We start from the raw sequence: 56,119 nt of genomic DNA on the forward strand, positions 1-56,119 counted from the left end.
AGCACGGGCAGGGTGGACGGGCCGGGCAGCACCCGCATCCCGGCGACGTGTGCGATCCGCCGCGGATCGAGGACGCCGTGGGTCACGGCATAGGTCTCGAACATGCGGTGGTCGGGGTCGGTGTACTCGACGGTGATGCCGGTCGGGAATGCGGTGATCGTGCAGCCGGTGCAGTGGAAGCGATCGGCGCCGGTGCGCGGATCGACGATGAACCGGCCCGCGTCGCTGGTGGTGATCTGCAGCAGCCCATCCTCGAGCACCTCGGCACTCGCGGCGTGGGCGAAGGTGCGCGACCACAGTTCGTGGCCGTCCGGGGTGGCCATCGACACCCGGTAACCGGAGGCGGAGATGCGGACGAAATCCGATCCGGCGCCGAGTACCGATGCGGTGTCATCGAGGGCGGTCGGGCCGGACGGGGTGCCGTCGTCGTCGACGAGGTAAAAGCCCTGTGCGAGATCGCTACTGGCATTGACCGCGCAGCCGACCACGCCATCGTCGGTCATCCCGCAACTCCCGGTGCCCGCGCGCAGCGGGCGCTTCCACAGCAGATGTCCGTCGCCGCGATCGACCATCACGTAGGCGCGGCCGATTCCCGATGGGTAGCTCAGCAGCCAGCGGTCGGTGCCGGTGGCGACCACCTCGATCTGATCGCTGGAGGTGTAGTCGGGCAGGGTCTGACTCGACACCGTCCACGCCGGGGCGGGCTGGTCGGGGTAGGACCGCAACTGGCCGTAGGCGTAGCCGGTCGCCGGGCGATCGGGTGTGCCGATGGCCAGCACCGCACCCACGCACACCACCATCACCGCGGCGAGGACGACGACGACGGTGCCGATACCGAACGGAAGTCGACGTCCTCGCTTGCTCCCCACACGCATGGCGACAGTCAATCACCCATGGCCTGCGTGGGGGAGGCTGACATGCAGATCAGGCGGTCACGGCCGCCAGCCCGGTGCGCAGCACCTCGATGAGCGGGGTGGAGGGCCGGCCGGTGAGTGTCGCCAGGTCGGTCGAGTCGGAGTCGAGCGCGCCCCGGGCGACCCCGGCATCCGAGTCGGCGAGGATCGCAGCCATCGGTGCCGGGATACCGGCGTCGGTGAGCGCCGCCGCATAGTCGGCCTCGGGGATATCGGTGTAGCGCACCGGCTTTCCGCTGACCTCGGCGAGCGCCTCGGCGATCTGTGCGTAGGTGGGGTGCTCGTTGCCGGCGAGTTCGTAGACCTCGCCACCCGCGGCCTCGACGAGTGCGGCTGCCGCGGCAGCGGCGTAATCGCGACGCGACGCCGCCGCGATGGTCCCGTTGCCTGCGCTGCCGTACAGGACGCCGGTTTCGATGGCCTGCGGTGCCGCGGCCAGGTAGTTCTCCCAGTACCAGCCGTTGCGCAGCAGCACCGTGGGGATGCCGGACTCGGCGAGTGCGCGCTCGGTGGCGACGTGTTCGGTTGCCAGGGTCAGTGGGGAGGTGTCGGCACGCAGGATGCTGGTGTAGGCGATGAGGGAGACGCCGGCTTCCGCGGCGACCTCGATCACGTTGCGGTGCTGCGAGACTCGCTGCCCGACCTCGGAGCCGGAGACCAGCAGTACGCGGTCGACGCCGGTCAGGGCGACGCGTAACGCGGTCGGGTCGCCGTAGTCGGCGACCCGCACGTCGACACCTGCGGACCTCAGGGTGTCGGCCTTCTCCGGATTGCGGACGACGGCGACCACGTCGCCTGCCGCGACGCCCCGGTCGAGCAACGCCTCGACGGCGGCACTACCGAGTCCTCCGGTTGCTCCGGTAACGGCATAGGTGGTCATGGTTCCTCCTGGTGGTCAACTGGTCAGCGGGGTGCTTCCAGATCATGATGCACTTACTATTAGTGCAGTGCAACAACTGAACGCATGCATATGTGTGATGATTAGCACCGTCGCCACGATGCGCCTAGAATGGCGCCATGACCCCCGCCTCCCCCGGCTCCGCAGCCTCCGACCCGGACGCCGTCGATCCGACCCTGGAGGCCGATGTCTTCGCCCGCGATTGCAGTTCGCGTGACGTGTTGCAGAACGTGACCAGTCGGTGGGGTGTTCTCGCGCTCGCCGCGCTGGCCGAGGGGGACCTGCGGTTCAGTGCGTTACGACGCCGCGTCGACGGGGTCAGCGAGCGGATGCTCTCGCAGACGCTGCACAACCTCGAACGCGATGGCTTCGTCACACGTACTGTGCTGCAATCGATCCCGCCGAAGGTCGAGTACTCGCTGACCGACCTGGGTGCCGACGCCGCGACCCAATTGCGCGCCCTGATCCACCTCGTCCAGGGCAATCTCGAGGCGGTCGAGCGGGCACGCGAGGCCTACGACGCGACCCGTCAGAACAACTGACCGAGGTAGAACCGCGCGCCCTGGTCGTCGGTGCATCGTGCGACCGCGCCGTAGGCCTGCCGGTTGGGCTCCTCGAGTACGGTTCCGCCGGCGGCACGGACGCGTTCGACGGCTTCGTCGACATCGGCCACATTCCACATCGGTTCGGCCACTGATCGATCCGCGCCTCCGGCGATCCCGATCTGCGGATGCACCCCGTCGACCTCCCAGCCGTCGTCGATACGTCCGGGTGTGAACCGCCAATTCATCACGGCGCCATAGAAATCGCGGTACCGGGCCGAGTCCGGGGTGGCGATGGTGAGATACGACATCGCGCCGAGGGTGCGAGGGTGCTGTTCCCCGCGGGTCTCGCCGGGGTCGGGTACGTGGACCGAGAAGGCGACGCCCTGGTCGTCCACGGCGTCCATCACGAGATATCCGTCGCGCGCGACGGTGCTGATCGCGCCGACGCGACCACCGGCGGCGAGGATGGCCGCGCGGGCCCGATCGAAATCCTCCACGGCGTACACGCAGTAGAGGGTCCTGGCCGTTCCGTAGCCGTCACCGTCGAAGATCCCGAGCCGGTGGCCGATGTTGGTGACCTGCCGGGTTTCCGGATCGTACTCCCAGCCGAGAACCGCGCCGTAGAAGCGGGCGGCCCGCTCACGGTCGGGTGTCTGCAGCGACAGGTAGACGATGTCGCCGACCCGGACGGGTTCGACGTCCGCCGCAATCCGCGCCGGGCCGGTCAGCATCCACCGGTGTCCGAACGGATCGATGATGGTCGCCGAGCGGGTGCCGTGGGCATCGTAGGGTTCGCGGGTCACCGCGGCGCCGCCGCGCTGAGCGCGGATCAGTGCCTCGTCGGTGTCGGCGACGGGCAGCATGAGGCTCACCGAGACGTGCCCGGGTTGCGGAGCGCGCAGACCCAGGTCGGCGAACTCGTCGGCGAGGTAGAGCACGCCGTCGCCGATCTCGAGTTCGGCGTGCCCGATGCGGTTGTCGTCCATGACGATCGGCTCGCCGCGCAGGCGCGCGCCGAGGTTCTCGCGGTACCAGTCAATGGCCTCCTGTGCACCGCGGACCGTGAGATACGGCAGGGCGCCGGGGCGCTCGACGGGAGACGCGGCGGGTGCCGAGATGGCCGCTTCGCTCTCGGTAATGGCGTTGTTGGACATGAGAATTCCCTTCGGAAGGGTGACGCCGCGTTCGAGTCGGTCACGGAGACGGGCGGCGAAGGCGGGATCGGGTGCAACCGGCGCGGCCCACCCGGGGGTGTCCGAGGCGCGCAACACGGCGAACGGGTCGCCGATGGACGGGTGTGGGGCCGAATCGAATTCGGCGTCGTCGTGGTTCATGCGCGTCCTCCTTTCCGGGTGGATCGGGCCGGTTGGCCGGGGTAGGCCGCGCGGAAGGCGCGCTTGGCCCGGGTCAACAGCGCCTCGGTCGCACCGACGGTGCGGCCCATGATCTCGGCGCATTCGGCGACCGGGAGGTCGTCGACGTAGCGCAGCGTGAGCACCGATCGGTGGATCGGCGTGAGCTGCGCCAGCGTGTGGTGGGCGATCATCCGGTCCAGATGGACCTCGGCGAGATCCTCGCCCGGCGGATCGGGCACGTCCGGCACGGGCTCGGGCGTCCGTTGCGCCCGTCGCCAGTGGTCGGCGAGCTTGTGCCGGGCGACCCCGATCAGCCAGGGCACCGTCGGGATCAGGTCGGCGTCGCGACGAACCGAATCCATCGCGGCGAGAAAGGTCTCCGATGTGACGTCCTCGGCGACCCGTCGGTCCGAGCACCGTCGCACGACGAACCCGTACACCGCGGGTAGGGCCGTGTCGTAGACCTCGAGGAGGGCCGCGGGGCCGGTGTGTTCGCCACTCACACCCTCATCGTCGTCGCCCGGGGCGCAAACCCGACGCCGGTTGGGCAGAAAAAATGTGTCGCCGGCCGTGCCCGTACGGCACGACCGGCGACACTCGCGCCCGCCGATCAGGCCGGCGGGAAGAGCCCCAGACGAATCACCCTGCCGCCCAACTGGAATGCCGTGACGTAGGTCGGCCCGCCACCCGCGCAGCAGAACGGGTCGTCGGCGCGCAGCCAGCGATACTTCACGGTGACGTGGTCACGCGTCCAGCCGGCGATGGAGGTGTACGAGTACGGCTTGGGATCAACGGTGCCGAGGAACCGCCCATTGTGGAAGAGCAGGACCCGCGACTGGTAGGTGGCATCGCCGATCCCGTTGCCGGTGACCAGCATCCAGTCCAGGTTGCAGCCCCGGGTAAGCGGATTGGTACTCGCGCTGCGGGGCGCCCAGCTCCCGCCGTTGACGTCGCGGCCGATCTTGGTGAGTGAGTCGCGGGCGAGGGCCGAGTTGAGGTCGAAACACAACCCGTGGCCGCTGCCGGGCGGGGCGGCCGCGGCATCACCGGCCCCGAGGGCGGTGGCCGAGAGGGAGCCGGCGAGCACGCCGGCCACCGCGAGGCACAGGACGAGCAGTCGCCGGAGCCCGGTCGGTGGTCGGGTGGACGGAGAGCGTCGAGCAGAGGTCATGATGTGGCCTTCCTGGTGGTGGTGTCAGGTCCCGACCTCGGGAGCGATGTCCCGTAGGGACCTGTTCGCGCGTTTCGCCGGTCTCGTTAGCCAGGCGTAGCTGTTGTCATTCGGGTGCGATACCTGCTCCGGCGGTGACGGGCCGCACGTGGCGATGGCGCGTAGCGTGCTCGCCGTGCTCCACGTCCTTCCGTTGGCGGCGCCCGACGGCTTCGCGCCGCACTCGACGTACGAGACCGTGTGGACCTACCAGGGGTCGGAGACCGTGCTGACCAACGCACTGTTCTTCGGCGGATACGCCTCGATGATTGCCGTCATGATCGCTGCGACTGTGATCAACCGACGTATCACCAAGCGCCACGGGGTCAAATCCGAGCGTGTCACATGATCGCTGCGACTGTGATCAACCGACGTATCACCAAGCGCCACGGGGTCAAATCCGAGCGTGTCACATGATCGCTGCGACTGTGATCAACCGACGTATCACCAAGCGCCACGGGGTCAAATCCGAGCGTGTCACCCGGATCGCCCGGTGGCTTGTCGTCGTCCTGTTCGTGGTGACCACGGTCCCACGGTCGCGTCGCTCCTGACGCATGGGACGGGGCATCAGGATCAGAAGGTGGAAGCCGCCATCCTCGAACAGCGGTGGGGCCTGCAGATCGTGGATGTGACCCAGTTGCCGGGCCGTCATCTCGCGCAAAACGTTCCGTTGTCCGTCCGATTCGGCGACAACACCGTCCAGTGTTGGCTTGCGACGTACGGGAAGCACACCGGTGACAAGCAGTGGTACACGAATCTGGTGGACAGGCGCGGAGCCGGCCGGCCATTGATCAAGTTCCAGATGTGGTGCCCGTCCGCCGGCGACATCACGGCTTTGCCGTTCGGGGCGTAGCCCGATCCCCGGCGTCGTTCGCTCTCGGCGTAGCGCGGCGGCGCGCATCGCGGAACATGCTGATGTGCAGGGCGGTTGTACCGCGCAGACCCCCGTCGACGTGTGCATGACGTTGACTTCTGGTGGGCGTTAACTGCAGGTGCACACCGCACGACCTCTAGAGTGGAAGCAAGCTGGTCGTCGTGTACCCCGACACCATCGCAGTTGTCGCCTCGCATCGGTCGCCGCCCGCGGTTTCCGATCACCGGGACAACCACGACGGCCGGGGCGAAAGCGAAATGAGGGAGAACAATGTTCGAACGGTTCACCGACCGCGCTCGGCGGGTTGTCGTGCTCGCCCAAGAAGAGGCGCGGATGCTCAACCACAACTACATCGGCACCGAGCACATCCTGCTCGGCCTGATCCACGAGGGCGAAGGCGTCGCCGCCAAGGCCCTCGAATCGCTCGGCATCTCCCTGGAAGGTGTCCGCAGTCAGGTCGAGGAGATCATCGGTCAGGGCCAGCAGGCGCCGTCGGGGCACATCCCGTTCACCCCGCGCGCCAAGAAGGTCCTCGAGCTCTCGCTGCGTGAGGCGCTGCAGCTCGGCCACAACTACATCGGCACCGAGCACATCCTGCTCGGCCTCATCCGCGAGGGTGAGGGCGTCGCCGCACAGGTGCTCGTCAAGCTGGGCGCCGACCTCAACCGGGTGCGTCAGCAGGTCATCCAGCTGCTGTCGGGTTACCAGGGCAAGGAGCCGCAGGAGGCCGGCACGGGTGGTCGGTCCAGCGAGTCCGGCACCCCGTCGACGTCGCTGGTCCTCGACCAGTTCGGCAGAAACCTGACCGCCGCGGCCGCCGAGGGCAAACTCGACCCCGTCATCGGCCGCGAGAAAGAAATCGAGCGGGTCATGCAGGTGCTGTCCCGCCGCACCAAGAACAACCCGGTGCTGATCGGCGAGCCCGGCGTCGGCAAGACCGCCGTCGTCGAGGGCCTCGCGCAGGCGATCGTCAACGGCAAGGTGCCCGAGACGCTCAAGGACAAGCAGCTCTACACCCTCGACCTCGGGTCGCTGGTGGCGGGCAGCCGCTACCGCGGTGACTTCGAGGAACGCCTCAAGAAGGTGCTCAAGGAGATCAACACCCGCGGCGACATCATCCTGTTCATCGACGAGCTGCACACGCTCGTCGGTGCCGGTGCCGCCGAGGGCGCGATCGACGCGGCCAGCATCCTCAAGCCGAAGCTGGCCCGCGGCGAGCTGCAGACCATCGGTGCCACCACCCTCGACGAGTACCGCAAGTACATCGAGAAGGACGCCGCCCTCGAGCGCCGGTTCCAGCCGGTGCAGGTCGGCGAGCCGTCGGTGGAACACACCATCGAGATCCTCAAGGGTCTGCGTGACCGCTACGAGAGCCACCACCGCGTGTCCATCACCGACGGTGCGCTCGTCGCCGCGGCCACCCTGGCCGACCGTTACATCAACGACCGGTTCCTGCCGGACAAGGCGATCGACCTCATCGATGAGGCCGGTGCGCGGATGCGCATCCGCCGGATGACCGCGCCGCCGGACCTGCGTGAGTTCGACGAGCGCATCGCCGACGCCCGCAAGGAGAAGGAAAGCGCGATCGACGCGCAGGACTTCGAGAAGGCCGCCGGCCTGCGGGACAAGGAGAAGCAACTCGTCGCCGAGCGTGCCGAGCGTGAAAAGCAATGGCGCAGTGGTGATCTGGACGTCGTGGCCGAGGTCGACGACGAGCAGATCGCCGAGGTGCTGGGCAACTGGACCGGTATCCCGGTGTTCAAGCTCACCGAGGAGGAGACCACGCGTCTGCTCCGCATGGAGGACGAGCTGCACAAGCGGATCATCGGCCAGGAGGACGCCGTCAAGGCCGTCTCCAAGGCGATTCGTCGTACCCGCGCGGGTCTGAAGGACCCCAAGCGCCCGTCCGGCTCGTTCATCTTCGCCGGCCCGTCCGGTGTCGGTAAGACCGAGCTGTCCAAGGCGCTCGCGAACTTCCTGTTCGGCGAGGACGACGCCCTGATCCAGATCGACATGGGCGAGTTCCACGACCGCTTCACCGCGTCGCGCCTGTTCGGTGCCCCTCCCGGCTACGTCGGCTACGAAGAGGGCGGCCAGCTCACCGAGAAGGTGCGCCGCAAGCCGTTCTCGGTGGTGCTGTTCGACGAGATCGAGAAGGCTCACTCGGAGATCTACAACACCCTGTTGCAGGTTCTCGAAGACGGTCGACTCACCGATGGTCAGGGCCGCACGGTCGACTTCAAGAACACGGTGCTGATCTTCACCTCGAACCTCGGTACCTCCGACATCTCGAAGGCCGTGGGACTGGGCTTCAGCAAGGGTGACGACTCGAAGTCGAACTACGAGCGGATGAAGCTCAAGGTCAACGACGAGCTGAAGAAGCACTTCCGCCCGGAGTTCCTGAACCGTATCGACGACGTCATCGTCTTCCACCAGCTGACGAAGGACGAGATCATCCAGATGGTCGATCTGATGATCAATCGCGTCGAGACGCAGCTCAAGAACAAAGACATGGCGATCGAGCTCACCGATCGGGCCAAGTCGTTGCTGGCCAAGCGCGGCTTCGACCCGGTGCTCGGCGCCCGGCCGCTGCGTCGGACGATCCAGCGCGAGATCGAGGATCAGTTGAGCGAGAAGATCCTGTTCAACGAGCTGACCCCGGGACAGATCGTGCTGGTCGACGTCGACAACTGGGACGGCGAAGGCGAGGGCGAGGACGCCAAGTTCACCTTCACCGGCTCGGAGAAGCCGCGTGAGCTGCCCGACGCCCCGGTCGAGCTGAGCAAGGCAGGTGACGCCGGCAGCGAGAGCTGATCGGCCCGCCCGCGAACACCCACGACGCCCGTCGACTCCTTCTCTGGAGCGGCGGGCGTCGTGCGTCGGCATCACCCGCCGACGGCTGTCGGCGCCGGGGGCCGACCCCGAAGTGTGGGCATCATGAGGACACCGCCACAATGGTGATCGGCGCAACATCATGTGCGCCGTCATATATCACCGAGTGGAGGCGTCACACCGTGAGCACCGAACCAGCAACGCAGGGTCTGGCCGATGCGGCCCCCGAACCGGTCATCACGGTCACCCGGCACGACGAGATCGCCGTCATCACCCTGAACCGCCCGGACCGGCTCAACGCGTTCACCTTCGAGATGGGTGAGCAGATCCAGGCGGCCTTCGACGAGACCGACGCCGACGACTCGGTGCGCGCGGTGGTCATCACCGGCGCCGGCCGGGCGTTCTGCGCCGGCGCCGACCTTGCCGGTGGCGCAACCACTTTCGAGCTCGAGGAGAAGGAGTCCGGTGAGGTGCCGCCGGATTCCGGAGGCCGGCTGACGTTGCGGATCTTCGCCTCGCTCAAGCCCGTGGTGATGGCGATCAACGGCCCGTCCGCAGGCGTTGGCGTCACCATGACCCTGCCCGCCGACGCCCGCATCGCCTCGGAGAACGCCCGCTTCGGGTTCGTGTTCACCAAGCGCGGACTGGTGCCCGAGGCGGCGTCCACCTGGTTCCTGCCGCGCCTGGTCGGGCTGCCGACCGCGCTGCGCTGGACGTTGGGGGCGCAGATGGTCGGCGCCGCAGAGGCGCTCGAGGCCGGTCTGGTGCAGCAGGTCGTCGCTCCCGATGAGGTCCTCGACGCGGCGATCGCCGCCGCCCGGGAGATGACGTCGGGCACCGCGCCGGTATCGGTCGCGCTGACCCGGCAGTTGCTCTGGCGCATGGCCGGGGCGCCGAGCCCGCTCGACGCCCATCACGCGGACTCCGCGGCGATCTACGCGCGGGGTCGGATGCCCGACGTCGCCGAGGGGGTGACGTCGTTTCTGGAGAAGCGTGATCCGACCTTCACCGATTCGGTGGCGACCGATCTGCCGGAGATCTTCTCCTGAAATCGCCCGAATGCGGCTTTTTCGCAGGCCACGTGGGCAATTCAACACGGGGCGTTGACGCTTCCCGTCATCGTGGTGTGTGAAACTGTACGACGATGTCTCGAGCACTTTTCGGCCGTGTCGCCACGGCCGTCGCCGCGCTGGTCACCGCCGCCGTCGTCGTACTCCCCGGGAGTGCGAGCGTGCCGTCGGCCGCTGAGTCGACCCCTGTCCAGACCGCCGCTCAGCGCCAGCCCGAGACCGCCGTCTCCTCTGCCGCCGCGCCGCAGAAGTATGTGGCGTTGGGCAGTTCCTACGCCGCAGGCCCGGGCGGACTGGACTCGATCGGCAACCGGTGCCTGCGCACCATGGACAACTATCCGCATCAGGTTGCCCAGGCACTGAACATGAGCCTGGTCGACGCGACGTGCTCGGGGGCGACGACCGAGAACATCCTGGACCGTCCCCAGCGCTTCGTGAAGCAACCCCAGATCGACGCCGTCACCCCCGGCACGGCGTTGGTGACCATCACGACCGGCGGCAACGACATCGGGTACGTGCAGCGACTGATCGCCATGGGCTGCAAGAACTCCGTCGCCGACCCGGTGAAGAACGTCGCCGAGCGGGTGTGCGGGCACGGCCGCCCGATCTCCGCCGAACCCGGATTCGAACGGTATGCCGCGGTCGAGCAGAAGATGATCGAGACGGTGTTCGCCGTCCGGATGCGCGCCCCCGCGGCGCGGATCGTCCTCGTCGACTATCCGCCGGTGGTGGTCGCAGGCGGCCCGGTCTGCCCCAAGCTCGCGCTCACCCCGGAGGAGATCGACTCGACCATCCGGGTCTACGACGCGCTCGCCCAGGTGACCGCCGAGGCTGCGCAGATCTCGGGCGCCGAGCTCGTCACCACCGGCCCGATCGGGGCCGAGCACACCGTGTGCTCGCCCGACCCGTGGCTGCGTGGATTCGAGCTACCGGTGCCCTATCATCCGAACGCCTCGGGCAAGGCCGGTGTCGCCCGGCTGATCGTCGACGCACTGCGACGGTGATGTGCGCTGCCGCGCCGGGTCGGTGATGTGCGCTGCCGCACGGGTCGGTGATGTGCGCTGCCGCGCCGGGTGATCACACCGCTTCTTCGACGTACTCCGCGTCGCGGTGACGGATCTGGTGCCAGTAGACGATCGCCATCGAGAACACCAGGAAGGCGCCGGTCGCGGCGATCAGGTTGCCCGCCCACCAGCCGAAGCCGAGACGGACGATCAGGCCGACGACGATGGCGGCGAGCCCGACGAGCGCGGACCGTCCGGCGTTCTGGGAACGCCAGTCGATGCGGTTGCGTCCGGTGGTGATGAGGCTGATCGGGCTGCGGCGCAACGTTTCCACGACAAACACGGTGAGTACGACGGTCGCGAGATACGCCAGGATGACGCGCGGCAGGGCATGGATGCGTTCGTCGGCGATCTGTGGCAGCAGGGCATAGATCGCGAGGACGTGTGCGAGATAGATGGCGAAGGAGCGATCGGCGGCGGTCTTCATGAACCGGTCGGGAATCGAGCCGGGGTGGCGGCGTTCCTGCCACAGCGTGCCGAGTCCGTACAGGATCACGATGATCGCGATGAATGCCCACATGTTGTGGAGCATGAAGACGTTGGTCGCCCGGAACAGGTCCTCGCCGCGGTCGACCACGTACAGGTAGTAGAGCCAGGTCGCGATGATCACCACGACGCCGACACCGATGAGCTGCCAGCGCCACCGCTTGAAGAAGGCCTGGAAGGCCTCGTAGTGCAGGGCCGACACGCAGCCCGCGAGGATGAAGAACTGGTACGGGAAGATCGTCACCACCAGGTGACTCCAGATCTCGCCCTGGATGCCCCAGGTGAAGAACGAGATGGGTGAGCGCACCATCGCGTACATCATCACCATCTGGAAGATGAAGCTCACCGCGAGTAGGTAGCGGTGAAAACCCCAGGTGCGCCGGAGAATCCACAGCATCAGCGGGAACACCAGATAGATCTGCATGCTCACCGACAGGAAGTACAGGTGGTAGGCGGCGTTTCCGGTGATGAGGTCGTAGATGATCGATTTCACCGAGCGCTCGGCGGCGTCGAGACTGTTCCAGGCGTTGGTGATCGCGTCGACGCCACCGAAGTGATAGCGGACGTAGAACCAGTAGAACAGGCTCCACACGAGAAACGGCAGGCCGATCAGCTTGTAACGCCGCTTCCAGAACGGAATCGCCTTGAGTTCACGGTTGCGGTATTGATAGCCGAGGACGAAGCCGGTCAGGGCGAAGAAGCCGTAGCGGGTGTAGCGGAGAAACACCTCGACGGCGCCCGCGGCCACACTGGTCGGGGCGGTGACGCTGAGCATCACGTGGTCGAGGATCACCGCACCGAAGGTCACCAGTCGGACGAAGTCGATCTGGTAGAGGTGCTTGTCGCGTTTCGCGGGCTTGGCGGCCGGTTCGGCGCCGGAGTCGGCCGGTGTGACGTCGCCTGCGACGGGGTCGGGGACGGTCACCGGATCGGTATCCGGACGTTTCGCGGACGCCGGGGTACCGGTCGATGGCTGTTCGGTAACGATCGGAAGACCTCCGTCCAATTCTTCGCACGTCGCAGAGGGTGAGGCTACTCCCTGTTGCTGAAAGTTCAGAAGTCGGCCCGTGACGCCATCGGCCGGGTTGGCGCCGCCGTCTCGGGGGTGCAGCCGATGCCGCGTGGTGGCCGTTTTCGCGTGCTTGGATGTCATGGTGGCACCAAAACCGCAGGAAGACGGGGACCTCGATGCGGGTGTTTCCTCCGCGGATGGTGTCGCGGAGCCGGCGCCGACACCCGCCTCCGCGGACGTGACATATCCCACTACCGGCGGCGGACGCAGTCGACTGCGGTCGGTCGGGACCGCGCTGCTGACCGTGGTGTCGGTGGTGCTGGTGTTGTTGACGCTGCTCGCGGGCTATGTGCGGTCCGAACTCCTCGACACCGACGGTTACGTGGCCATGGTGGCACCACTGGCGTCGGACCCGGCGATCCGGGCCGAGCTCACCGATGCTCTCATGACGGTGATCGACGATCACGTCGACATCGCGGCACTGAGCGCCGATGCGCTCTCGGCGTTGACGCCCGGCACCGGTTCGCGGGCGGCGCAGGCGCTCTCACCGGTGATCGCGGCGCAACTCGAGTCCTACCTGCACGACACGGTCGAGCGCTTCGTCTCCTCGTCGGCGTTTGCCACCGCCTGGACGACCGCCAATCGCGCCGCGCACACCACGCTCGATCAGCTTCTCGCCGGCGACACCGGGATCGTCGCGATCGATCTGGCCCCGATGGTTGCCCGGATCCGACAGCGATTGATCGACGACGGATTCACCGCCGCCGAGCAGATCCCGGCGATTCATCATCAGGTCGTCCTGTGGCAGTCCGACGCACTGCGCCGCGCTCAGCACGCGGTGTCCGCACTCGACTCCGCGGCGCGGGTCCTGCCCTGGCTGACCGCGCTGGCGATCATCGCGACGATCGGTGTGGCCGCTCCGACCCGCCGGTGGCGAGCGGTGTTGGGGTTGGGGCTGGGCGTCACCACGGTGATGCTGCTGCTGGCCGTTGCACTGGTGGTGGCCCGCGGCCGGTATCTCGACGCCGTCCCCGCCGACGTCATCACGCCGGACGCGGCCCGCGCGGTGTTCGACGCCGTCGCGGCACCGCTGCGTTCGCGGATCTGGGTGGTCGCCGTCGTCGGTGCCGTGCCCGCGGTGCTTGCCTTCGTCGCCGAGCGTCGCGGGTGGCCGTCAGGTCGTCGACTCCATCCGCGGTAGGTGCGGTGCGCGGCGGCGATGGATGGCCAGGCCGATGGCTGCGGCGACGAAACACGAGGCGGCGCCGACGGCGAGCCCGGCGCGCGGGCCGGATGCCTCGCTGATCCACCCGATCAGCGGTCCGCCGATCGGCGTCGACCCCATGAACGCCACCGACCACAACGACATCACCCGGCCACGCATCTGCGGGTCCGAATTCAGTTGCAGGGTCGCGTTTCCGGTCGACATGAACGACACGCTGAGCCAGCCGACGAAGAACAGGGCGACGATCGCCATCCACAGGCGCGGGACCGCGGCGGTCACCGCGATGGTGATGCCGAACCCGATGGCGGCCAGGATTAGCGTGCGCAAGCCGGTGGTGCCGCGGGCGGCCACCAGCAGACCGCCGACGACCGCGCCCACGCCCATCGCCGCCGTCATGAAGCCGAAGGCCTGAGGGCCACCGTGGAAGGCGTCCTTGGCCGCCGCGGGCAGCGACACCTGGAACTCGTAGGCCAGCGTGCCGACCAATCCCATCATCGTCAGCGGAACCCACAGCACGGGGCGTCCGGCGACGTAGCGGAGTCCTTCGCGCAGTTGGCCTTTGCCGCGTTTGACCGGTGTCTCCTCGGCGATCTCGGCGGTCCGCATCATTAGCAGTGACACCACCACCGCGACGAAACTGGCCGCGTTGATCGCGAAACACCAGCCCGCGCCGACGGCGGCGAGGACCAGCCCGGCCACGGCCGGGCCGACCGCCCGCGCGGCATTGACCATCACCGAGTTCAGGGTGACCGCATTGCGGATCCGGGATTCGCCGACGACCTGGTGGATGAACGCCTGCCGGGAGGGGTTCTCGAACGCGTTGTTGAGTCCGAGCAGCACGGCGAGGACCCCGACCTGCCACACCTGTACCCAGCCGCCGAAGGTGAGGATCGCCAGTGCCGCCGCCAGCAGCCCCATCACCGACTGCAGGATGATCATCAGCTTGCGACGATCCACGCGATCGGCGATCACCCCGGCGTAGGGGCCGAGAACCAGGATCGGTACCGCCTGCAGGGCGACGATCACGCCGAGCACGGTCGACGAATTGCTGAGGGTCAGGACCAGCCAGGCCTGGGCGGTGGCCTGCATCCAGGTACCGACCAGCGAGAGCGCCTGCCCGCCGTAGTACAGGCGATAGTTGTGGATGTGCAGCGAGGCGAACATGCCCTCGCGCTCCTGCGCCGTGTCACCCACAGTCATTTCATCCACTGTAGAACCCGCCACTGACCGCTTCCTGGGAGGTCATCCGGGGAGGTCGGAGCAGGACCAGGTCACGACTGTATTCTATATTCTATGGTTGACCCTGCGGCTCCCGTTCCGGCGCGACGCCGACGCCGTCCCCGGTTGTCCGACGAGGTCTCGGAGTACGTCCGCGAACTCATCGTCTCCGGGCAGTTGCAACCCGGCGAGTTCATCCGCCCGGAAACCGTTGCCGATGAACTCGGCGTCTCGGCCACGCCGGCACGGGAGGGATTGCTGTCCTTGCAGAGCGAGGGGCTACTGCGGGTCGAACCGCGGCGCGGATTCGTCGTCGCACCCTTGAGCAGCACCGACATCGAGGACGTCTTCGCCGGGCAGGCGCTGTTGGCCGGCGAACTCGCCGCCCGCGCCACCGCCCGTCTCGACGACGCGGACCTGGCCGCCCTCGACCGTCTGCAGGCCGAACTCGAGGCGGCCGCCGGTGCGGAGGACAACGACGAGGTCGAGCGGCTCAACCACGAATTCCATCGACTGATCTATGCCGCGGCGGGCTCGCCCAAATTGTCGTGGATGATCAAGTCGTCGCTCAATTACGCTCCCCGACGGTTCTTTTCGTCGGTCGACGGCTGGCCGCAGGCATCGGCCGACGATCATCGCGACATCATCGACGCCCTGCGCCGACGCGATGCGGCCGGTGCGCGGGCGGCGATGTCGGCGCACATCGGCAAGGCGGGGCGTCTGCTCGCCGAGCATCGGCACGACTAAGGCGAGCGGCCTCAGCGCGGCGGTCCGGCGATCGTCAGCAGGTGGGTGCGGGCGAACGCCGTGATCTCCTCGGGGGTGTTCAACGGGATCCAGACCTGCGGGGTCAGCAGGATGGAATGGGTGATACGGACCAGGATTTCGGCGCGCGCATGCAATTCGTCGTCGTCGAGATCGATCTCGGGTGAGCGCAACACGTCGACGCAGGCCTCCACGGCCGCGGCGAGGATGAACTGTCCGTTGAGCGTCAGCTGATCGAGCACGGTGCCGGGTTCGAGTTCGAGAATCCGGTTCCACACCGGGTTGCCGCGGATCGCGGTGACCGTGGCGATGAAGGCGTTGGCCACCCGGTCGGGAAAGGTCTCGGCGGCTTCGGCCGCCGCGCGGATGGCGGCGAACAGGCGGACCGCCTCACGCAACATCACCGCCGAGAGGATCTCGTTCTTGCCGCCGATCTTGCGATAGACCGTCACCCGTCCGACGCGCGCACGGTCGGCGATGTCGTTGATCGTGGCGCGACGAATCCCGATGTCGGCGAACACCTCGAGGGCCGCGTCGAGGATCGGGTCGGCGTCCGGTGCGATGTCCGCCGACGAGGTGAACAGGTCGGCAAGGGCCATGAGGAGAACAGTAGCCGACGGGGGCGTCGACACCACTGGACATGAAACAATGATCTGTATTATGTTTCAACGTACCGAACGAGACGCGGGTCACGTCGAGGGGATTCGCCGAGTCACGGTTTCACACGTCAGAGGAGGTCGCCGATGGGCGCACAGGGAGCGCGGACGCGGGAGTACGACGAGGAGGCGCTGGCGATCACCGCCCGGGCGGTCGGTTTCGACTGGACCGGGGTGCCGCCGCGCTACATTCCCGGCGAGCCGTACGCGACGCACTTCTGGAACGTCATGCACATGGTGTTGCCCGAGGGGGAGCGGTCGATGGCCGACGTCTTCGCCCAGGCACTGCCATTGATCGACGACGAGCGTCTCCGGGAAGAGGTCGTCGGTTTCGTCGGGCAGGAGGCGACGCATGCCTCTTCACACGAGGGATTCCGAAACTATCTGCGCGCCAACGGTGTCGAGATCGAGCCGGTCATGCGCCGGATCGAATACGCGGTGCAGAAGGTCTTCGGTGATCACGGCGTCACGCAGGGCCGTGCCGGACGTGCATGGCTGGCCGAGCGCATGGGAATCTATGCCGCGGCAGAACATTTCACCGCCGTGGTTGGAGAATGGCTGCTCGACAACCGCGAGTTCGATCGCATTGGGGTCGATCCGACGATGCTCGATCTGCTGCGCTGGCACGGCGCCGAGGAACTCGAGCACCGCAACGTCGCCTTCGACGCGTTCCAATACGTCGACGGCGGCTACCTGCGGCGCGCTCGCACGGCGATCGTCGCCTGCCTCGGACTGGCGTCGCTGTGGTTCTGGACCGCGGCCTTCCTCTACCGCAACGACACCACCGTCGCCCGCCGTCGGCCGTGGCCGATCGCCTTCGCGCTGGCCGCACGCAAACACCTGATCCCCGGCGTCTCCTTCCTGTTCGAGCAGATCTACCACTACCTGAAGCCCGGATTCCATCCCTCGTCCATGGGCGACATCGACAAAGCCGTTCGCTACCTGGCGATCTCACCCGCGGCACGGGCGGCACAGTCGTGAACTATCTGGCACCACCCACCACCGACATCGACAACCCGCCCCCGATCCTCGGCGCGATCGGCCGCATGGCCCGCGGCTATGCCCGGATCTTCGCCGAGAGCCGCCACGCCGACGCGCTGTCCCCGGTGCGCCCGGTGCGGCGGGTGGGCTTCGATCTGCGTCTCGACGTCGTCGACAGTGTGGCCGAGGCGGAGGGGATTCGGATGATCACACTGGCCCGACCCGACGGCTCGGCGTTGCCGCGGTGGTCGCCGGGTGCCCACATCGACGTCTTCACCCCCACTGGTCGCCAACGGCACTACTCGCTGACCGGTGATCCCGACGATCGGCGGCATTACCGAATCGCGGTGCGCCGCATCCCCGATGGCCTCGGATCTGCGGAGATGCACCTACTGCGTGCCGGGGACTCCCTGCACATCCGCGGCCCGCGCAACGCTTTTCCCTTCGCACCCGGCCCGTCGTGTCGGTTCGTGGCCGGAGGTATCGGGATCACCCCGATCCTGCCGATGGTGCGCGCCGCGGCCCGGCTCGGCATCGATTTCTCCGTGGTCTACACCGGTCGGACGCGAGCATCGATGCCGTTCGTCGACGAACTGCTCGGCATCGACTCGCACCGGGTGCGGATTCACGCCGACGACGAACACGACGGTCCGCTCGACATCGCCGAGATCCTCGGCGACGCAACGACTCCGGTGTATCTGTGCGGGCCGTCGGGAATGCTCGATGCCGCCCGACGACTCGTCCTCACCGAACAACCCGACCGGGAACTGCACAGTGAACGGTTCTCCCCGCCTCCGGTGATCGACGGTGCGCCGTTCCGGATCCACTTCGCCGGCGGCGGTTCGGTGGAGGTCGGTGCCGATGAGACGGCACTCGCCGCGATCCGGCGCGTCAAACCCGAGGTGCGGTATTCGTGCCGGCAGGGATTCTGCGGCGCCTGTCGCGTCAAGGTCCTCGACGGCCGGGTCACCCATCACGACAGGGTGCTCATCGGCGACGAGAAGGACGATTCGATGATGATCTGCGTCTCGCGCGCAACGGACGACCACGTGGTCGTCGACCTCTAGGAGAACACCAGTGGCAAGCACAGCCCGTGGCGCGTCGCGCCACACCCATGTGGCGATCATCGGTACCGGATTCGGCGGTATCGGAGCCGGAATACAGCTCGGCAGAGCCGGATTCGACGACTATCTGATCTTCGAACGCGCCGACTCCATCGGCGGCACCTGGCAGGCCAACACCTATCCGGGCGCCCAGTGCGACATCCCTTCGGCGCTGTACTCGTTCTCCTTCGCGCCGAACCCGGACTGGTCGCGCCTCTATCCGCGCCAACCCGAGATCAAGGACTACATCACCCGGTGTGCCGACGACGCCGGCGTGACCGAGCACATCCGGTTCGGCCACGACGTCACGAGTGCCGAGTGGGACGAGTTGGCACAGGTGTGGCGGATCACCGCACACGCCGAGCGCGACGTGCGGTTCACCGCTGATGTTCTCGTCGCCGCGACCGGCCCGTTCAGTGAACCGTCGGTCCCCGACATCGAGGGCCTCGCGGACTTCGCCGGTGAGGTGTTCCATTCCGCGGACTGGGATCACCGGTGGCAGCCCGAGGGCAAGCGGGTCGCCGTCATCGGTACCGGTGCCTCGGCGGTGCAGTTCGTCCCGCAGATCCAGCCGCGGGTCGACCGACTCCTGCTCTTCCAGCGCACCCCGACCTGGATTCTCCCGCATCCCGATCGTCCGGTCGCCCCCGCCGTCCGAAAAGTGTTCCGCCGCTTCCCCGTGACGCTGCGCGCACTGCGCGAGGCGTGTGGTCTGGTGCAGGAGGTGATGGTTCCGGGACTGGTCCGACACCCGTGGATGCTCGCGCCGTTCGCCGCAGCCGGCAAATGGAATCTGCGACGGCAGGTCAAAGATCCCGCTCTGCGGGAGAAGTTGTTGCCGCGCTACGCCTTCGGGTGCAAACGACCGACCTTCTCCAACACCTTCTATCCGGCCCTGGCCGCACCGAACGCCTCGGTGATCACCGCCGGGATCACCCGGGTCACCCCGACGGGTGTGCAGACCGCCGACGGGCGGCTCCACGAGGTCGACACGATCATCCTCGGTACCGGCTTCAAGCTGTCGGGTAACGAGGGTTTCACGCGGATTCGCGGTCGCGACGGCCGCAGCCTCGCCGAGGTGTGGGCCGGCGGTGAGATGGCCGCGTACATGGGCACCAGCGTCGCCGGATTCCCCAACATGTTCCAGATCCTCGGGCCCAACTCGGTGGTCTACACCTCCCAGGTGGTCACCATCGAGGCGCAGATCGGGTACCTCGTCGATGCGCTCAGACAGATGCGCACCCGGTCGATCCGCAGCATCGACGTCACCGAACGCGCGCAGCAGACATTCGTCGATCACGTCGACGCAGGACTGGCGAGGTCGGTGTGGAACACCGGTGGCTGCTCGAGCTACTACCTGAGTCCCTCGGGACGCAATTGCACGTTCTGGCCGGGCTTCGTGTTCGGCTTCCGCCGCACGATGGCCTCGATCGAGTTGCGGGACTTCGACATCCGGATGCCAGGGCCCCATGGGGTGGTCGCGGGCGAGCACGCGGAGATGGTCGGATGAGCCGGCGGTCCGGGATACACCTACCGGGGGCGGTGGCCCTGGTGACCGGTGGTGCACAGGGCATCGGGCTGGCCACCACCCGCCGGCTCGTCGGCCGGGGAGCCCGCGTCGTCGTCACCGACATCGACACCGGCGCGCTCGCCGCAGCCGATGCCGAACTCGGCTCCGACAACGTCGTGACCGTCGACGCCGATGTACGCGACCTCGATGCTCTGCGGGCGGCGGTGCGACACGGGATCGATCGATTCGGTCACCTCGATGTCGCGATCGCCAATGCCGGGGTGACCCCGCCACCGGCAACCCTGCGTGACATCGACCCCGAGGCATTCCGGCGGGTGCTCGACATCAATCTCATCGGGGCGTTCAACACCATCAAGGCCACCGTCGAACCGATCATCGCCGGTCGCGGGCATATCGAGCTCGTCGCCTCGTGCGCGGCCTTCGCGCCGGGCATGGGTGGCTCGGCCTACATGATCAGCAAGTCCGCCGTCGAGCAGTTGGGCCGGGCACTGCGTATCGAGGTCGCGCCCCACGGTGCGAGCGCCGGGCTGGCGTACTTCGGCATCGTCGACACGAAGATGACCCGGGAGACGCTGGACGACGATCCGCTCGGCCGGGAGATCGGCGCACAACTACCCTGGCCGCTGAGCACGCGGATCACCGGTGACCGTGCCGCCGAGGTCATCGTGGACGCCGTCGCCGACCGGCGTGCACGGGCGATCGCACCCCGATCCTGGGTTCCCTACTCGCTGCTGCGCGGGCTGATCAACCCGGTCCTCGACGCACAGTTGGTGCGCGACAAGTCGATTCACGCCATCATCGACCAACTCGAAGCGCAGGCACGCCGATGAGGTGGAACGAGCTCCGATCGGTGGGCGACGAGTTCTTCGCCCACGCCCCGGTCCGGACGACCGTCGACATCAAGGTACCCGTCACGCCCGACCGCCTGTGGCAGGCGCTGGCCGCCGACGACGCCGTCCTGTCCTGGAGCCCGCTGGTCACCGGGACGACGTGGCGCGGCGACCGCGGAGTCGGCGCCGTCCGCACCGTCACCATCGCGCGGGCACTGTCGGTCCGCGAGGTGTTCTATCGCTGGGATGAGAACAGCCGCATGACCTTTGCCGCCGAGGCGACCACCGGTCCGGGGATCCGTGTATTCGCCGAGGACTATGTGATCACCGCCCGGCCCGACGGCGCGGCGCTGTCGTGGACGGTCGCCCTCGATCTGCCGGCGGGTGCACGGCTGCTCGGTACGCCGGCGAGCCTTGCACTGCGACCGGCGATCTCGTCCCTGGCACGCGGCCTGCGTGCCCAATTGACCCGATGAACCGATACCTGGGAGTACCGATGACCACGACCCTGTGCACACATTTCCAACGACGCGTGCGTGAACTCGGCGACGAGATCGCCATCGTCCGCGCCGACGGCTCGGAGGCGTTGTCCTGGAAGGACTACGGCCGCAAAGTGCGTGAGGTCGCGGCCGGGTTGGCCGCTATCGGCGTGGGCCGCGGCGACGTGGTGGGGATCATGCTCACCAACCGACCCGAGTTCCATATCGTCGACGCCGCCGCCATGCACCTCGGCGCGATCACGTTCTCGGTCTACAACACCAACGCCGCACCCCAGATCGCCTATCTGCTCCACAACGCGGAACCGGTGGCGGTGATCACCGAGTCCGCATTCCTCGACCGGGTCCGCGAGGCCGCCTCGGGGACCGGCGTGTCGACCCTGATCGTCGTCGACGAACCCTCGGGCTGTGCGACACTCGGGCTCGACGATCTCCTCGCACGGGGTGGCGCCGACTTCGACTTCGACGCAGCGTGGCAGGCCGTGGACGCCCAGGACGTGTTGACGCTCATCTACACCAGCGGAACCACCGGAAACCCCAAGGGCGTGGAGCTGACCCACGCGAACCTGCTCTATCAGCTCGAGGTGATCACCGAGGTGATCGGTGACCTCACCGCCGGGCGCGCTATCTCCTATCTGCCCGACGCGCACCTCATCAATCGCTGGATCTGTCAATACGCCCCGATGTACTTCGGTATCACGGTGACCGATCTCGACAACCCGAAAGCCCTGCTCGAGACGTTGGCGGCGGTTCGCCCCACGTTCTTCGTCGCGGTCCCGATGCTCTGGTACAAGATCAAGGGCTCCGTCGAGATGACCGTCGCCGCGCAGGCGGGTGTCCGGGGACGGCTGGCCCGCTGGGCGGTGGCGGTCGGCAAGAAGAAGGCGGCCGCGATCGTGGCGGGCACATCGTTCGGGCCGATCGACGGCCTGCAGGCGCGGGTGGCCGATGCGCTCGTGTTGTCCCGGTTGCGCGCCACGCTCGGCATGGACGCGTTGACCGCCGCCGTGTCCGGCGCCGCGCCGGTGGATGTGTCGGCGCTGGAATTCATGCTGGCACTCGGTATTCCGGTAATGGAGGCCTGGGGGATGTCGGAGACGTCGGCGGTCACCACCGTCAACCCGATCGATGCGCCGGTATACGGATCGGTCGGTCGAGCCATCCCGGGCACGGAGGTCGCCCTCGCCGACGACGGTGAGGTGCTGGTGCGAGGGCTCGGCGTGATGCGCGGCTACCACAACGATCCGGTGCGCACCGCCGATGCGCTCGACGAGCACGGGTGGATTCACACCGGCGACATCGGCACCCTCGATCGGCGTGGCTACCTGCGGATCGTCGATCGCAAGAAGGAGCTGATCATCAACTCGGGCGGAAAGAACATGTCGCCCAGCAACATCGAGGGTGCGCTGAAGGCGGCGAGTCCGCTGATCGGCTCGGCCGCCGCGATCGGCGACAACCGTCCGTTCGTGTCGGCGTTGATCACCCTCGACCCCGACGCCGCGACCGCATTCGGTGCCCGCAAAGGGATCCCGGAGTCCGATCCGGCGGCGCTCGCGGTTCACCCGGAGATCCTCGAGGCGATCGGCAACGCCGTCGAGGCAGCCAACACCAGACTGTCCCGCGTCGAACACATCCGGAGCTGGAAAGTGCTGCCCACCTACTGGATTCCCGGTGGCGACGAACTGACCCCGACGATGAAGCTGAAGCGGTCACCGATCGCCAAGAAGTACGCCACCGAGATCGACGCCCTCTACCAGATGTGAGTCCGACACCCATGAGCCAGCACCACGCGCCCGCCGATCTTGCCACCGAACTCGCCGACCTGACGGCACTGGCCCGCGAGTTCTTCACCAAGGAGGTCGTGCCCCGGCACGAGGAATTCGCTGCCGCCGGCGAGCCGGACCGTGCCCTGTACCGGCGGGCCGGCGAGCTCGGTCTCCTCGGTATGTCGGTGCCCGAGGAGTTCGGCGGCGGTGGAGGCACTTTCGCCCACGAGGCGGTGCTCTTCCGGGAGCAGGCCCGCAGCGGTGAGCTGTCGATGCAACTCGGGGTGCACTCCGGGATCGTCCCGCACTATCTGCTCGCGCATGCCACCGAGGCGCAGAAGAAGCGGTGGATTCCGAAATTGGTCTCCGGCGAATGGATCGGCGCCATCGCGATGACCGAGCCGGGGACGGGATCGGATCTGCAGTCGATCTCGACGCGGGCGATCCGCTCCGGCGACGAGTACCTCGTGACCGGGGCGAAGACCTTCATCTCCAATGGCGCCACCTGTGATCTGCTGATCATTGCCGTCAAAACCGATCCGACACAGGGCGCATCGGGGGTGTCGCTTCTCGTGGCGGAGGTCGGCGAGAACCCGCCGGGTTTCCAACGCGGTCGCAAGCTCAAGAAGATCGGTCAGAAGGGCCAGGACACCACCGAACTGTTCTTCGACGGGTTGCGGGTGCCTGCGGAGAACCTACTCGGTGGCGTCGAGGGCCAGGGCTTCATCCAACTGATGCAGCAACTCCCACAGGAGCGGTTGATCGTCGGCGTCGCCGCGCTCGGCGTCGTCGAGGCGGCCTACGAGCACACCCTGGCCTACGTGCGCGAACGCCACGCGTTCGGCAAACCGCTGTTCGCCCTGCAGAACACACGGTTCGAGATGGCCGACGTCGCGACCACCGTCGAGGTCATGCGAGCCTTCGTCGAGCGGGCGATCGATCGCCACGTCCGCGGTGAACTCGACGTCAAAGGTGCTGCGATGATCAAACTCTGGTGCTCCGAGCAACAGAACCAGGTCGTCGACCGCTGCCTGCAGTTGCACGGCGGATACGGTTACATGGAGGAGTATCCGATCGCGCAACTCTTCGTCGACGGCCGGATCGCCAGGATCTATGCAGGCGCCAACGAGGTGATGAAGGACCTCATCGCGCGCAGTCTCACTGCGGCGGTGTGAGCGGAACCGACGCCAGAATCCGTTGTGCGCGGGCGACGACCGGCGGGTCCACCATGTGTCCGTCGACCGCGACCGCCGAGGAGTCGGTACCGGCCGCCGCCACGATCGAACGCGCCCAGGTGATCTCGGTGTCCGACGGCGCCAGGCACTCGTGGACCGTTGCCACCTGGGCGGGATGGATGCAGAGCTTGCCGGTCAGACCGATCCGCGCGGCGTAACCGACGTCGGCGACGAGCTTCTCGACGTCGCGCAGCGCCGTGGTCACCCCGTCGATGGGGGCGGCGACACCCGCGGCGGCCGATGCCGTGACGAGCATCGAACGCGCACACAGCAGTGCCTCGTGGTCATCGGGGTCGGCACCGATCTCGACGGCGAAGTCGATGGCACCGAAGCCCACTCGGGCGACACCGGGTACCTGCGCGATGGCCGGCGCCGCAAGAATGCCCTGCGCGGTCTCGATGAGCGGCAGGACCGGCGCCGCGGTCGCCTGAACCACGCGTGCCACCTCGTCGGCGCTGCTCGCCTTGGCGAGCATCACCGGTGCGCCGTGCCGGGCCGCGAGTTCCACATCGTCTGCGTGCCAATGAGTTTCGGAGGCATTGATGCGCAGGACGGCGTGCTTGCCTGCCGCGAGCCAGCCGGCGATGTGCTCGCGGGCCGCATCCTTGTCCTCTGGGTCGACCGCGTCCTCGAGGTCGATGATCACCACATCGGCACCCGCCGCGGCGGCCTTGTCGAAACGCTCGGGCCGATTTCCCGGGACGAACAGAAAGCTGCGCGCGGTGCGCAGCGATGCGATGGGATCGGTGATGCCGGTCATGCGAATTCTCCCTTGCCCGAGACGTGAACGGTGCCCTGTCCGGTGACGACGGCGAGCTCTACCGCGCCACCGTCGTCGTCCGGGGTCGCCTCGACGCGGAAGCGATCACCGAGGAACAGCGGACTGCGAAGCCGGAAGCTGAAGGTGCGCAGCGACTTACCGTGTGCGCGGGCGAGCTCGGCCATGTAGGTGGCCAGCAACGGTCCGTGGACGACGAGATCGGGGTAGCCTTCGACGCCGGTCGCATACGGGCGGTCGTAGTGGATGCGATGCGCGTTGGAGGTCAGTGCCGAGTACCGGAAGAGCAGCGGCGTGTCGGGTGTCGGCTCCGCGGTCCATGGTGCGGTCGGGTCGACGAGGTTGGGACTCGGCCGATCGAAAGGCCGCGCGTTGCCGGAATCGCTGCGATACACCAGATCCTGCTCCTCGGTGAGCACAACGGTTCCGCCCTGACGGTACTCGCTGCGGATCGTGACGAAGAGCATGTCGCCGGTGCGCCCGTGCTTTTCGGTCATCGATGCCACCGACGACACCTTCTCGGTGCGCTCGCCGAGGATCAGTGCGGCCGTGGAGGTGATCCGCGCACCGGCGAACATCCGACGGCGGTCCGGGATCGGTGGCAGGAAGTGCCCGTGCGCGGGATGGCCGTCGGCGCCCAGTTCGGCGGTCGGCGGCCACTCGGAAAAGAAGATCCAGTGCCAGGGCAGCGGCAGGGGATCGCCGTCGGCGAAGGTCTCGGTCAGGCCGAGCGTGGCGGCCAGGCGCGTCGCCTGCGCCGGGTCGAGGGTGTCGACCTCGGTGATCGGGTCGGGACGCCATCCGGCGACGTGATCGCTCAGACTCGATCCGGTGGTCCCGGCCATATGTGCTCCTCCGCTTGTCTGTCCGTACCGAGTGTCTGCCCGTCCCGGCGCGGCACTATTAAACATAGTCTATAGAGTTTGTCGATGAAGCGTGGGCGCGTGCCCCCACTTCGGGGGGTGTTGACCGCGCTGGTGTGACGTGGATCATGCACTCATGACCAGCACCACCGCCACCGACAGCCCCGCGACGACCAACACCGAGCGATATCGCGTCGCGCGAGACCAGATGGTCCGCCTCATCGGCGACTACGAGACGGCGGTCCGAGAGTTCCGGTGGCCGGCCATCACCGGCCGGTTCAACTGGGCGATCGACTGGTTCGACGTCATCGCGCGCGGCAACGACCGCACCGCGCTCTGGTTGTGCGAGCAGGACGGCACCGAGACCAAGGTGTCGTTCGACGAGATGGCCACGCGCTCGGACCGGGTGGCGACCTGGCTGGCCGAGTTGGGCATCGGCAAGGGTGATCGCGTGATCCTGATGCTCGGCAATCAGGTCGAGCTGTGGGAGGCGATGCTCGCGGTGTGCAAGCTCGGGGCGATCGTCATGCCCACGACCGCCGCGCTGGGGCCGGCTGACCTGCGCGACCGGATCGACCGTGGTGCGGCGCGATGCGTCATCGTCAACGCCGCCGACACCGCCAAATTCGGCGAGATCGACGGCGACTATCTGCGCATCGCGGTCGGCGACGCGGTACCGGGCTGGCACGCTTACGCCGACTCGGCATCGGTCACCTCCGCCGGGCCGTTCGACGTCGTCACCGAGGTCGGCGATCCGATGCTCATCTACTTCACCTCCGGCACCACCAGTCGTCCCAAGCTCGTCGAGCATTCCCAGACCAGTTATGCCGTGGGACATTTCACCACCATGGCGTGGATCGGGGTGCGCCCCGGCGACGTTCACCTCGCGATCAGCTCACCGGGTTGGGCCAAACATGCCTGGAGTTGTTTCTTCGCACCGTGGATCGCCGAGGCGACGATCTTCGTCTACAACTACGCGCGCTTCGACGCGCAGGCCCTCATGGCACAGCTGCGGCGGGCGCGTGTCACCACCTTCTGCGCGCCACCGACGGTGTGGCGCATGCTCATCCAGGCCGACCTCGGCGAGCGACCCGAGGGTATGCGGGAGTTGCTCGGCGCCGGAGAGCCCCTCAATCCCGATGTCATCCGGCAGGTGGAAAATGCGTGGGGTCTGACCATCCGCGACGGCTTCGGGCAGACCGAGACCACCCTGCAGGTCGGCAACACGCCGGGCGCCCCGGTCAAGGCGGGGTCGATGGGCCGGCCGATGCCCGGTGTCCCGGTGGTGCTGATCGATCCGATCAGCGGCGAACTCGCCGACGAGGGCGAGATCTGTCTGGACCTCGCGCAGCATCCGGTCAATCTCATGACCGGATACCTCGGCGATCCGGAGCGCAACGCACTCGTGACGGCCGGTGGCTACTACCACACCGGCGATGTGGCGCAACGTGATTCCGACGGCTACATCACCTACATCGGGCGCACCGACGACGTCTTCAAGTCCTCGGACTACAAGGTCTCGCCCTTCGAGCTGGAGAGCGTGCTCATCGAGCATCCCGCCGTCGTGGAGGCGGCAGTCGTCCCGCAGCCCGACGACACCCGTCTGGCCGTCCCGAAAGCGTATGTGGCACTGGCCTCCGGGTGGGAACCCGACGAAAAGACCGCGCGCTCGATCCTGGAGTACTCCCGAGATCACCTCGCGCCCTATCTCAAGGTGCGCCGCGTCGAGTTCTTCGAACTGCCCAAGACCATCTCCGGCAAGATCCGTCGCGTCGAACTGCAGCAGCGGGAGGCCGTGGCGCATCGGGACAACGAGACGATCACCACCGAATACCGGTATGAGGATCTGGTGGACTGAGCGTCGGCGGTCAGGTCAGCCGGGCCGGAACTGGTTGCGGTGCATCGATGGTGACACGCCGAACCGGGCGACGAAGTTCTGGCGGAGGGTGACCTCGCTGCCGAATCCGCACCGGTGTGCGATGAGCCCGATGTCGAGGTCGGTGGTCTCGAGCAGGGTGCGGGCATGGGCGACCCGTTGCGTGGTCACCCATCGTGCGGGGGTGGTGCCGGTGGCGTCGCGGAAGTGGCGTAGAAAGCTGCGTCGGCTCATCCGGGCTCGGTCCGCCAGCGCCGACACCGACAGGTCGGAGTCCAGATGGCCGATCACCCATTCCAGCACCGCACTGACCGAGGTGTCGGATTCGCTTGTGGCGAGCGGATGTTCGATGTATTGCGCTTGGCCACCGTCGCGGTGCGGGGCGACCACCATGCGTCGGGCGACGCGATTGGCCAGGTCGGCGCCGCGCAATCGGCGCAGCAGGTGCAGGCAGGCATCGACCGACGACACCGTGGCGGCCGAGGTGATCACGTCGCCGTGGTCGATGTAGAGAACCGAATCGTCGACCCAGCCGCACCGCCCCCGACGCTCCAGCTCGCAGGTGCCCAGCCAATGCGTCACCGCGCCGCGGCCGTCGAGGAGACCGGTGTCGGCGACGGGGATGGCCCCGAGACACAGCCCGGCGATGATCGCGCCCCGCTCGTGGGCATCGAGCAGAGCCGAACGCACCACGTCGTCGATCTCCGGTGCCGACTCGGGCCACGACGGCACGATGACGATGTCCGCCGCGGTGGTCGCCTCGGGACCACTGATCCCGCTGAGGCGTTGCCCCATGTCGAGCTCGACATCTCCGGAACGGGCGGCCCACAAGGAGATCGACCACAGCGCCGGGTCGGGCGCCACCACCGCGGCCTCCCGGAAGACCATTTGCGGTGCAGCGACATGAAAGAGACTGACGCCGTCGAACACATGAATCGCGACTCGCATCGATGCACCTACTCCGTGGCACGATCTCATCGGAAAACGGCATTCGCGCCACTGTCGTGGGTGAGCGTAACGCAGCAGAGTGAGTCGGGGACGGCGAGGATGACCGTCCGCCGAGCCAGAAGGAAGGCCCGACATGACCGCACCCACCCGCGCACTCGTCGTCGTCGACGTCCAGAACGACTACTTCGATGGTCCGATGCAGATCCAGTACCCGCCGCGAGAGGGGTCGCTGGCCAACATCACCCGTGCCATCGACGCCGCGACCGAGGCCGGATTACCCATAGTGGCACTGCGGCACACCCTTCCGGCCGACTTCCCGGTGTACGCGGAGGGCTCGCACGGCTGGCAATTGCATCCGGACATCGAGCGGCGGGTCGGGGCGGACTGGAAGGTGGCCGACAAGCAGTTCGGTACCGTCTTCGCCGGCACAGGGGTCGGCGAGTGGCTCGCCGAGCGGGGCGTCGACACCATCACGATCGTCGGCTACATGACCAACAACTGCGATCTCGCGACCGCCGCCGAATCCGAGACGCGCGGCCTGACCGCGGAAATCCTCTCCGACGCGACCGGTGCCATCCACCTCGCCAACGACGCCGGCAAGGTGTCGGCGGAGCAGTTGCACAACACGCTGATGGTGCTCTATCACTCGAACTTCGCGGCCGTGGCCACGACGGACAACTGGCTTGCGGCGGTGAACGCCGGTGCGGCACTGGACAAGGGCAATCTCGTCGAGTCCGCGGTGGCGGGTGCGGCGGCCAACTCCTGACCTGCCAACAGCATTGGGCGCGCGAACATTCAGCGCCGGGCGATCCAGGTGGTTTTGAGGCCGGTGAATTTGTCGATCGCGTGGATTGACAGGTCCGCGCCGAAGCCTGATCCCTTGAAGCCGCCGAACGGTGTGCCCGGCGACAACGCGTCGACGGTGTTGATCGACACGGTGCCGGCATGCAGCGCCTCGGACACACGCAGGGCTCGGTCGAGGCTCGCCGTCCACACCGACGCGGCCAGCCCATACGGGGTGTCGTTGGCCAGTGCGACGGCTTCTTCCTCGGTGTCGAAGGGGATCATCGCGAGCAGCGGGCCGAAGATCTCGTCGGTCACCACCGGCGAGTCGACCGGCAGGTCGGTGACGACGGTCGGTTCCAGGAAGAAGCCGGTATCGCCGATCCGGTTGCCGCCGAGGATGATCCGTCCGTCGGTGTGGGCGCGGTCGATGTAGCGCAGGACGAGGTCGAGTTGCTTGCGCGAGACCATCGCACCGGCGCTCGATGCCGGATCGAGAGGGTCGCCCGGCAGGTAGGCCGCCGCCTTGTCGATCAGTGCGGCGGCAAACTCGTCGACGATGTCACGCTGGATCAGTAGACGACTGTTGGCCGAGCACACCTCGCCCTGGTTGCCGAAGATCCCGAAACACGCCATCTCCGCGGCCTGCTCGAGATCTGCGCAATCGGCGAAGACGATGTTGGGGCTCTTGCCGCCGCATTCGAGCCACACCTGTTTCATGTTGGACTCGGCGCTGTAGGCCAGGAACTTCTTGCCCACCTCCGTCGACCCGGTGAAGGTGAGGCAGTCGACGTCGGGGTGTCGTCCCAGAGCTGCTCCGGCGGTGGCCCCGAGGCCCGGTACCACGTTGAACACTCCGGCGGGTATGCCTGCATCCAGGGCGATCTCGGCCATCCGCAGTGCCGACAGAGGTGACTCCTCGGCGGGTTTGAGGACCACGGAGTTGCCTGCGGCCAGGGCTGGAGCGAGTTTCCAGGCGGCGATGTCGAGCGGGAAGTTCCACGGCACCACCGCGCCGATCACTCCCAGGGGGACGCGCCGCACCATGGCGACGCTTCCGTCGGCGGTCGGCGGAAGCTCACCGGGGATCTTGTCGATGACCTCGCCGTAGTAGCGAAAGACCGCAGCCGCGCCGGGTATCTCCACGTCGAGCGAATCGGTGATGGCCTTCCCCATCTCCAGGGTGACGAGCAGCGCGAGTTCGTCGCTGTGGTCGAGCAGAAGATCGGCGAAGCGGTTGAGTACCGCGCCACGCTCGGCGGCCGACAGGCGGGACCACCGGCCGTCGTCGAAGGCCCGTCGAGCCGCCACCACCGCGGCGTCGACGTCGGCCGCGTCGCACGCGGACACGCTCACCAGCACCTCTTCGGTCGCCGGGTTGACGACGTCGAAGGTGGAGCCTGAGATCGCGGGTACCGGGCGACCGTCGATGAGTGCGTCGGTGGGCGGCTTCAGGCCGGCCGCTCGCGCGTGCCAGTCGATCGGGGTGGGTGCGGAGGGTGCGGGCATGGACCCAGGATGGCCGATGTCCGCGCCGGTCGATAGATCCAGTTGAGCCGAATTATTGGATGATCTGCATCGGTTCAGCCGAAGATTGCGGCGTGGGTATTGCATCGACTCCGGTGATACAGAAGCCAGAAAGATTCTGTTTTCTCTGGGATGGCCGGTGTCGAATACTGGCCGAACAGCGATCACGATCCCAGCCAGGAGCCGACCAACCCATGACGAGCACACCAGAATCCGGCGCCCCGGGTGCCGCGCCGGCACTCGAACGCCGCACCATCGATCACATTCCGCATGACGAACGGCACGGTCGCGCCCGCGACATCTTCACCGTGTGGTTTGGCTCCAACATCATGCTCCTGACGATCATCACCGGCGCGCTCGCGACCACCGTGTTCGGTCTGCCGTTGTGGGCCGGGGCGCTCGCGGTGATCGCCGGCAACGTCGTCGGCGGTGTCGTGATGGCGTTGCACGCCGCGCAGGGTCCGCAGATGGGCGTGCCTCAGATGCTGCAGACCCGCGCCCAGTTCGGCTCGCTGGGAAGCCTTCTGGTGGTGGTGCTCGTCGTCTTCATGTACCTGGGGTTCTTCGCCTCCAACGCGGTCCTCGGTGGCAAGGCCTTCGCGGCGGTGACCGGCCTGCCGACCAACTGGGCGATCGTGATCATCGGTGCGATCAGCGTCGGTGTCACCATCATCGGCTACCGGTTGATCCACTCGATGGCCGCGGTGTTGTCGGTGGTGGCGGGTGTGGCATTGATCATCGCGTTCGTGTGGATGGTCGGGGTGCAGGGCCTGCCCACCGGCACGTGGCATGGCGGCGGATTCGGCTGGGCCGGTTTCATGGCCACCTTCTCGGCCGCGGCACTATGGCAGATCGCTTATGCGCCCTACGTTTCCGACTACACGCGGTATCTACCCAAGGACACCGGGGTGACCACCGCGTTCTGGGCCACCTACTCCGGCTGTGTACTCGGATCGGTGCTGCCGATGCTCCTCGGTGTGGTCGTCGGTGCAGCTCTGCCCGCCGCCGACACCCTCGACGGCCTGTCGACGCTGACCCACGGCATCTCGACCGGGCTCTTCGTGATCTTCGCGGTGGGCATCAGCGTCACCAACGGGATGAACCTCTACTGTGGTGCATTGTCGACGATCACCATCGGGCAGAACATCTTTGCGTGGTGGCGTCCGCAGGCCACGAGCCGCGCGGTGATCGCCGTCGTGCTGTTCGCCATCGCCATGGCGCCTGCCCTTCTCAGCGCCGACGACTTCCTGGCCAACTACGCCAATTTCCTTTCCCTGCTGCTGTGCGTGCTGATCCCGTGGACCGCGGTCAACCTCGTCGACTATTACCTGTTGCGCCACGGTGACTACGACATCGACTCGCTGTTCGCCAAGGACGGTGGAGTCTATGGTCGCTTCAACTGGACGGCCATCACTTGTTACGTCCTCGGCATCGCGTTGCAGATCCCTTTCCTCTCGACCACCCTGTGGGTCGGTCCTATTGCTACATCGCTCGGCGGCGTGGATATTTCGTGGCTGGTGGGGCTCGCGGTGATCTGCCCCCTCTACTACGTGCTGATGCGCGCGAAGATGCCTGTGCCGTCGGCCTCGCTGGTGTCGGGGTCGGTCGCGTGATGAGCGACTACGTGGTGGTTGGCGGTGGCACCGCAGGCTGTATCGTCGCCGCACGGCTCAGCGAACGCCCCGACGTCACGGTGACGGTGCTCGAGGCCGGTCCCGACGACGAGCACGAGCCTCGTGCCCGATCGATCCGCCGGTGGGCGGAGATGATCGAGAGCGAGTACGACCAGGATTACCGCAGCATCCCGCAGGAGTGCGGGAACTCGGGAATCCGCCAGTCGCGCATGCACATTCTCGGTGGATGCTCGACCGCCAACACGATGATCACCTGGCGGCCGCTGGCCGCGGACCTCGAGGAGTGGGCCGACCTCGGCGTCGTCGGCTGGGATGTGCACACCCTCGGACGATGCTTCGATCGACTGGCCACCCCCATCACGCCGGTCGCCGAGCAGGATCGCAACCCCTACGTGGCCGACGTCGTCGCCGCAGCCGGGGAGGCGCTCGGCCTGCCTTTGCGGACGGCGTGGAACAGCGACGACGACTTCGCCTCGACGGGAGAGGGCGCCGGCTTCTTCGAGATCGGCTACGCCCCGGACACCAATCTCCGGTCATCGACGTCGGTGCACTATCTCCATGACGTCCGGTCGCGCGCCAATCTGACTCTGCTGCAGAATAGTTCGGTTTCTCGAATCCTGTTCGACGGGACACGCGCGGTGGGTGTGGTGGCCGTCGACGAGAACGGGGCCGAGTACGAGGTGCGCGCCGCAGTGGAGGTGATCGTGTGCGCCGGTGCTCTCGGATCGCCGGCTATCCTGCAGCGATCGGGGATCGGGCCCGCGGACGTGGTGGGCGCCGCCGGGGTGCCGGTGTTGCTCGACCTGCCCGGGGTGGGCGAGAACCTGATGGATCATGCCGAGGGGCTGATCGTCTGGGAGACCGATCGCGACGTGCCGTCGACCTGCGCGACCGGCTGGGATGCCGGTGCGGCGCTGCGGATCTCGGCCGACAGCCCGGCACGGCCGGACGTGCTGATGCACTTTCCGGTCGAGGCCGTCGCCGATCATGCCGTCGCCGCCGGTGCGGAACTGCCCGAGCACATCGTCTCGATCGCACCCAATGTGGCCAAGCCCCGCAGCCGCGGGCGGGTGTGGATCACCGATGCCGATCCGGCGACGCCGCCGGCCATCGACTACCGGTACTTCACCGATCAGTCCGGGGCGGACGAGGCCGTGCTGCTGGCCGGTGTTCGTGCGGCCCGTCGCATCGCCGAGTCCGAGCCGATGGCGAAGTGGATTGTCCGAGAGGTATTCCCGGGCCCGGACGTGGTCGGCGACGAGGAGCTCTCGGCCGCGCTGCGAGCGACGCACCAGACGGTCTATCACGTGTCCGGCACGTGCCGCATGGGTCGCGATGGTGACCCGCTCGCCGTTCTCGACAGCGATCTGAGGGTGCGTGGCGTGAGCGGTGTGCGGGTGGTGGATGCGTCGGTGCTGCCGACGCTGACCTCGGTCAATCCGGTCGGCACCATCATGAGCATCGCCGAACGTGCCGCCGAACTCATTGCCGCCGAACTCATTGCGCCGGTCGGGGCGTCCGCGTCTTAACTCCCGAACAGATCCCGGCAGAGTTCGGCCACCACGGCCGCGCGGCGCGTGGGACGGGCGGCGACCGCGCTGAGCAGCACCATCGTGAGTGCCGGTGCGTCGTCGGCGATGGGGATCGCCGCGACCTCGTGTCCGTCGAGTGCCACCGGCACCGCCGACTGCAGGTTGAGCACTGTGTAGGCCAGTCCCCGTCCGACGAGCGCCCGACATGTCTCGACCGTCGTGGAGCGGTAGCGGATCGCCGGCTCCACCCCGGCGTCGCCGAAGACACGTCCGAAGTAGTCGCGACTGTGCGGTAGATCGAGCAGGGCCATTGGCTCGTCGGCGAGTTCGCGCAGCCGCAACGACTTTCGCTTTGCCAACCGGTGGGTCCCCGACACGAGCACGTACGGCGGTACGGTACGCAGCGGCCACCGTTTGAGACGGGCGTCGTCGACGAGGTCGTATCCGATACCGAGTTCGAAGGTGCCGTCGGCGACGCCCTCGGCGAGATCGGCGAGGTCGACCTCGGTGGTCTGCAGATGTAGACGCGGAAGCTTTTCCGCAGCGGTGCTGAGCAATTCGGGTAACAGGTACGGCGCCATCACCTCGAAGCAGCCGATCGACAGCGATCCGGTCAGTGAGCCGCCCAGTCCGTGCGCGATGGACCGCAGATCGGCCGCGGAGGTCAGCAGTTGCCTGCTCGCCACGAGGAGCTCCCGACCCGACGGGGTCAGGGTGATGCCCTTCGCGTGATGACGCACCAACAGCTGCACGCCGAGGGCACCCTCGAGGTCGGTCAGGGCCGTCGACATCGCCGACTGTGAAAGATGGACGGCGGCGGCGGCTTTGGTGATACTGCCGGCCTCGGCGACCGCAACGAAGTACTCGAGTTGCCGCAGGGTGTAGTCGGCCATGTTCCGCCTCCGTTGATTCGACTGAACCGATATTAAACCAAGAAAACAACGACTGTACAGATGTGATCGCCAGACTCAGTCTTGTAGTGCACGTCATACTTTTTCTCGCAATCAGGAGTTGTTTCATGGGAACTCATCCAGTAGGCCAGGACGGTCCGGATCTGCATCTGAAACGGTCGCTCCGGCGCCTCGACGTCCCGATCATGATCTTGTCGGCGCTGATCAGCCTCGACATGGTCGGTGAGATCTCGTCGTTCGGCGGCGAGACGTTCACCTGGTTGCTCGTCCTGGCACTGCTCTGGATGATCCCGTACGGGCTGGTGACGGCCGAGTTGGGCAGCGCTTTCCCCGACGAGGGCGGCCTCTACGAATGGGTCAAGCGCGCCTTCGGCCGCCTACCCGGATCGATCGCCACCGTCATGTACTGGTCGATCAATCCGCTGTGGATCGGCGGCTCGCTTGCGTTCATCAGTACCCAGGCGTGGAGCGGCTTCATTCATCCGGTGGGTTCGGGAACGCTCGGAGACTTCGCCTTCAAGATCGTTTTCGTGTGCGCCTCGGTGGGGGTGACGCTCCTGTCGATGCGACGAGCACGCGTGATCTTCCGGATCGGCACCTATCTCAAGCTCGGCCTCGCCGCGGTCTTCCTGATCACCACCGTCGTCTACGGCATCGACCACGGTTTTCACGGCATCGGTGCGGTCAGCTGGTCGCCCACGATGGCCGGATTCCTGGGACTCGTTCCGCTGCTGCTGTTCTCGCTCGTCGGGTTCGAGGTACCGAGTCAGGCGGGCGGCGAGATGGCCAACCCGCAGCGCGACGTACCGCGCGGTATCGCGCTCGGCGGGTTCGTCGGACTGGCGGTCTATGCGCTGCCCGTCCTGGCGCTGCTGCTGGTCCTTCCGGCCGAGGCGATCACCGGAATCGGCGGATTCATGGCCGCGGTGGACACTGTCTTCGGTGTCTACGGTCCGGCCGCGTCGATCCTGGTCAAGATCGCGGTCGTCGCCTTCATCATCGGACTCGGCATCACCGGCGCCACGTGGGCGGTGGCGGCCAATCGCGCTCTGGCAGTGGCGGCCTCCGACGGAGGCTTCTTCCCGTACTTCGCGCGCTTCGACGAGAAGCGCAATTCGCCGGTGCGTGTCAACGTCTTCACCGGCGTCATCGCGCTGCTGTTCATGATCGTCGGCGTCCTCTTCTCGCGCGGCGACAGCGCCGCCACCTTCACCGTCGTCCTCACCATCACCATCTCGACGTCCCTGGTCGCCTATCTGTTCGTGTTCCCGGCAGCACTGCGGCTGCGATTCACCCACGCCGACATCAAGCGCCCCTATGCGATCCCCGGGGGTCGCGCGGGCCTGACGGTGGCTGTAGCCCTGACCACGTTCTGGGCCGCGCTCGGTGTCTGGGTGGCGGTGTTCCCCGGGACCCTGGAGAACCTCATGGGTGTGCACTACGACTTCGTCGAGACCTGGGGAGTGGGTCGGCTGCGGTTCGAGGTGTTCACCCTGGGCACGCTCGCAGTGCTCGCCCTGATCGCGATCGCCGGCTACCTCCGAGGACGCGTGACCCCCTCGACGCCGGTCGGTACCGACACCCCGGCTGTCGCCGCACAGATCTCGTAGCCGGCATTCGCCGGATCACCTGTCACCGATCGATCACCCCTGAAGGAGTACCCATGAGCACCCTGCAATCGACCACCCCGCAGATCATCTCCACCGACGACGCTGCCCGCACCGCGATGACGCCGAGCGCCTACGTCACCCCGGAGACCCTGCGCGCCGGCGACCCCGCCGAGCGCGAGGCCGCCCACCTCGTCAGCGCGGACGAGAAATTCGTCGTCGGCTCGTGGTCGGCACAGCCATACACCGAGTTCATCGAGTCCTATCCGGGTGACGAGTATGCGCGGGTCCTCGAGGGATCGGTCACGCTCACCGGTGACGACGGTGTGGCGCATACGATCTCCGCCGGCGAGGCGTTCACCCTGCGACGTGGCTGGCGTGGCGAGTACCGCGTGACCCAGCCGCTGCTCAAGCAGTTCGCGCTGTATCTGGGCTGACGCGGCGTCACGCCGTCGGCCCGCGCCCGGCCACTGCCGAAACCCGGGGAGCAACATTCCTCCCCGGGTTTCGTGTTCGTCGGAAGATGTCTCTCGCCGACGACGGCACTCAGATGGCGTGCACCACGGTGCCGCCCACCATCGTCATCGTCGCGGTCAGAGCCCCGATGTCGACGGCCGTGCGGATGTCTTCATCGAGCACGACGAGGTCGGCGTCCTTGCCGACGGTCAGCGAGCCCGCGCGATCCTCGGCGTGCATGGCGCGGGCGGAGCCGACCGTGTAGGCGTCGACGGCCGCGCGCAAGGTGATGGCCTCCCCGGCGACGAGCGGTACCGTCCGGGCGTCGTCTCCGATGGCGTGCGGATCGGCGATCGACCCCGTTCGGTGCACCGCGGTGTGGATGGCCCACAACGGATTAGGATCGGTCACCGGCCAGTCGCTGCCCATTGCGAGCGCCCCGCCCTCGGCCCGGATCGACCCGAACGGGAAGTGGAAGGGTTCGCGATCGGGTCCCAGTAGCGGGAGCTTGCGTTCGACGATCTCGGTATCGCGTCGCGCCCAGAGTGCCTGGATGTTGGCGATGACGCCGAGTTGCGCGAACCGCGGGATGTCGGCCGGGTCGACCACGTCGAGGTGAGCGATCTGATGCCGGGCATCGAAGCCGGGGCGTGCCGACCGCGCGGCGCCCAGCGCATCGAGGCATTCGCGGACCGCCCGATCGCCGACGGCGTGCATGTGGATGTGAAAGTCGTTGCGCACCAATAGTGCACACACCTGCGCGAGCTCGGCGGGATCGATGAAGGACAGTCCTGTCGGAGATGCTCCGGCCGGCAGGTCTGAGTACGGCGCCAACATCGCGGCGGTGCAGTTCTCGCAGATGCCGTCCTGCATCACCTTCACGGTGTCGACGTGAAAGCGGTGTCCCCGGCCCTGTGCTCGACGCTCCCGCAGGGTGTCGAGCTGCCCGACGCCCTCGTCGGCGGCCCACCACAGGGCGCCGCAGACGCGGGCGGTCAGCTCGCCCGCGGCATCGGCGGCGAGGTAGGTGGCGAGGGTATCCGACAGCCCGAACGCCGGGATGTCGACGCCGGCATCTTGCCAGCCGGTGACACCCGCCGCATGCAGGCGCTGCTGTGCGATCAGCAGTGCGCGCCGCAGGAAGGCCTCGTCGTAGTCGGGGATCAACGCATTCGCCGGATCGCCGGCGCGCTCGAAGAGGATTCCGGTCGGTGTGCCGTGCGCGTCCCGCTCGATGCGGCCGCCGCTGGGGTCGGGTGTCGATGTGTCGATGCCGACCCTGCGGAGAGCCTCGCTGTTGACCCACACGCCGTGACCGTCATGGCTCGAGAGCACCACCGGGCGGTCGGCGACGACCTCGTCGAGATCGCCGCAGGTGGGTAGACCACCGACGAAAGCATCTCCGTACCAACCGCTTCCACTGATCACCGGCTCGTCCGGATGGGCACGCGCATATGCGGCGATCGCGTCGAGGTAGCCGCGTCGGGTGTGCGGCAGCTCGGACAGGTCGCACCGGAGGGCGGCGAGCCCGCCGGCCACCGGATGCACGTGGGCGTCGATGAAGCCCGGCAGGAGGCTTGCGCCACCGAGGTCGTGGACTTCGGTGGCAGGCCCGAGCAGTGCCCGATCGACGCCGCGGCCGACGGAGATGATCACTCCGTCGGCCACGGCGAGGGTATCGGCACCGCTCACGTCATCCGGCCGCCAGAGTGCGGCATTGGTGAAGACATGAGAGGCGTACATGGTTACTCCTTCGGGCCGGTCACGAGGCCGTCACCGGTGTCCGGAACACCGGTTCGATGGACAACTGGGTGACCTCGCGCCGGAACGGCACCGGGTCATCGGACTTCTCGACGTCGAGTTCCTCGGCGTACCGATGGCCCGCCCACACCGCGGCGGCGATCGTCGAGGGTGCCCACGCGTCGCCGATGCCGCGTACCGAGCGCACGCCTGCGGCAGACCACTCGTCGGCGCGTGCATGCAGGGCCGTGTACAGCTCGTCGTGGGGGAGTCGGGCGGTGACGAGGACGACGGCGTCGGCGTCGAGTTCTCCGGTGCGCCCGGTGAATCGGCAGGCGGTGCCGACGCCGCCGGCACCGATCGCGGTGAGCGCGGTGTCGGTGCGGACCTCCACGCCGGCCTCGATGATCCGAGCCCGGATGCGGTGGGCCTCCATGGTGTTCACCGTCCATTGCGACACCTGCGGCGCGGGGGTGACCAGGGTGACCGCATACCCCTCCTTGGCGAGCAACTCCGCGATGACGGCGCCGAGGTAGTAGTGGTCGTCGTCGAAGAGCACGATGCGCTTTCCGGCGGGACGAAGCCCGGCGATGATGTCGTCGGGGGTGAGGACTTCGGGGGTGGGGTCGATCTCGATGGGGTGGGTGTGCCAGCGGCCCACCCCATCACGACGCCACGACGAGCCGGTGGCGACCACCACGTGGTCGAAGCCGTACTCGAGGATGTCCTGCTCGGTCATCGGTGACTCGCGATAGACCTCCACGTTGTCGAGACGATCGAGCTGTTGCAGCCGGTAGTCGACGACCCGAATCCATGCGGACAGGCCGGGGAGCGTGGACTCCTTGGCCACGCGCCCGCCGAGTACGCGGCTCGCCTCGGTGAGGGTCACCGGATAGCCGCGGTTGCCCAGCGAGCGCGCGGCTTCCAAGCCCGCCGGCCCGGCTCCGACCACGAGCACCGACGACGTCGAGGTGGCCGGCGCGATGCGTTCGGGATGCCAGCCGCGACGGAACTCCTCACCCATGGTCGGGTTCTGGGTGCAGCGAATGGGCGACATGGTGAAGTCGCCGGACACGCAGATGTTGCAGCCGATGCATTCGCGGATGTCCGCGAGATCTCCACGTTCGATCTTGTTGGGCATGAACGGATCCGCGATGGAGGGCCGGGCGGCGCCGATGAGATCGAGGATGCCGCTGCGGACGTGGCGGACCATGGTGTCCGGGGAGGTGAAGCGGCCCACGCCGACAACGGGTTTCGTGGTGAGCTGCTTGAGTCCGGTGACGAACGGTTCCTGTTCGGCCTCGGGGCCGAACCGCGAGGTCACCGAATCGTCCTCCCAGCTGCCGAGCACCAGGTCCCAGAGGTCGGGGTGCTCGCCGATGAGGCCGAACACGTCCTCCATCTCCGCGCGGGTGATGCCGTCGTCACCGAGGAGTTCATCCACCGAGATGCGGCAGGCGACAGCCGCTTTGCCGTCGGCGATCTCCCGGGTGTCCTCGAGGATCTCGCGGATCAACCGCACCCGATTCTCCAGGCTCCCGCCGTACTCGTCGGTGCGGTTGTTGTAGCGGGGCGAGAGGAAGTGGTGCAGGCCGCCGATGGCGTGCCCGGCGTAGACGTAGACGATGTCGTAGCCCGCTCGCAGTGACCGGTGCACCGAGTCGGCGTGCCACTTGCGTAGGTCGACGATGTCGGACTTGCTCATCGCGCGTGCCTGAACCGGATCGAAGTTCCATGAGACGACGGGCAGATGTTGTGGCGCCAAGGGGGTTTCGCGGCTGATGAGATTGGGGCTGTTGAGGCCGTTGTGTGCCAGCTCGATGCCGGCGAGTGCGCCACCCTCGTGGATCTGCTCGGCGATGCGGGCGATCGCCGGCATGTCCTTGTCGTCCCAGAGGCGTAGCTCGATGAACGGGCCGATGTCGGAGGTGGGGTGTATCTCCACCTGCTCGGTGCAGACCACGGCCCAGCCTCCCTCGGCCTTGGTGCGGCGCATCGCGGCCTCGCCGGAGGGATCGCGGTACCCCATGCCGTTGCAGTGCGGCACCTGGAAGAAGCGGTTGCGGGCGGTGACCGGTCCGATGGTGACCGGTTCGAAGAGGACGTCGTAGCGGGGATCGCGCATGGGAACACTCCGGGGGGGGGGCTGGACTGGGAGGGAGCACCTCATTCTTTGGGTTCAATCTCAAAGAATGAATCGACGGTATCGCGAGCTCGGCCACCGCGCACAGCTGTCAGCGGGATCTCGTCGTGCGAAGATCCGATCCGTGACATCGGCTGGATCGATGCAGCCGGGGCATGTTGCATCACCCTGCGGTGCAAGGCAGGATCGGCACACATGGCCAGACCTCGAAGACAGGATGCCAGGCGCTCCGAGATCATCACCGCCGCAACGGTTGCCATCGCCGAGCGAGGATTGATCGGGCTGCGGCTCAAGGACATCGCCGAGGCCGCGGCGATGTCGGCGGGCTCGGTCGCCTATTACTACCCAGAACTCGACGACCTCCTGCTCGCCGTCCACGAGCGGGCGGTCGAACGGTTCCACGGGGGTCGGCGAACGGCCATGACCACCCAGGACGATCCGGTGGGACGGTTGCGGATGCTGGTGGACCTCGGTGTCTGCGACCCTGACGATCCGATGTGGCCCGCACTGTACGAGTTGCATCTGCACAGCGCGCGCGAACCGCGTCATGCCGAACTGATGTCGAGACTGTTCGAACTCGAGGTCTCGCTCTACCGCGACGTCATCTCCGCCGGGGTGGAGTCCGGTGTCTTCGACCTCGGCGATGACGCCGAACGGATCGCGGCCACGGCGGTGGCTCTCGAGGATGGCTACGGCATCCACCTCGTGGCCCGTAACCGCGAGGTGGATGCCGACGCCGCGCGTACCGCACTCCGTGGCTACCTCGCTGCGGTACTCGCCTGCGCCGACATCATCGGCGGTCGCGCGCGACCTCGACCGCCGAGTGCGGACGCGACAGGAGTGCAGGACTGAATATGCGTGCCAGGACGTCGTCGTCGACGAGTAGGGAGCGCCGGACCAGATCGGGAATCGAAGCGCCGGTGGCGATCGCCTCGGCCACCAGGGCGGTGGCCACCTCGTAACCGAGCAGCGGATTCAGTACGGTGGCCAGGCTCGCCGATCCCATGACGGCCTCGCGCATACGATCGGGATTGGCGGTGATGCCTGCGATGCAGCGTTCGCCGAGAACGTCCACGGCGGCGGTCAGGTGGGTCAGCGACGACAGCAGTGCACGAGCCATGATGGGCTCGAATGCGTTGAGCTGTAACTGTCCGGCCTCGGCGGCCATGGTGATCGTCAGATCATTGCCGACCACCTCGAAGGCCACCTGGTTGACCGCTTCCGGGATCACCGGATTGACCTTGCCCGGCATGATGCTCGACCCCGCCTGCACCGGCGGGAGATTGATCTCGTTGAAGCCTGCGCGGGGTCCGGAGGACAAGAGCCGCAGATCATTACAGATCTTGGACAGCTTCACCGCGGCCCGTTTGGTGACCCCGGACAGCTGCACGAATGCGCCGACGTCGGAGGTTGCCTCCACGAGATCGCCGGCGGTGCTCAGCGGCAAACCGGTGATGCTGCGCAGATGTTCGCAGGCCCGTGCGGCGTACTCCGGATCGGTGTTGAGACCGGTCCCGATGGCGGTGCCGCCCAAGTTGATCTCGGCGATCAGCAGGGCAGCCTCGGCGATCCGGTCGGCGTCCTCGACGATGGTCACCGCGTACGCGCCGAACTCCTGGCCCAGGGTCATCGGCACCGCGTCCTGCAATTGGGTGCGTCCGAGCTTGAGCATGTCGCCGAATTCTTGCGACTTGGCCACACAGCGCGCCGCCAGTTCGCGCAGCGAGGTCTCCAGGGCGCGAGCGGCGAATCCGAGGGCCACCTTGACCGCCGTCGGGTAGACGTCGTTGGTGCTCTGCCCGAGATTGACGTGCTCGAGCGGGTGCACGACGGTGTAGGTGCCTCGCGGGTGACCGAGGATCTCGAGTGCACGGTTGGCGATGACCTCGTTGGCGTTCATGTTCGTCGACGTTCCCGCGCCGCCCTGGATCTGGTCGACAACGAACTGATTGTGTAGCGCGCCACCGCGAATCTCGGTACAGGCGTCCGTGATCGCCCCGGCGATGACTGGGTCGAGGAGCCCGAGTTCGCGATTGGTCTGCGCTGCTGCTTGTTTGACCGAGGCCAGTGCAATCACCAGATCGCGGTGGACGGCGATCGGAACCCCGCTGATCGGGAAGTTCTCGAGCGCACGGGCGGTGTGCACACCGTAGTAGGCCTCGGCGGGGATCTCCCGGTCGCCGAGCAGGTCGTGTTCGATACGGAAGGCGGCATGAGGCTCGGTGGACACGATGTTCTCCTCCGTTGGGTCGGTGGGGGACGGTGGGTCAGTGGGCGCCCAGCAGACGAGTCCGAACAGTCGACTGCATCGCGGCGTCGACAACGGTTCCCGCCATCGCGAGCGCACCGTGCGCGATCGCAGTCTCGGCGGCCGGGCTCAGGGTGGCCGCGGCGAACTCGGCCTGGTGATTGACCGCCGGCATCGAATCGATACCGATGTAGGGATGGATCGCGGGGAGTAGCTGCGACACATTGCCCATATCGGTCGATGCCCGTGCCATCATCGAGTCCGGTCCGGTCTCGAAACGCCGGCCGAGTGCGGTGGCACGACGTTCGTACAGTCCGAGAAGTTGCTCATCGGTGCGGAATTCGGCGTAGGGACGGGATTCGGGTGTCACAGTGAGCCGAGCCCCGGACGCCAGGGCGCCGGCCTCGAAGCAGCGCAGTACCCGGGGCGTCACCTCGGCGAGTTCGGCGAGCGTCTCGGCCCGCACATACCAGCGGCCCTCGGTGTGCTCGGCGATGGCGTTGGGCGCCTCCCCGCCACGGGTCATCATCCCGTGCACGCGCACCGACGACGGCAGCTGTTGCCGAAGCAGCCCGATCGCAACCTGCGCGACAGTGAACGCATCGGCGGCATTGACCCCGCGCTCGGGGTAGGCGGCGGCGTGTGCAGCCTTGCCGTGATACTCGATATGGTTGTGCGACACAGCAAATGGTCGGGCCCGCGCCACATCGACCGGTCCTGGATGCACCATTGCGGCAGCGTGTTGTCCATCGAAACCGTTGCGTTCGAGCATCTCGATCTTGCCCCCGCCGCCCTCTTCGGCAGGGGTGCCGATGACGGTCAGACGCAACCCGAGATCGTCGGTGAGCGGCGCGAGAGCGAGCGCCGCACCGACGGTGATCGCCGAGATCAGATTGTGGCCGCAGGCGTGACCGAGGCCAGGAAGTGCGTCATACTCGGCGCACAGCGCGAAATGGAGGTCGCCGGTCCCGATCGTCGCGGCAAAGGCGGTGTCGAGCCCGCAGTATTTCTCCGTGATCTCGAAGCCGGCGTCGGACAGGCGATCGGCCACCCGCCGCGCCGAACGTACTTCCTCCCAGGCAATCTCGGGATCATCGTACAGCTCCCGGGACAGCGTGGTCAGCAGCGAGTGGTCGGCGGCGATCTTTTCGGCGAGCGCCGAGTCAAGGGTGCTCACAGATCCCCCGGAACACCGTACGAGGGGGCGCGCGTCGGGTCGATACCGCGCACCCGGTAGTCGTCCTTCTGTGGTGCCCAGATCTGCCAGAGGGCACTCAGTTCGCCCACTGGGTCGTCGGCGAAATCGACCCGCAGATCGGTGACCGGCCAGTCGACGTCGGCCACGACGAGCAGTCCGGCCGAATGCACCGGGCCGGCCTCACCGCCGGCAGCGAGCGCATCACGTAGCCCGTCGAGTAGTCGCTCCTCGAGATGTTCTGCCCTACTGCGGGTGTAGCCGGTCACCAGTTCGGCGAGAACGCTCTCGTCGGCCAGGAGATTGCCGGCGGCGACCACGTTCTCGGCCTCGATGTGACCGTACACACCGAGGCTCTGCGAGCCCGAGTGCACTGCTGTCGTGCCATCGGCCCCGACCGCGGTGACCTGTCGATGGTCCGGAAAGCGCTCCCGCGACAGTGCATTTGCCAGAGCATCCGCCGCGTTGGCGCCAACAGCCATCTCATCGAGCACGGCGGTGCCCAGCGCCGGATTGGTGATGTTCTGCGAGGCGACCACACCGACACCTGGCCGCAGGTGCGCGCAGCGCGCGGCGACCGCCGGGCTCGACGAGCAGATCACGATGCCGAAGGCGCCCGTTGCCGGTTCGTGGGCGATCAGTGAGAGTGTCATCGATCGTCGGACTTCGGTTCGGTGAGAACGGGTTCGCTGACAACGGCGGTCGCATCGATCTCGACGAGCCACTCGGGTCGGGCGAGCGCCTCGACGACCAGTCCGGTGGAGACGGGGAAGACACCCGTGAGCCATCGGCCCATCACGCGGTACACGGTCTCGCGAAACCGGATGTCGGTGAGATACACGGTGACCTTGACGATGTCGCGCAGCGAACTCCCCGACTCGTCGAGCAGCATCGCGATGTTGGCCATGGCCTTGTCGGCCTGTGCCTCGACATCGCCGATGCCGATCGACTCGCGCGTGTCGAGGTCTTGTCCGATCTGACCGCGCAGGTACACCACGCCGCCTGCGACGACGGCCTGGCACAGATCGTTGTCGAGGTTCTGCTCGGGATAGGTGTCGCGGGTGTTGAACGGACGGATCCGGGTGTGGGTGACCCCGCGGGAGGGTGCGGCGCTCATGGAGAGAATCCTTTCGGCTGTCAGGTGTCGGGGCTCAGCGTGCGGCGAGAGCGGGCGCTTCGTAGGCGAGGTAACCGCGCTGGATGGCGATCTGATCGGCGAGATACTTGGCGTCGTGCCAGACACCCCAGATGAAGCTCGATCCGCGTCGCGACAGCCATGGCAGCCCGAGAAAATACACGCCGGGCTCGCTGGAGATACCGCGCTGATGCCGCGGCCGACCGAGTTCGTCGAGAGCCGCGACCTGTAGCCAGTCGTAGTCGTAGGCGAAGCCGGTGGCCCACACGATGGAGGTCACCGAATGCGCCGCCAGGTCGAGTGATCGGACCGGTGTGGTGACGCAGGCCGGATCGGGTCCGATGACCCGGGCCTGCGGTTCCTCGGGCAGATCGAGCCCGTTGCGGGCGATGTGGGCGTCGGCCTCGTCGAGCATCGACAGGTAGTTGGCGTCACCGGCCTCGATGTTGGCGCGCAGGTCGTCGGCAAAGGTCATGACTCCGTCGACGACGGCCTCCGCACGTCCGAGCAGGGTGATGCCATCGGCGGCGAGGCTGCGGAAATCGACGGTGTGTCCACCGTGAGCGCCGCTGACGGCGATCGTGACATGCTCGGCCCCGGCGGGCGGAACGGCCATGTCCCACTTGCCGAGAACGCCGAGCCACCAACAGAAGTCACGGCCGCGATAGCTGCGCGGGGGACGGTCGTGCGGTCCGACCGCAAGATAAACCGTACGCCCCGATTCGCGGAGTTCGTCGGCGATCTGCACACCCGACGAGCCGGCACCGACGACGAGTACCGCGCCGTCTGGTAGCTGCTGTGGCCGGTGATAGGAACTCGAATGGATCTGGTGCAGTGCCGAATCGGCGGGTACCAGCGGCGGGATGACGGGCTTCTGGAAGGCCCCGGTTGCCGAGACGACGAAGCGGGCGTCGATGGTGTCCTCGCTCGTTTCGACACGAAAACCCGAGCGGCCGTTGTGTCGTCGCACCGAGATCACCTCGACACCGGTGCGGATGGGCGCGGAGATCATCGAGGCGTAGGCTGCGAGATAGTCGGCGACGCCGTCCTTTCCGACGAAGGAATCGGGGTCGGCATCGAACTGCATGTTCGGGAAGCGGTCGTGCCACGCCGGCCCGTTGGCGACGAGGGAGTCCCACCGCCACGAGCGCCAGCGCTCGGCGACTCGATCACGCTCGAGCACCAGGTGCTCGATTCCCTGCGCGCCGAGGTGTTCACTCATGGCGATACCGGCCTGCCCGGCACCGACGATGACCACGTCGATCTGCTCGTTCTCCACTGCCAACCTCCAACGTTCGCCCAATGTCTCGTGCGTCGGATCAAGGATCGCGTGAAGCTATTGAATCTGTACAGCGGTATTAATCGGTGCATTGCATCGGTTTTCCCGAATGCTCTCAGAGCGGTCGACAACCCACGGAATCAATCGATCGGGGAGCCCGTTGCAGCGACCATGCGAGCAATCACCTATGACCGCTTCGGCGGCTCCGATGTCCTGACGCTGCGCGATCTCCCGACACCCCACGTCGGACCCGACTCCGTCCTCGTGCGCGTGCGCGCCTCGAGTGTCAATCCCGTGGACTGGAAGGTTCGCCAGGGCTACCTCGCCGAGGTCCTCGACACCGTGTTCCCGGTCGTCCCGGGATGGGATGTCGCCGGTGTCGTCGAGCAAGTGGGCTTGGACACACCGGAATTCGAGGTCGGCGACGAGGTGTTCGGCTACGTCCGCAAAGACGTCGTCGGTGGGGAGGTGGCGGGCGGAACGCTCGCCGAATTCGTCGCCGCGCCGGTACGAACCCTCGCCCGCAAGCCGGCCGGGTGGTCGTTCGAGCAGGCCGCGGCCGTTCCGCTCGCCGGGCTCACCGCGTACCAGACGATTCGGCGAGCGGGCGTGCGATCGGGGCACACCGTGCTCGTCCACGCCGCCGCCGGCGGTGTCGGCTCGTTTGCCGTCCAGATCGCGCGGTCGATGGGCGCCCGGGTGATCGGCACGGCGTCGGCCGCCAATCACGACTTCCTCCGACGCCTCGGTGCCGAACCCGTCACCTATGGACGGGGCCTGGCCGAGCGGGTACGCGCGCTCGAACCCGAGGGTGTGGACGCGGTCCTCGACTATGTCGGCGGTGACGCGCTGGACTCGGTACCGGAGGTGTTACGCGTGGGCGGCACCGTCGCGTCCATCACCGATGCGCGGGCGCGCGACGAATTCGGTGGCCAATACGTCTGGGTGCGGCCCGACGCCACCGACCTCGCAGAACTTGCCCGACTCGGCGAGACGGGTGCTTTGACTCCCGAGATCGCCGAGGTGTTCGACCTGGCCGATGCCACCGCCGCGCACGAGCGCAGCGAGTCCGGCCATGTGCGCGGGAAGATCGTCGTCCGCGTCTGAGATCGGCCGGCGCGCGGCTCAGGGGCGGGCGATGGTGCGGCTGTCACCGCGGAATTCGGCGACCACCTGCTCGCCGCAGGTGACGGTGACGTCGTAGATCCCGTTGCGACCGAAGCCCGCGACCTCGCGGGCGTCGGCGACGAGCAGGTCACCGGCGTGGGTGGGGCGCAGGAAGCGGATGTCGCAGCGGGCGGCAACAGCGGCGTCGTCACCGCTGTTGCAGGCGACCGCGAACGCGGTGTCGGCGAGGAGAAACACATAGCCGCCGTGGGTGATGGCGTGGCCGTTGACCATCTGTGCTCCGATGCGCATCGACATCCGCGCCCGCCCGGCACCGAGCTCGAGGAGCTCGATGCCGAGCGCGCGAGACGCGTTGTCCTCGGCGAACATCCGCCGCGCGATCGCGTGGTCGGTGACCTCGTCGGGAACCGACGTCACGGACGCACCGAGGTCTCGGCGTGGGTGAACATGGTGACCCCACCGGTGGCGAAGTTGGGCACATCACCTGCGGCGGCGGCCATCTCGGGAGACCCCAGGCCGGCCTTCAACGAGTCGTCGTCGGCGAAGTACAGGCTCGCGACCGAGTAGTACGGCGGCTCGGAGCCGTCAAGCGTCGACACCTTGGCGTAGGTGTAGTCGGTCAGGCCCGGGATCGCATTCGCGAGCGGGATGTGTACCCGCTCGTAGTAGTCGTCGAACGCGGCGGGGTCGGTGGGTTGTCCGTAGCAGACGGCAACGCGAACGGTCATGTCGATTACTCCTTTTCGGCTTTGGCGACGAGCGTGAGCACGTCGTAGGTCGCCACCGGGTCGTCGTTCTGGTTGGTCACGACGGCATCCCAGCGCACCTCACCGTAATCGGCGCTCTGGCGTGGCGTGATCTGTTTGGCCGTCAACGTGACGGTGAGGCTGTCCTCGGCTTTGACCGGCGTGAGGAATCGCAATCCGTCGACGCCGAAGTTGGCCAGCACCGGGCCCGGTGCCGGATCGACGAACAGGCCCGCGGCCAGCGACACCACCAGGTATCCGTGGGCGACGATGCCGCCGAAGAGGGGGTTGGCCGCGGCAGCTTCCGGGTCGGTGTGCGCGTAGAAGGTGTCGCCGGTGAATTCGGCGAAGTGGTCGATGTCGGCACGCGTCACCTGACGCGGCCCACCCACGATGGTGTCGCCGATCTGCAACTGCGACAGATTCTTCCGGAACGGATGCACATCGGTCTGCACGCGGTCGGCGCCGCCGACCCAACGCCGTCCGACCGCGGTGAGGATGTTCGGTGTGCCCTGCACCGCGGTGCGCTGCATGTGGTGGAGCACGCCGCGGATGCCGCCGAGTTCCTCCCCGCCGCCCGCGCGGCCGGGGCCGCCGTGCACCAGGACCGGCAGCGGGGAGCCGTGGCCGGTGGATTCGGCGGCATCCTCGGCGTTGAGCACCAGAATCCGACCGTGGTAGGCGGCGATGCCGCGCACGACGGTCGCCGCGACGTCGGTGTCGGCGGTCACCAGCGAGGCCACCAGCGATCCGCGGCCGCGGGCGGCAAGGGCGATGGCGTCGTCGGTGTCGCGGTAGCCGATGACCGTCGACACCGGACCGAAGGCCTCGATGTCGTGGATCTCCGGCGCCCAGCTGTCGGTGGCGCGCAACAGGATCGGCGAGAGAAATGCGCCTGATGAGCGCTCGGCGTCAACGAGCTCGACGTGGTCGGGGTCGCCGAAGACGATGTCGGCCGATTTGGTCAGTCCCCGAAGTGCTTTCAGGACCTCGTCACGCTGCTCGATGCTCGCGAGGGCGCCCATCCGCACGTCGGGGGCGGCGGGATTGCCGACGCGGATCGTGGCCAGTCTCGCCGACGCGGCCTCGACGACGGCATCGACAAGCGGCTCGGGGACCAGGGCGCGGCGGATCGCGGTGCACTTCTGCCCGGCCTTGACGGTCATCTCGGTGACGAGTTGCCGCACGTACAGGTCGAATTCGGGATCGCCGACGGCGACGTCGGCACCGAGGATCGATGCGTTGAGTGAGTCCGCCTCGGCGGTGAAGTGCAGCCCGGACGCCACCACCGTCGGGTGGGCGCGCAGCACGGCGGCGGTGTCGGCCGAGCCGGTGAAGGCCACCGAATCCTGTCCGTCGAGATGGTCGAGCAGATCGCCCGCGCTGCCGCACAGTAGTTGCACCGAGCCCTCGGGCAGGATGCCGCTCTCGACGATGCGGCGGACCACGAGTTCGGTGAGATAGGCAGTGGCACTGGCGGGTTTGACGATCGTGGGCACTCCGGCGATGAACGCCGGGGCCAGCTTCTCCAGGAAACCCCACACCGGGAAGTTGAACGCGTTGATCTGCACCGCAATCCCGCGTCGGGAGGTGTAGAGGTGTTGGCCGAGGAAGGTGCCCTTCTTGCCGAGCTGCTCGACCGGTCCGTCGAGATAGACGGTGTCGTCGGGCAATTCGCGTCGGGCCTTGCTCGCATAACTCAGGACGGTCCCGAATCCGCCGTCGATGTCGACGGCGCTGTCGCGGTCGGTGGCGCCGGTCGTGCGGGAGAGTTCGTAGAACTCGTCCTTGCCCGCCATCAGGGTGAGGCCGAGTTGTTTGAGCAACCCGGCCCGCTCGTGGAAGGTCAGCGAGGCCAGCGCCTCTCCACCGACGGTGCGTGCGTACTCGACCATCGCGGCGCGATCGACACCGGTCGCCGAGATCCGCGCCACCTCCGATCCGTCGACCGCGCTGAGCAACGGCGTGCCCTCGTCGGGCGCGGCGTACCAGCGTTCTTGTGTCCAGCTTTCCAACAATCGGCTCACAGCCCAGCTCCCTCTACCGTCCATTCGGTCGGTAATTACCATCGCCGGGACGTTGGTCCCGTGTCAAGGGGTGGCGATGGTCAGCGACGGCGGCGCAGGCCGTCGAAGGTCATCGCGACGACGGCATCGGCGAGTTCGTCGACACTGACCCCGACACGTGGTCGGTACCACTCGATGAGCGAGTTGACCGTGCCGAACAGCAGCCGTGCCACCAGTGCCGGGTCGACCTCCGGGGAGACGTCGCCCTCCTCGGCGGCGCCGATGACGAGGTTGCCGACGAACTCGTCGAACTCACGTCGACGGGCCAGTGCCCGGCGTTCAACGACCGAGTTGCCGCGTACTCGCAGTAGCAGTGTGACGTAGGGGAGTTCGGCGGCCAGGATCTCTACACTGCGTCTGACCAGGTACTCCAGCCGATCGATGTGTCGGCCCTCGGTGGTGCCGGCCTCCGTGGTGGCGGCGAAGAGGGCTCCGAGTGCGCGCCCGAGAGCCAGCTCGAGGAGTTCCTGCTTGCCCGAGACGTGGTGATAGATCGACGACTTGCTGATCCCGAGCCGGTCGGCGAGCACATCCATGCTCGTGCCGTCGTAGCCCTTCTCGTTGAAAACCTTCACCGCGACCGCGAGCAGCGAGTCGAGGTCGTAGCCGGGGCGCCCCGGGCGGCCCGTGCGCTTGGCCGGTTTCGCAGTGGTCATGGATCTCATGATGGCAAAAAGCCCGCGGGACGGTGACCGGGGACGACACGGGGCTTGCAACCGACCAAAAGGTCGGTTATTAATGGAGGGGTCCACAGTGTGAGGAGGGCCAATCATGGCCGGTGCGGTGACCACCGACACGCCACCCGTCGATCTCGAGCACGTGGTGATCTCCGACGACGGCGATCGCTACCGCGTCACGCTGAACCGTCCGGAGCGCCGCAACGCCATCACCGGCGAGATGATCGCCGAACTGCACCGGGTGTGTGCGATCGTCGAGCGGGCGCCCAAGCCGGTGCTGCTGTGCGGGGCCGGACACAACTTCGCGGGCGGCGCCGACATCGCCCAGCTCGCCCGACGTACCTGCGACGATGCCCTGGCCGGGATCAATCGCACCCTGTTCGACCGGATCGCGGCGCTCGCGCTGCCCACTGTCGCCGTCGTCGAGGGTTACGCGCTCGGTGGCGGTGCCGAACTCGCCTATGCCTGCGATATCCGCATCGCCGCACCGGATGCGGTGTTCGGCAACCCCGAGCCCGCGCTGGGCATCCTCGCCGCGGCAGGCGCGAGCTATCGCCTCCCGCAGCTCGTCGGCACCTCGGTCGCCAAGCAGATCCTGCTTGCCGGCGCGCGACTCGACGCCGAGCAGGCATTGCGGCACGGCCTGGTCATGGAGGTCGCCGACGACCCGTTCGCCGTGGCCGAGACCGTCATCGATCGCATCGTCGCGCAGTCGGCGCTGGCGCTGCGCCTGTCGAAGACCGTCATCGACGCACCCGGCCATCACCCATGGGCCGACGATATCGCGCAGGCTGTGCTCTTCGACGGACCCGACAAGACCGAACGCATGTCCGCATTCCTGGAGAAGAAGTCATGAACAGCAGCACTTCTGGCGGCGATCTCCCGGCAACCGTCGGCGTGGTCGGTGGCGGACGGATGGGCGCGGGCATCGCGCAGGTCTTCGCCGAGCGCGGTGTCACGGTGACCATCTCGCTCGACCAGGAGGGAGCCCGCAGTCGTGTCGCGACCGGTCTGCAACGCGCCGCGGATCGCGACCTGCTGGGTGGTCGGACACCCGACGAGGTTCTGACACGGGTGCACACCGTCGGTGAACCCCGTGCGCTGCCGACAGATCTCGGCCTTGTCGTGGAGGCGGTTCCCGAGAACGTCGCGCTCAAACTCGACGTTCTCGCGCAGGTCGCCGAGACGGTGGCCGCCACCACCGTCATCGCCTCCAATACGAGTTCCCTGTCGATCTCCGAACTCGGTGCGGCACTGCCAGACCCGTCACGATTCGTCGGCATGCACTTCTTCAATCCGGTGCCGGTCTCCGAACTCGTCGAGATCGTGCGCGCCGGCACCACGGCCCAGAGCACCGTCGATGCCGTCCGCGGATGGGTCGACGCCCTCGGTAAGACGGCGATCGTCGTCAACGACTCCCCGGGATTCGCCACCAGCCGGCTCGGGGTCCACCTGGGCCTCGAGGCCATCCGGATGGTCGAAGAGGGCGTCGCCGACGCCGAATCCATCGACCGCGCCATGGAATTGGGCTATCGGCACCCGATGGGTCCGCTCCGGTCGACCGATCTCGTCGGACTCGACGTGCGGTTGGCCGTCGCCGACCACCTCGCCGCGACCCTCGGGGCGAGGTTCGAACCACCACAACTGCTGCGCGACAAGGTTGCCCGCGGTGAACTCGGTCGCAAGTCCGGCCGTGGCTTCTACGATTGGGAAGGCTGACAGATGACAGTGATACTGGAGATCACCGACGGACTCGCCACCATCACCCTGGCGCGCCCGCGCGCCCACAACGCGCTCGACGTCGAGACCAAGACGGCACTGCACCAGGCGATCGAGAAGGTCGCGGGTGATCGGACGGTACGTGCGGTCCTGCTGGCGGCCGAGGGCAAGAACTTCTGCGTCGGACAGGATCTCGGCGATCACGTCGCCGAACTGAGGAAGTCACCCGAGCATGCGATGGACACCGTCGCCGACCACTACAACCCGGTCATCCGGGCGCTCGCGGGCATCGAGGTGCCGGTGATCGCGGCCGTCCGCGGCGCTTGCGTCGGTGCGGGATTCGGGATCGCGCTGACCGCCGATATCCGGATCGCCTCGCAGAATGCCACGTTCGCCACCGCATTCGCGGGCATCGGCCTGGCGAGCGACTCCGGTCTGTCGCATCATCTGGTCTCCATGCTCGGCAGTAGCCGCGCCACCGGACTGCTGATGCTCGGCGATCGCATCGACGCCGCGCAGGCCCTCGACTGGGGCCTGGTGCATCGCGTCGCCCAGGATTCCGACTTCGATTCCACTGCAGTGGATCTGGCCCGACGCCTCGCCGACGGACCCACCGAGGCGTTCCGCCGGATCAAGGACCTCGTCGGGGCCGGCGCCGACGGCCTGAGCGCAGCGCTGGACCGCGAGTACGACGCACAACGTCACCTCGGGGCGACCGCCGACCATGCCGCGGCCGTCGAGGCATTCCTCGACAAGCGCACGCCCGAGTTCAGCGGTCGCTGAGAGAGCAGGAAAGATGACCGACACCGAGCTACAGCAGCGCGTCGAACTTCAGCAGTCGTTCGACGCGACCATCGCCGACGAGGCGCGTATCGAACCCCGTGACTGGATGCCGGAGGGCTATCGCAAGACGCTGGTCCGGCAGATCGCCCAGCACGCGCATTCGGAGATCATCGGTATGCAGCCCGAGGGGAACTGGCTGACCAGGGCTCCGTCGTTGCGGCGCAAGGCGATACTGATGGCCAAGGTGCAGGACGAGGCGGGCCACGGCCTCTACCTGTACTCGGCCGCCGAGACGTTGGGCGCCGATCGAGCCGACCTCACCGACAAACTCATCTCCGGGCGGCAGAAGTACTCCTCGATCTTCAACTACCCGACGCTGACCTACGCCGACGTCGGGACGATCGGGTGGCTCGTCGACGGCGCGGCCATCTGCAACCAGGTACCGTTGTGCCGCAGCTCCTTCGGGCCGTACGCCCGGGCGATGATCCGTGTGTGCAAGGAGGAGTCCTTCCACCAGCGCCAGGGTTATGAGCTGCTCACCACGATGATGGGTGGCACCGACGAGCAGCGGGCGATGGTGCAGGAATCCGTCGACCGGTTCTGGTGGCCGGCGCTGATGATGTTCGGCCCACCCGATGACCGTTCGCCCAACAGCGAACAGTCGATGGCGTGGGGGATCAAGCGGCACAGCAACGACGAGTTGCGCCAGAAGTTCGTCGACATGAGCGTCCCGCAGGCCGAAGCCCTCGGCGTGAGCTTCCCCGACCCGGAGCTGGCGTGGAATGCCGAACGCGGACACTACGACTTCGGCGAACCCGACTGGAGTGAATTCACCGAGGTCGTCAAGGGCAACGGTGCGATGAACGTCGAACGGATCGCAGTCCGCCGCGCCGCGCACGAGGACGGCGCCTGGGTGCGGGATGCGGCAACGGCTTTCGCCGCACGGGAACAGGAGAACCACCGATGAGTGACATCAAAGCAGAATGGCCGCTGTACGAGGTGTTCGTGCGCGGCAAGCGTGGGCTGAACCACGTGCACGTCGGCTCGCTGCACGCCGCCGACGACCAGATGGCCCTGCGGCATGCGCGCGACGTGTACACCCGCCGCAACGAGGGTGTCAGTATCTGGGTGGTGCGCTCGGCCGACATCGTCGCCACCAGTCCGTCGGAGAAGGACCCTTTCTTCGCCCCGAGCGGCGACAAGGTGTACCGGCATCCCACGTTCTACGACATCCCCGACAACGTCCCCCACATGTGAGAGGACGACGACATGACCGATCATGAGAACGCCTACGAGGGCCTCGTCGACGAAGATTCGCACGGCCAGTGGGCCTTCGGCACCAGCTTCGACGATCCGCTCGCCGGCGTCGACACCACCGTCCCCGACGACGTCGACCACGCCGCGCTGGCCGCCTACTGCCTGATGCTCGGCGACGATGCGCTGATCAGTGCCCAGAGACTCGCCCAATGGTGTACCCACGCACCCGAACTCGAGGAAGAGGTGGCGCTGGCGAACATCGGACTCGACCTGCTGGGCGCGGCGCGGCTCCTGCTCGCCCGCGCCGCGGCCGCCGATCCGACTGTGGTACCCCACATCTCCGAGACCACGCCGGTGCCCGCCGAAGACGCGCTGGCCTTCTTCCGGGTCGAGTCGTCGTTCCGCAACGTGCATCTCGTCGAGATCGACAACGGCGACTTCGCGGTCTCGCTCGTCCGGCTGCTGGTGTTCTCGACATGGCGACTGGCCGTGTTCGACAGACTGCGCACCTCACGGGACCCGGTACTGGCCGCGGTCGCCGACAAGGGCGTCAAAGAGCTGACCTATCACCGTGATTACGCGGCTCGCTGGGTGGTCACCCTCGGGTGCGGCACGGCGGAGTCACGTCGTCGCCTGCTCGACGCGCTGTCGCGGGTGTGGCCCTACGTCGACGAGCTGTTCGTCCCGACATCCGAGGAAATCGCACTCGCCGCCGTCGGGGTGGCGGTCGATACCGCCCGCGTGCGAGGCGAATTCGACGACATCGTGGGCCAGGTCTGTCACGCTGCCGAGGTCGAGATTCCCGACGGACCGCACATCGGACGGGTCGGCGGCCGTGCCGGACGTGACGGTCTGCACACCGAGCACATGGGATTGCTGCTCGCCGAGATGCAGAGCGTGGCCCGTCGCCATCCCGAAGGGGTGTGGTGAGATGCAGACACTCGCAACCCGATCCGCGCGGGAGATCGTGGAATCGATTCTTGACCCGGAGATGCCGATGGTCACCCTCGCCGACCTCGGG

Annotated in this window: 55 protein-coding genes (2 of these 55 only partly in view); 31 read left to right on the top strand and 24 right to left on the bottom strand. The window is 67.3% G+C overall.

The window, feature by feature from the left end; all coding sequences use genetic code 11:
• Positions 1-875, bottom strand: the 5' portion of a protein-coding gene (locus QNM97_RS01910; protein ID WP_283821356.1) for a hypothetical protein. 433 nt of this gene lie to the left of the window's left edge; the window shows 875 of its 1,308 coding nt (coding positions 1-875); it begins with the start codon at positions 873-875; the stop codon falls past the left edge of the window.
• Positions 876-924: 49 nt separating this feature from the next.
• Positions 925-1,794, bottom strand: coding sequence for an SDR family oxidoreductase (locus QNM97_RS01915; RefSeq protein ID WP_283821357.1), 870 nt, complete (start codon positions 1,792-1,794; stop codon positions 925-927).
• Between the two features lie 137 nt (positions 1,795-1,931).
• Between QNM97_RS01915 and QNM97_RS01920 the strand changes: the two genes are divergently transcribed.
• On the top strand, positions 1,932-2,354 hold the full coding sequence (locus QNM97_RS01920) for a winged helix-turn-helix transcriptional regulator (protein ID WP_283821358.1): 423 nt from the start codon (positions 1,932-1,934) through the stop codon (positions 2,352-2,354).
• On the opposite strand, the gene QNM97_RS01925 is transcribed toward QNM97_RS01920, so the two are convergent.
• The 3 genes from QNM97_RS01925 to QNM97_RS01935 form a co-directional block, all read right to left on the bottom strand.
• On the bottom strand, positions 2,342-3,691 hold the full coding sequence (locus QNM97_RS01925; protein WP_283821359.1) for a VOC family protein: 1,350 nt from the start codon (positions 3,689-3,691) through the stop codon (positions 2,342-2,344). The two genes, QNM97_RS01920 and QNM97_RS01925, sit on opposite strands and share 13 nt — an antisense overlap.
• Positions 3,688-4,215 carry an RNA polymerase sigma factor gene (locus QNM97_RS01930; RefSeq protein WP_283821360.1) on the bottom strand — a complete coding sequence of 176 codons (528 nt, stop codon included), beginning with the start codon at positions 4,213-4,215 and terminating at the stop codon, positions 3,688-3,690. The genes QNM97_RS01925 and QNM97_RS01930 overlap by 4 nt, the downstream gene beginning before the upstream one ends.
• A 107-nt stretch (positions 4,216-4,322) precedes the next feature.
• Positions 4,323-4,883: an LppP/LprE family lipoprotein gene (locus QNM97_RS01935; RefSeq protein WP_283821361.1), complete on the bottom strand. Its 561-nt coding sequence runs from the start codon at positions 4,881-4,883 to the stop codon at positions 4,323-4,325.
• A gap of 148 nt (positions 4,884-5,031) precedes the next feature.
• Between QNM97_RS01935 and QNM97_RS01940 the strand changes: the two genes are divergently transcribed.
• From QNM97_RS01940 to QNM97_RS01965, 6 genes are all read left to right on the top strand, one after another.
• A complete protein-coding gene (locus tag QNM97_RS01940) occupies positions 5,032-5,271 on the top strand; it encodes a hypothetical protein (RefSeq protein WP_283821362.1) in 240 nt (79 codons plus the stop codon).
• Positions 5,272-5,335: 64 nt separating this feature from the next.
• The gene (locus QNM97_RS01945; RefSeq protein ID WP_283821363.1) at positions 5,336-5,473 is read left to right on the top strand and encodes a hypothetical protein; all 138 of its coding nucleotides are present in this window, start codon (positions 5,336-5,338) and stop codon (positions 5,471-5,473) included.
• 29 nt (positions 5,474-5,502) lie between these two features.
• Positions 5,503-5,775, top strand: coding sequence for a hypothetical protein (locus QNM97_RS01950; protein ID WP_283821364.1), 273 nt, complete (start codon positions 5,503-5,505; stop codon positions 5,773-5,775).
• Between the two features lie 291 nt (positions 5,776-6,066).
• The gene (locus tag QNM97_RS01955; RefSeq protein ID WP_208792624.1) at positions 6,067-8,610 is read left to right on the top strand and encodes an ATP-dependent Clp protease ATP-binding subunit; all 2,544 of its coding nucleotides are present in this window, start codon (positions 6,067-6,069) and stop codon (positions 8,608-8,610) included.
• 200 nt (positions 8,611-8,810) lie between these two features.
• Complete coding sequence (locus QNM97_RS01960) at positions 8,811-9,677, top strand: enoyl-CoA hydratase-related protein (RefSeq protein ID WP_283821365.1); 867 nt, start codon at positions 8,811-8,813, stop codon at positions 9,675-9,677.
• Positions 9,678-9,772: 95 nt separating this feature from the next.
• A complete protein-coding gene (locus QNM97_RS01965) occupies positions 9,773-10,702 on the top strand; it encodes an SGNH/GDSL hydrolase family protein (RefSeq protein WP_208792622.1) in 930 nt (309 codons plus the stop codon).
• A gap of 73 nt (positions 10,703-10,775) precedes the next feature.
• Here the strand turns inward: QNM97_RS01965 and QNM97_RS01970 are convergent, their stop codons facing one another.
• A complete protein-coding gene (locus tag QNM97_RS01970; RefSeq protein WP_283821366.1) occupies positions 10,776-12,173 on the bottom strand; it encodes an acyltransferase in 1,398 nt (465 codons plus the stop codon).
• Between the two features lie 325 nt (positions 12,174-12,498).
• Here QNM97_RS01970 and QNM97_RS01975 point away from each other — a divergent pair, with 325 nt between their 5' ends.
• Positions 12,499-13,461, top strand: coding sequence for a hypothetical protein (locus tag QNM97_RS01975; protein ID WP_283821367.1), 963 nt, complete (start codon positions 12,499-12,501; stop codon positions 13,459-13,461).
• Here QNM97_RS01975 and QNM97_RS01980 read toward each other — a convergent pair.
• The gene (locus QNM97_RS01980; RefSeq protein WP_283821368.1) at positions 13,435-14,685 is read right to left on the bottom strand and encodes an MFS transporter; all 1,251 of its coding nucleotides are present in this window, start codon (positions 14,683-14,685) and stop codon (positions 13,435-13,437) included. The genes QNM97_RS01975 and QNM97_RS01980 overlap by 27 nt on opposite strands.
• 93 nt (positions 14,686-14,778) lie before the next feature.
• Between QNM97_RS01980 and QNM97_RS01985 the strand changes: the two genes are divergently transcribed.
• A complete protein-coding gene (locus tag QNM97_RS01985) occupies positions 14,779-15,450 on the top strand; it encodes a GntR family transcriptional regulator (RefSeq protein ID WP_283821369.1) in 672 nt (223 codons plus the stop codon).
• Between the two features lie 11 nt (positions 15,451-15,461).
• Here QNM97_RS01985 and QNM97_RS01990 read toward each other — a convergent pair whose 3' ends face one another.
• A complete protein-coding gene (locus QNM97_RS01990) occupies positions 15,462-16,067 on the bottom strand; it encodes a TetR/AcrR family transcriptional regulator (RefSeq protein WP_283821370.1) in 606 nt (201 codons plus the stop codon).
• Between the two features lie 144 nt (positions 16,068-16,211).
• Here QNM97_RS01990 and QNM97_RS01995 point away from each other — a divergent pair, with 144 nt between their 5' ends.
• From QNM97_RS01995 to QNM97_RS02025, 7 genes are read left to right on the top strand one after another with little or no spacing between them, the layout of a single operon-like run.
• Positions 16,212-17,105: a metal-dependent hydrolase gene (locus QNM97_RS01995; RefSeq protein ID WP_283821371.1), complete on the top strand. Its 894-nt coding sequence runs from the start codon at positions 16,212-16,214 to the stop codon at positions 17,103-17,105.
• Positions 17,102-18,172, top strand: coding sequence for a PDR/VanB family oxidoreductase (locus tag QNM97_RS02000; RefSeq protein ID WP_283821372.1), 1,071 nt, complete (start codon positions 17,102-17,104; stop codon positions 18,170-18,172). The genes QNM97_RS01995 and QNM97_RS02000 overlap by 4 nt, the downstream gene beginning before the upstream one ends.
• A gap of 10 nt (positions 18,173-18,182) precedes the next feature.
• Positions 18,183-19,718, top strand: coding sequence for a flavin-containing monooxygenase (locus QNM97_RS02005; RefSeq protein WP_283821373.1), 1,536 nt, complete (start codon positions 18,183-18,185; stop codon positions 19,716-19,718).
• Positions 19,715-20,569, top strand: a complete 855-nt coding sequence (locus QNM97_RS02010; RefSeq protein ID WP_283821374.1) for a short-chain dehydrogenase/reductase — start codon at positions 19,715-19,717, stop codon at positions 20,567-20,569. Before QNM97_RS02005 ends, QNM97_RS02010 begins: the two co-directional genes overlap by 4 nt.
• Complete coding sequence (locus QNM97_RS02015; RefSeq protein ID WP_283821375.1) at positions 20,566-21,045, top strand: SRPBCC family protein; 480 nt, start codon at positions 20,566-20,568, stop codon at positions 21,043-21,045. Before QNM97_RS02010 ends, QNM97_RS02015 begins: the two co-directional genes overlap by 4 nt.
• Positions 21,046-21,065: 20 nt before the next feature.
• Positions 21,066-22,829, top strand: a complete 1,764-nt coding sequence (locus QNM97_RS02020; RefSeq protein WP_283821376.1) for an AMP-dependent synthetase/ligase — start codon at positions 21,066-21,068, stop codon at positions 22,827-22,829.
• A gap of 11 nt (positions 22,830-22,840) precedes the next feature.
• Entirely contained in the window at positions 22,841-24,007 is a 1,167-nt protein-coding gene (locus tag QNM97_RS02025; protein ID WP_283821377.1) for an acyl-CoA dehydrogenase family protein, read from the top strand.
• On the opposite strand, the gene QNM97_RS02030 is transcribed toward QNM97_RS02025, so the two are convergent.
• Together QNM97_RS02030 and QNM97_RS02035 are read right to left on the bottom strand one after the other, a co-directional pair.
• On the bottom strand, positions 23,991-24,827 hold the full coding sequence (locus QNM97_RS02030; RefSeq protein WP_283821378.1) for an HpcH/HpaI aldolase/citrate lyase family protein: 837 nt from the start codon (positions 24,825-24,827) through the stop codon (positions 23,991-23,993). The genes QNM97_RS02025 and QNM97_RS02030 overlap by 17 nt on opposite strands.
• Positions 24,824-25,690 carry an HTD2 family dehydratase gene (locus QNM97_RS02035; protein ID WP_283821379.1) on the bottom strand — a complete coding sequence of 289 codons (867 nt, stop codon included), beginning with the start codon at positions 25,688-25,690 and terminating at the stop codon, positions 24,824-24,826. Before QNM97_RS02035 ends, QNM97_RS02030 begins: the two co-directional genes overlap by 4 nt.
• Before the next feature lie 154 nt (positions 25,691-25,844).
• Between QNM97_RS02035 and QNM97_RS02040 the strand changes: the two genes are divergently transcribed.
• Entirely contained in the window at positions 25,845-27,566 is a 1,722-nt protein-coding gene (locus QNM97_RS02040; RefSeq protein WP_283821380.1) for an AMP-binding protein, read from the top strand.
• A gap of 15 nt (positions 27,567-27,581) precedes the next feature.
• On the opposite strand, the gene QNM97_RS02045 is transcribed toward QNM97_RS02040, so the two are convergent.
• A complete protein-coding gene (locus QNM97_RS02045; protein ID WP_283821381.1) occupies positions 27,582-28,532 on the bottom strand; it encodes a GlxA family transcriptional regulator in 951 nt (316 codons plus the stop codon).
• A gap of 133 nt (positions 28,533-28,665) precedes the next feature.
• Here QNM97_RS02045 and QNM97_RS02050 point away from each other — a divergent pair, with 133 nt between their 5' ends.
• The gene (locus tag QNM97_RS02050; protein ID WP_283821382.1) at positions 28,666-29,298 is read left to right on the top strand and encodes an isochorismatase family protein; all 633 of its coding nucleotides are present in this window, start codon (positions 28,666-28,668) and stop codon (positions 29,296-29,298) included.
• A 29-nt stretch (positions 29,299-29,327) separates the two neighbouring features.
• Here the strand turns inward: QNM97_RS02050 and QNM97_RS02055 are convergent, their stop codons facing one another.
• Positions 29,328-30,824, bottom strand: coding sequence for an aldehyde dehydrogenase family protein (locus QNM97_RS02055; RefSeq protein WP_283821383.1), 1,497 nt, complete (start codon positions 30,822-30,824; stop codon positions 29,328-29,330).
• 212 nt (positions 30,825-31,036) lie between these two features.
• On the opposite strand from QNM97_RS02055, the gene QNM97_RS02060 reads away from it, so the two are divergent.
• Both QNM97_RS02060 and QNM97_RS02065 read left to right on the top strand, forming a co-directional pair.
• A complete protein-coding gene (locus tag QNM97_RS02060) occupies positions 31,037-32,455 on the top strand; it encodes a purine-cytosine permease family protein (protein WP_283821384.1) in 1,419 nt (472 codons plus the stop codon).
• Positions 32,455-34,005, top strand: a complete 1,551-nt coding sequence (locus tag QNM97_RS02065; protein ID WP_283821385.1) for a GMC family oxidoreductase — start codon at positions 32,455-32,457, stop codon at positions 34,003-34,005. Before QNM97_RS02060 ends, QNM97_RS02065 begins: the two co-directional genes overlap by 1 nt.
• Here QNM97_RS02065 and QNM97_RS02070 read toward each other — a convergent pair.
• Positions 34,002-34,901, bottom strand: coding sequence for a LysR substrate-binding domain-containing protein (locus QNM97_RS02070; RefSeq protein WP_079928701.1), 900 nt, complete (start codon positions 34,899-34,901; stop codon positions 34,002-34,004). The genes QNM97_RS02065 and QNM97_RS02070 overlap by 4 nt on opposite strands.
• A 125-nt stretch (positions 34,902-35,026) precedes the next feature.
• Here QNM97_RS02070 and QNM97_RS02075 point away from each other — a divergent pair, with 125 nt between their 5' ends.
• Positions 35,027-36,529, top strand: a complete 1,503-nt coding sequence (locus tag QNM97_RS02075) for an APC family permease (protein ID WP_283821386.1) — start codon at positions 35,027-35,029, stop codon at positions 36,527-36,529.
• Positions 36,530-36,582: 53 nt separating this feature from the next.
• Positions 36,583-36,963 (top strand): cupin domain-containing protein, encoded by a 381-nt coding sequence (locus QNM97_RS02080; RefSeq protein WP_283821387.1) that lies wholly within the window; start codon positions 36,583-36,585, stop codon positions 36,961-36,963.
• 109 nt (positions 36,964-37,072) lie between these two features.
• Here QNM97_RS02080 and QNM97_RS02085 read toward each other — a convergent pair whose 3' ends face one another.
• Positions 37,073-38,725, bottom strand: a complete 1,653-nt coding sequence (locus QNM97_RS02085) for an amidohydrolase (protein ID WP_283821388.1) — start codon at positions 38,723-38,725, stop codon at positions 37,073-37,075.
• Positions 38,726-38,744: 19 nt separating this feature from the next.
• Entirely contained in the window at positions 38,745-40,847 is a 2,103-nt protein-coding gene (locus QNM97_RS02090; protein WP_208792599.1) for an oxidoreductase, read from the bottom strand.
• A gap of 213 nt (positions 40,848-41,060) precedes the next feature.
• On the opposite strand from QNM97_RS02090, the gene QNM97_RS02095 reads away from it, so the two are divergent.
• Positions 41,061-41,717, top strand: a complete 657-nt coding sequence (locus QNM97_RS02095) for a TetR/AcrR family transcriptional regulator (RefSeq protein ID WP_079928705.1) — start codon at positions 41,061-41,063, stop codon at positions 41,715-41,717.
• Here the strand turns inward: QNM97_RS02095 and QNM97_RS02100 are convergent.
• Genes QNM97_RS02100 through QNM97_RS02120 form a run of 5 tightly spaced genes read right to left on the bottom strand, consistent with a single transcriptional unit; the run spans position 41,656 to position 46,722 of the window.
• Positions 41,656-43,095, bottom strand: coding sequence for an aspartate ammonia-lyase (locus QNM97_RS02100; RefSeq protein WP_283821389.1), 1,440 nt, complete (start codon positions 43,093-43,095; stop codon positions 41,656-41,658). The two genes, QNM97_RS02095 and QNM97_RS02100, sit on opposite strands and share 62 nt — an antisense overlap.
• Before the next feature lie 37 nt (positions 43,096-43,132).
• Positions 43,133-44,290 (bottom strand): M20 family metallopeptidase, encoded by a 1,158-nt coding sequence (locus QNM97_RS02105; protein WP_502874978.1) that lies wholly within the window; start codon positions 44,288-44,290, stop codon positions 43,133-43,135.
• On the bottom strand, positions 44,287-44,961 hold the full coding sequence (locus QNM97_RS02110) for a DUF1028 domain-containing protein (RefSeq protein WP_283821390.1): 675 nt from the start codon (positions 44,959-44,961) through the stop codon (positions 44,287-44,289). Before QNM97_RS02110 ends, QNM97_RS02105 begins: the two co-directional genes overlap by 4 nt.
• Positions 44,958-45,425 (bottom strand): RidA family protein, encoded by a 468-nt coding sequence (locus QNM97_RS02115; protein WP_006369744.1) that lies wholly within the window; start codon positions 45,423-45,425, stop codon positions 44,958-44,960. Before QNM97_RS02115 ends, QNM97_RS02110 begins: the two co-directional genes overlap by 4 nt.
• A 34-nt stretch (positions 45,426-45,459) precedes the next feature.
• Positions 45,460-46,722, bottom strand: a complete 1,263-nt coding sequence (locus tag QNM97_RS02120) for a flavin-containing monooxygenase (RefSeq protein ID WP_283823071.1) — start codon at positions 46,720-46,722, stop codon at positions 45,460-45,462.
• A gap of 171 nt (positions 46,723-46,893) precedes the next feature.
• On the opposite strand from QNM97_RS02120, the gene QNM97_RS02125 reads away from it, so the two are divergent.
• Positions 46,894-47,829 (top strand): NADP-dependent oxidoreductase, encoded by a 936-nt coding sequence (locus QNM97_RS02125; protein WP_283821391.1) that lies wholly within the window; start codon positions 46,894-46,896, stop codon positions 47,827-47,829.
• 18 nt (positions 47,830-47,847) lie between these two features.
• On the opposite strand, the gene paaI is transcribed toward QNM97_RS02125, so the two are convergent.
• The 4 genes from paaI to QNM97_RS02145 form a co-directional block, all read right to left on the bottom strand.
• Positions 47,848-48,219: a hydroxyphenylacetyl-CoA thioesterase PaaI gene (gene paaI, locus QNM97_RS02130; protein WP_283823072.1), complete on the bottom strand. Its 372-nt coding sequence runs from the start codon at positions 48,217-48,219 to the stop codon at positions 47,848-47,850.
• 44 nt (positions 48,220-48,263) lie between these two features.
• The gene (locus tag QNM97_RS02135; RefSeq protein ID WP_283821392.1) at positions 48,264-48,578 is read right to left on the bottom strand and encodes an EthD family reductase; all 315 of its coding nucleotides are present in this window, start codon (positions 48,576-48,578) and stop codon (positions 48,264-48,266) included.
• Between the two features lie 5 nt (positions 48,579-48,583).
• Complete coding sequence (gene paaZ / locus QNM97_RS02140) at positions 48,584-50,623, bottom strand: phenylacetic acid degradation bifunctional protein PaaZ (RefSeq protein ID WP_283821393.1); 2,040 nt, start codon at positions 50,621-50,623, stop codon at positions 48,584-48,586.
• An 80-nt stretch (positions 50,624-50,703) separates the two neighbouring features.
• Positions 50,704-51,318: a TetR/AcrR family transcriptional regulator gene (locus tag QNM97_RS02145; RefSeq protein ID WP_014361429.1), complete on the bottom strand. Its 615-nt coding sequence runs from the start codon at positions 51,316-51,318 to the stop codon at positions 50,704-50,706.
• A 115-nt stretch (positions 51,319-51,433) separates the two neighbouring features.
• Between QNM97_RS02145 and QNM97_RS02150 the strand changes: the two genes are divergently transcribed.
• The 7 genes in view from QNM97_RS02150 to paaD are tightly spaced (at most 13 nt apart) and all read left to right on the top strand, a layout consistent with a single transcriptional unit that may run on beyond the window.
• Positions 51,434-52,195, top strand: a complete 762-nt coding sequence (locus tag QNM97_RS02150; RefSeq protein WP_283821394.1) for an enoyl-CoA hydratase/isomerase family protein — start codon at positions 51,434-51,436, stop codon at positions 52,193-52,195.
• A complete protein-coding gene (locus QNM97_RS02155; protein WP_283821395.1) occupies positions 52,192-53,058 on the top strand; it encodes a 3-hydroxyacyl-CoA dehydrogenase family protein in 867 nt (288 codons plus the stop codon). Before QNM97_RS02150 ends, QNM97_RS02155 begins: the two co-directional genes overlap by 4 nt.
• Positions 53,059-53,061: 3 nt before the next feature.
• The gene (locus QNM97_RS02160) at positions 53,062-53,841 is read left to right on the top strand and encodes an enoyl-CoA hydratase/isomerase family protein (RefSeq protein WP_283821396.1); all 780 of its coding nucleotides are present in this window, start codon (positions 53,062-53,064) and stop codon (positions 53,839-53,841) included.
• 13 nt (positions 53,842-53,854) lie between these two features.
• A complete protein-coding gene (gene paaA, locus QNM97_RS02165) occupies positions 53,855-54,808 on the top strand; it encodes a 1,2-phenylacetyl-CoA epoxidase subunit PaaA (RefSeq protein ID WP_283821397.1) in 954 nt (317 codons plus the stop codon).
• Positions 54,805-55,098 (top strand): 1,2-phenylacetyl-CoA epoxidase subunit PaaB, encoded by a 294-nt coding sequence (gene paaB / locus QNM97_RS02170; RefSeq protein ID WP_006369755.1) that lies wholly within the window; start codon positions 54,805-54,807, stop codon positions 55,096-55,098. The genes paaA and paaB overlap by 4 nt, the downstream gene beginning before the upstream one ends.
• Before the next feature lie 12 nt (positions 55,099-55,110).
• The gene (paaC, locus tag QNM97_RS02175) at positions 55,111-56,028 is read left to right on the top strand and encodes a 1,2-phenylacetyl-CoA epoxidase subunit PaaC (RefSeq protein ID WP_283821398.1); all 918 of its coding nucleotides are present in this window, start codon (positions 55,111-55,113) and stop codon (positions 56,026-56,028) included.
• Between the two features lies 1 nt (position 56,029).
• Positions 56,030-56,119, top strand: partial view of a 1,2-phenylacetyl-CoA epoxidase subunit PaaD gene (paaD, locus tag QNM97_RS02180; protein ID WP_208792586.1) — the start only. The gene runs 420 nt beyond the window's last position; 90 of the gene's 510 nt are visible here — the first part of the coding sequence; its start codon is at positions 56,030-56,032; the stop codon falls past the right edge of the window.

It is taken from the genome of Gordonia sp. L191 (assembly GCF_030077625.1).
GTDB lineage: Bacteria > Actinomycetota > Actinomycetes > Mycobacteriales > Mycobacteriaceae > Gordonia > Gordonia polyisoprenivorans_A.

What these genes read in the sequence shown, in the direction of transcription:
- QNM97_RS01920 (WP_283821358.1), top strand. Translation starts at nt 1,932, where the DNA reads ATGACCCCCGCCTCCCCCGGCTCCGCAGCCTCCGACCCGGACGCCGTC.
- QNM97_RS02115 (WP_006369744.1), bottom strand. Translation starts at nt 45,425, where the DNA reads ATGAGCGCCGCACCCTCCCGCGGGGTCACCCACACCCGGATCCGTCCG.
- paaA (WP_283821397.1), top strand. Translation starts at nt 53,855, where the DNA reads ATGACCGACACCGAGCTACAGCAGCGCGTCGAACTTCAGCAGTCGTTC.
- QNM97_RS01945 (WP_283821363.1), top strand. Translation starts at nt 5,336, where the DNA reads ATGATCGCTGCGACTGTGATCAACCGACGTATCACCAAGCGCCACGGG.
- QNM97_RS02060 (WP_283821384.1), top strand. Translation starts at nt 31,037, where the DNA reads ATGACGAGCACACCAGAATCCGGCGCCCCGGGTGCCGCGCCGGCACTC.
- QNM97_RS02010 (WP_283821374.1), top strand. Translation starts at nt 19,715, where the DNA reads ATGAGCCGGCGGTCCGGGATACACCTACCGGGGGCGGTGGCCCTGGTG.
- QNM97_RS01925 (WP_283821359.1), bottom strand. Translation starts at nt 3,691, where the DNA reads ATGAACCACGACGACGCCGAATTCGATTCGGCCCCACACCCGTCCATC.
- QNM97_RS01995 (WP_283821371.1), top strand. Translation starts at nt 16,212, where the DNA reads ATGGGCGCACAGGGAGCGCGGACGCGGGAGTACGACGAGGAGGCGCTG.
- QNM97_RS02085 (WP_283821388.1), bottom strand. Translation starts at nt 38,725, where the DNA reads ATGTACGCCTCTCATGTCTTCACCAATGCCGCACTCTGGCGGCCGGAT.
- QNM97_RS02155 (WP_283821395.1), top strand. Translation starts at nt 52,192, where the DNA reads ATGAACAGCAGCACTTCTGGCGGCGATCTCCCGGCAACCGTCGGCGTG.
- QNM97_RS02025 (WP_283821377.1), top strand. Translation starts at nt 22,841, where the DNA reads ATGAGCCAGCACCACGCGCCCGCCGATCTTGCCACCGAACTCGCCGAC.
- QNM97_RS01980 (WP_283821368.1), bottom strand. Translation starts at nt 14,685, where the DNA reads ATGACTGTGGGTGACACGGCGCAGGAGCGCGAGGGCATGTTCGCCTCG.
- QNM97_RS01965 (WP_208792622.1), top strand. Translation starts at nt 9,773, where the DNA reads ATGTCTCGAGCACTTTTCGGCCGTGTCGCCACGGCCGTCGCCGCGCTG.
- QNM97_RS01915 (WP_283821357.1), bottom strand. Translation starts at nt 1,794, where the DNA reads ATGACCACCTATGCCGTTACCGGAGCAACCGGAGGACTCGGTAGTGCC.
- QNM97_RS02070 (WP_079928701.1), bottom strand. Translation starts at nt 34,901, where the DNA reads ATGGCCGACTACACCCTGCGGCAACTCGAGTACTTCGTTGCGGTCGCC.
- QNM97_RS02075 (WP_283821386.1), top strand. Translation starts at nt 35,027, where the DNA reads ATGGGAACTCATCCAGTAGGCCAGGACGGTCCGGATCTGCATCTGAAA.
- QNM97_RS02045 (WP_283821381.1), bottom strand. Translation starts at nt 28,532, where the DNA reads ATGCGAGTCGCGATTCATGTGTTCGACGGCGTCAGTCTCTTTCATGTC.
- QNM97_RS02080 (WP_283821387.1), top strand. Translation starts at nt 36,583, where the DNA reads ATGAGCACCCTGCAATCGACCACCCCGCAGATCATCTCCACCGACGAC.
- QNM97_RS02040 (WP_283821380.1), top strand. Translation starts at nt 25,845, where the DNA reads ATGACCAGCACCACCGCCACCGACAGCCCCGCGACGACCAACACCGAG.
- QNM97_RS02030 (WP_283821378.1), bottom strand. Translation starts at nt 24,827, where the DNA reads ATGACCGGCATCACCGATCCCATCGCATCGCTGCGCACCGCGCGCAGC.
- QNM97_RS01990 (WP_283821370.1), bottom strand. Translation starts at nt 16,067, where the DNA reads ATGGCCCTTGCCGACCTGTTCACCTCGTCGGCGGACATCGCACCGGAC.
- QNM97_RS01955 (WP_208792624.1), top strand. Translation starts at nt 6,067, where the DNA reads ATGTTCGAACGGTTCACCGACCGCGCTCGGCGGGTTGTCGTGCTCGCC.
- QNM97_RS02035 (WP_283821379.1), bottom strand. Translation starts at nt 25,690, where the DNA reads ATGGCCGGGACCACCGGATCGAGTCTGAGCGATCACGTCGCCGGATGG.
- QNM97_RS02150 (WP_283821394.1), top strand. Translation starts at nt 51,434, where the DNA reads ATGGCCGGTGCGGTGACCACCGACACGCCACCCGTCGATCTCGAGCAC.
- QNM97_RS01935 (WP_283821361.1), bottom strand. Translation starts at nt 4,883, where the DNA reads ATGACCTCTGCTCGACGCTCTCCGTCCACCCGACCACCGACCGGGCTC.
- QNM97_RS02160 (WP_283821396.1), top strand. Translation starts at nt 53,062, where the DNA reads ATGACAGTGATACTGGAGATCACCGACGGACTCGCCACCATCACCCTG.
- paaB (WP_006369755.1), top strand. Translation starts at nt 54,805, where the DNA reads ATGAGTGACATCAAAGCAGAATGGCCGCTGTACGAGGTGTTCGTGCGC.
- QNM97_RS02055 (WP_283821383.1), bottom strand. Translation starts at nt 30,824, where the DNA reads ATGCCCGCACCCTCCGCACCCACCCCGATCGACTGGCACGCGCGAGCG.
- QNM97_RS01985 (WP_283821369.1), top strand. Translation starts at nt 14,779, where the DNA reads ATGGTTGACCCTGCGGCTCCCGTTCCGGCGCGACGCCGACGCCGTCCC.
- QNM97_RS02135 (WP_283821392.1), bottom strand. Translation starts at nt 48,578, where the DNA reads ATGACCGTTCGCGTTGCCGTCTGCTACGGACAACCCACCGACCCCGCC.
- paaC (WP_283821398.1), top strand. Translation starts at nt 55,111, where the DNA reads ATGACCGATCATGAGAACGCCTACGAGGGCCTCGTCGACGAAGATTCG.
- QNM97_RS02065 (WP_283821385.1), top strand. Translation starts at nt 32,455, where the DNA reads ATGAGCGACTACGTGGTGGTTGGCGGTGGCACCGCAGGCTGTATCGTC.
- QNM97_RS02110 (WP_283821390.1), bottom strand. Translation starts at nt 44,961, where the DNA reads ATGACACTCTCACTGATCGCCCACGAACCGGCAACGGGCGCCTTCGGC.
- QNM97_RS02015 (WP_283821375.1), top strand. Translation starts at nt 20,566, where the DNA reads ATGAGGTGGAACGAGCTCCGATCGGTGGGCGACGAGTTCTTCGCCCAC.
- QNM97_RS02090 (WP_208792599.1), bottom strand. Translation starts at nt 40,847, where the DNA reads ATGCGCGATCCCCGCTACGACGTCCTCTTCGAACCGGTCACCATCGGA.
- paaI (WP_283823072.1), bottom strand. Translation starts at nt 48,219, where the DNA reads ATGTTCGCCGAGGACAACGCGTCTCGCGCGCTCGGCATCGAGCTCCTC.
- QNM97_RS02145 (WP_014361429.1), bottom strand. Translation starts at nt 51,318, where the DNA reads ATGACCACTGCGAAACCGGCCAAGCGCACGGGCCGCCCGGGGCGCCCC.
- QNM97_RS02125 (WP_283821391.1), top strand. Translation starts at nt 46,894, where the DNA reads ATGCGAGCAATCACCTATGACCGCTTCGGCGGCTCCGATGTCCTGACG.
- QNM97_RS02095 (WP_079928705.1), top strand. Translation starts at nt 41,061, where the DNA reads ATGGCCAGACCTCGAAGACAGGATGCCAGGCGCTCCGAGATCATCACC.
- QNM97_RS02020 (WP_283821376.1), top strand. Translation starts at nt 21,066, where the DNA reads ATGACCACGACCCTGTGCACACATTTCCAACGACGCGTGCGTGAACTC.
- QNM97_RS02050 (WP_283821382.1), top strand. Translation starts at nt 28,666, where the DNA reads ATGACCGCACCCACCCGCGCACTCGTCGTCGTCGACGTCCAGAACGAC.